The 54994-nt window shown below is 45.3% G+C and carries 72 protein-coding genes (2 of these 72 only partly in view); 61 read left to right on the top strand and 11 right to left on the bottom strand.

All coding sequences use genetic code 11. From position 1 onward, the window contains the following. The 30 genes from rplC to dsbD all read left to right on the top strand — a co-directional run. Positions 1-280 carry the end of a 50S ribosomal protein L3 gene (gene rplC / locus FD975_RS00300; protein WP_215303687.1) on the top strand. It extends 377 nt beyond the left edge of the window, so only the last 280 of its 657 coding nucleotides appear in the window; its start codon lies off the left edge, out of view; the stop codon is at positions 278-280. A gap of 11 nt (positions 281-291) precedes the next feature. Beyond that, a complete protein-coding gene (rplD, locus tag FD975_RS00305; protein ID WP_015420233.1) occupies positions 292-912 on the top strand; it encodes a 50S ribosomal protein L4 in 621 nt (206 codons plus the stop codon). Beyond that, positions 909-1223: a 50S ribosomal protein L23 gene (gene rplW / locus FD975_RS00310; protein ID WP_076024545.1), complete on the top strand. Its 315-nt coding sequence runs from the start codon at positions 909-911 to the stop codon at positions 1221-1223. Before rplD ends, rplW begins: the two co-directional genes overlap by 4 nt. 2 nt (positions 1224-1225) lie before the next feature. Then, positions 1226-2056, top strand: a complete 831-nt coding sequence (gene rplB / locus FD975_RS00315) for a 50S ribosomal protein L2 (RefSeq protein ID WP_215302345.1) — start codon at positions 1226-1228, stop codon at positions 2054-2056. 19 nt (positions 2057-2075) lie between these two features. Continuing rightward, positions 2076-2354, top strand: coding sequence for a 30S ribosomal protein S19 (gene rpsS / locus FD975_RS00320; RefSeq protein WP_011901904.1), 279 nt, complete (start codon positions 2076-2078; stop codon positions 2352-2354). Between the two features lie 7 nt (positions 2355-2361). Then, positions 2362-2694, top strand: a complete 333-nt coding sequence (rplV, locus tag FD975_RS00325) for a 50S ribosomal protein L22 (protein ID WP_215300499.1) — start codon at positions 2362-2364, stop codon at positions 2692-2694. An 8-nt stretch (positions 2695-2702) separates the two neighbouring features. Then, positions 2703-3524: a 30S ribosomal protein S3 gene (rpsC, locus tag FD975_RS00330; protein ID WP_215302346.1), complete on the top strand. Its 822-nt coding sequence runs from the start codon at positions 2703-2705 to the stop codon at positions 3522-3524. A 2-nt stretch (positions 3525-3526) separates the two neighbouring features. Then, entirely contained in the window at positions 3527-3940 is a 414-nt protein-coding gene (rplP, locus tag FD975_RS00335) for a 50S ribosomal protein L16 (protein WP_015420238.1), read from the top strand. 14 nt (positions 3941-3954) lie between these two features. Beyond that, positions 3955-4149, top strand: a complete 195-nt coding sequence (rpmC, locus tag FD975_RS00340; RefSeq protein WP_015420239.1) for a 50S ribosomal protein L29 — start codon at positions 3955-3957, stop codon at positions 4147-4149. Positions 4150-4161: 12 nt separating this feature from the next. Further along, complete coding sequence (rpsQ, locus tag FD975_RS00345; RefSeq protein ID WP_076024550.1) at positions 4162-4431, top strand: 30S ribosomal protein S17; 270 nt, start codon at positions 4162-4164, stop codon at positions 4429-4431. Between the two features lie 186 nt (positions 4432-4617). Continuing rightward, complete coding sequence (gene rplN / locus FD975_RS00350; RefSeq protein WP_015420241.1) at positions 4618-4986, top strand: 50S ribosomal protein L14; 369 nt, start codon at positions 4618-4620, stop codon at positions 4984-4986. Positions 4987-4995: 9 nt separating this feature from the next. Then, positions 4996-5304 (top strand): 50S ribosomal protein L24, encoded by a 309-nt coding sequence (gene rplX / locus FD975_RS00355; RefSeq protein WP_011901911.1) that lies wholly within the window; start codon positions 4996-4998, stop codon positions 5302-5304. Positions 5305-5320: 16 nt separating this feature from the next. Continuing rightward, entirely contained in the window at positions 5321-5863 is a 543-nt protein-coding gene (rplE, locus tag FD975_RS00360) for a 50S ribosomal protein L5 (RefSeq protein ID WP_046329383.1), read from the top strand. A 9-nt stretch (positions 5864-5872) separates the two neighbouring features. Beyond that, entirely contained in the window at positions 5873-6178 is a 306-nt protein-coding gene (gene rpsN, locus FD975_RS00365; protein ID WP_046329384.1) for a 30S ribosomal protein S14, read from the top strand. A gap of 24 nt (positions 6179-6202) precedes the next feature. Next, positions 6203-6598 carry a 30S ribosomal protein S8 gene (rpsH, locus tag FD975_RS00370; RefSeq protein ID WP_015420245.1) on the top strand — a complete coding sequence of 132 codons (396 nt, stop codon included), beginning with the start codon at positions 6203-6205 and terminating at the stop codon, positions 6596-6598. A gap of 10 nt (positions 6599-6608) precedes the next feature. Continuing rightward, positions 6609-7142 carry a 50S ribosomal protein L6 gene (gene rplF / locus FD975_RS00375; protein ID WP_215302347.1) on the top strand — a complete coding sequence of 178 codons (534 nt, stop codon included), beginning with the start codon at positions 6609-6611 and terminating at the stop codon, positions 7140-7142. Positions 7143-7155: 13 nt separating this feature from the next. Beyond that, complete coding sequence (gene rplR, locus FD975_RS00380; RefSeq protein WP_062307056.1) at positions 7156-7509, top strand: 50S ribosomal protein L18; 354 nt, start codon at positions 7156-7158, stop codon at positions 7507-7509. An 18-nt stretch (positions 7510-7527) separates the two neighbouring features. Next, positions 7528-8046 carry a 30S ribosomal protein S5 gene (gene rpsE, locus FD975_RS00385; protein ID WP_015420248.1) on the top strand — a complete coding sequence of 173 codons (519 nt, stop codon included), beginning with the start codon at positions 7528-7530 and terminating at the stop codon, positions 8044-8046. A 24-nt stretch (positions 8047-8070) separates the two neighbouring features. Next, on the top strand, positions 8071-8259 hold the full coding sequence (gene rpmD, locus FD975_RS00390) for a 50S ribosomal protein L30 (protein ID WP_015420249.1): 189 nt from the start codon (positions 8071-8073) through the stop codon (positions 8257-8259). Between the two features lie 27 nt (positions 8260-8286). Next, on the top strand, positions 8287-8727 hold the full coding sequence (rplO, locus tag FD975_RS00395; RefSeq protein ID WP_215302348.1) for a 50S ribosomal protein L15: 441 nt from the start codon (positions 8287-8289) through the stop codon (positions 8725-8727). 17 nt (positions 8728-8744) lie between these two features. Continuing rightward, positions 8745-10082, top strand: coding sequence for a preprotein translocase subunit SecY (secY, locus tag FD975_RS00400; RefSeq protein WP_215302349.1), 1338 nt, complete (start codon positions 8745-8747; stop codon positions 10080-10082). Between the two features lie 4 nt (positions 10083-10086). Next, positions 10087-10305: a translation initiation factor IF-1 gene (gene infA / locus FD975_RS00405; protein WP_015420252.1), complete on the top strand. Its 219-nt coding sequence runs from the start codon at positions 10087-10089 to the stop codon at positions 10303-10305. A 35-nt stretch (positions 10306-10340) separates the two neighbouring features. Further along, entirely contained in the window at positions 10341-10457 is a 117-nt protein-coding gene (gene rpmJ, locus FD975_RS00410) for a 50S ribosomal protein L36 (protein WP_012357167.1), read from the top strand. 24 nt (positions 10458-10481) lie between these two features. Beyond that, the gene (gene rpsM / locus FD975_RS00415; protein WP_015420253.1) at positions 10482-10847 is read left to right on the top strand and encodes a 30S ribosomal protein S13; all 366 of its coding nucleotides are present in this window, start codon (positions 10482-10484) and stop codon (positions 10845-10847) included. 18 nt (positions 10848-10865) lie between these two features. After that, the gene (rpsK, locus tag FD975_RS00420) at positions 10866-11273 is read left to right on the top strand and encodes a 30S ribosomal protein S11 (protein ID WP_015420254.1); all 408 of its coding nucleotides are present in this window, start codon (positions 10866-10868) and stop codon (positions 11271-11273) included. Between the two features lie 118 nt (positions 11274-11391). Beyond that, positions 11392-12015 (top strand): 30S ribosomal protein S4, encoded by a 624-nt coding sequence (rpsD, locus tag FD975_RS00425; protein WP_068320135.1) that lies wholly within the window; start codon positions 11392-11394, stop codon positions 12013-12015. Positions 12016-12037: 22 nt separating this feature from the next. Then, positions 12038-13018, top strand: coding sequence for a DNA-directed RNA polymerase subunit alpha (gene rpoA / locus FD975_RS00430; RefSeq protein ID WP_015420255.1), 981 nt, complete (start codon positions 12038-12040; stop codon positions 13016-13018). A gap of 16 nt (positions 13019-13034) precedes the next feature. Then, entirely contained in the window at positions 13035-13427 is a 393-nt protein-coding gene (gene rplQ / locus FD975_RS00435) for a 50S ribosomal protein L17 (protein WP_015420256.1), read from the top strand. Between the two features lie 68 nt (positions 13428-13495). After that, positions 13496-13828, top strand: coding sequence for a divalent-cation tolerance protein CutA (cutA, locus tag FD975_RS00440; RefSeq protein WP_215302350.1), 333 nt, complete (start codon positions 13496-13498; stop codon positions 13826-13828). Between the two features lie 5 nt (positions 13829-13833). Then, complete coding sequence (gene dsbD / locus FD975_RS00445) at positions 13834-15501, top strand: protein-disulfide reductase DsbD (RefSeq protein ID WP_215302351.1); 1668 nt, start codon at positions 13834-13836, stop codon at positions 15499-15501. A gap of 49 nt (positions 15502-15550) precedes the next feature. Here dsbD and hemB read toward each other — a convergent pair whose 3' ends face one another. Then, positions 15551-16570, bottom strand: a complete 1020-nt coding sequence (gene hemB, locus FD975_RS00450) for a porphobilinogen synthase (protein ID WP_371743381.1) — start codon at positions 16568-16570, stop codon at positions 15551-15553. After that, the gene (gene yihA, locus FD975_RS00455; RefSeq protein WP_215302352.1) at positions 16554-17219 is read right to left on the bottom strand and encodes a ribosome biogenesis GTP-binding protein YihA/YsxC; all 666 of its coding nucleotides are present in this window, start codon (positions 17217-17219) and stop codon (positions 16554-16556) included. The genes hemB and yihA overlap by 17 nt, the downstream gene beginning before the upstream one ends. Before the next feature lie 114 nt (positions 17220-17333). On the opposite strand from yihA, the gene FD975_RS00460 reads away from it, so the two are divergent. Next, positions 17334-18068: a cytochrome c gene (locus FD975_RS00460; protein WP_215302353.1), complete on the top strand. Its 735-nt coding sequence runs from the start codon at positions 17334-17336 to the stop codon at positions 18066-18068. A 92-nt stretch (positions 18069-18160) separates the two neighbouring features. On the opposite strand, the gene lysA is transcribed toward FD975_RS00460, so the two are convergent. Together lysA and FD975_RS10510 are read right to left on the bottom strand one after the other, a co-directional pair. After that, the gene (gene lysA / locus FD975_RS00465) at positions 18161-19459 is read right to left on the bottom strand and encodes a diaminopimelate decarboxylase (RefSeq protein ID WP_215302354.1); all 1299 of its coding nucleotides are present in this window, start codon (positions 19457-19459) and stop codon (positions 18161-18163) included. After that, positions 19456-19647 (bottom strand): lipoprotein, encoded by a 192-nt coding sequence (locus tag FD975_RS10510; RefSeq protein WP_215302355.1) that lies wholly within the window; start codon positions 19645-19647, stop codon positions 19456-19458. The genes lysA and FD975_RS10510 overlap by 4 nt, the downstream gene beginning before the upstream one ends. Positions 19648-19649: 2 nt before the next feature. On the opposite strand from FD975_RS10510, the gene cyaY reads away from it, so the two are divergent. Further along, a complete protein-coding gene (cyaY, locus tag FD975_RS00475; protein ID WP_371743382.1) occupies positions 19650-20078 on the top strand; it encodes an iron donor protein CyaY in 429 nt (142 codons plus the stop codon). Between the two features lie 19 nt (positions 20079-20097). Here cyaY and aroB read toward each other — a convergent pair whose 3' ends face one another. From aroB to FD975_RS00495, 4 genes are read right to left on the bottom strand one after another with little or no spacing between them, the layout of a single operon-like run. Further along, positions 20098-21180 carry a 3-dehydroquinate synthase gene (gene aroB, locus FD975_RS00480; RefSeq protein ID WP_215302356.1) on the bottom strand — a complete coding sequence of 361 codons (1083 nt, stop codon included), beginning with the start codon at positions 21178-21180 and terminating at the stop codon, positions 20098-20100. 8 nt (positions 21181-21188) lie between these two features. Continuing rightward, positions 21189-21713: a shikimate kinase gene (locus tag FD975_RS00485; RefSeq protein WP_215302357.1), complete on the bottom strand. Its 525-nt coding sequence runs from the start codon at positions 21711-21713 to the stop codon at positions 21189-21191. Between the two features lie 12 nt (positions 21714-21725). Continuing rightward, positions 21726-22838 carry a secretin and TonB N-terminal domain-containing protein gene (locus FD975_RS00490; RefSeq protein ID WP_251371202.1) on the bottom strand — a complete coding sequence of 371 codons (1113 nt, stop codon included), beginning with the start codon at positions 22836-22838 and terminating at the stop codon, positions 21726-21728. A gap of 5 nt (positions 22839-22843) precedes the next feature. Next, complete coding sequence (locus FD975_RS00495) at positions 22844-23524, bottom strand: hypothetical protein (protein ID WP_215302358.1); 681 nt, start codon at positions 23522-23524, stop codon at positions 22844-22846. A gap of 140 nt (positions 23525-23664) precedes the next feature. Here FD975_RS00495 and FD975_RS00500 point away from each other — a divergent pair, with 140 nt between their 5' ends. The 16 genes from FD975_RS00500 to hisD all read left to right on the top strand — a co-directional run bounded on the left by FD975_RS00500 (position 23665) and on the right by hisD (position 42232). Then, positions 23665-26001: a penicillin-binding protein 1A gene (locus FD975_RS00500; RefSeq protein ID WP_215302359.1), complete on the top strand. Its 2337-nt coding sequence runs from the start codon at positions 23665-23667 to the stop codon at positions 25999-26001. Between the two features lie 12 nt (positions 26002-26013). Continuing rightward, positions 26014-26718 (top strand): transposase, encoded by a 705-nt coding sequence (locus FD975_RS00505; protein WP_215302360.1) that lies wholly within the window; start codon positions 26014-26016, stop codon positions 26716-26718. A gap of 194 nt (positions 26719-26912) precedes the next feature. Further along, positions 26913-31658: a glutamate synthase-related protein gene (locus FD975_RS00510; RefSeq protein WP_215302361.1), complete on the top strand. Its 4746-nt coding sequence runs from the start codon at positions 26913-26915 to the stop codon at positions 31656-31658. 38 nt (positions 31659-31696) lie between these two features. Next, a complete protein-coding gene (locus tag FD975_RS00515) occupies positions 31697-33160 on the top strand; it encodes a glutamate synthase subunit beta (protein WP_215302362.1) in 1464 nt (487 codons plus the stop codon). Positions 33161-33170: 10 nt separating this feature from the next. After that, complete coding sequence (locus FD975_RS00520) at positions 33171-34037, top strand: ABC transporter ATP-binding protein (protein ID WP_251371203.1); 867 nt, start codon at positions 33171-33173, stop codon at positions 34035-34037. Next, complete coding sequence (mlaE, locus tag FD975_RS00525; protein ID WP_215302363.1) at positions 34034-34831, top strand: lipid asymmetry maintenance ABC transporter permease subunit MlaE; 798 nt, start codon at positions 34034-34036, stop codon at positions 34829-34831. Before FD975_RS00520 ends, mlaE begins: the two co-directional genes overlap by 4 nt. Positions 34832-34852: 21 nt before the next feature. Further along, positions 34853-35335, top strand: a complete 483-nt coding sequence (gene mlaD, locus FD975_RS00530; RefSeq protein WP_215302364.1) for an outer membrane lipid asymmetry maintenance protein MlaD — start codon at positions 34853-34855, stop codon at positions 35333-35335. Then, positions 35335-36078 carry a VacJ family lipoprotein gene (locus tag FD975_RS00535; RefSeq protein WP_215302365.1) on the top strand — a complete coding sequence of 248 codons (744 nt, stop codon included), beginning with the start codon at positions 35335-35337 and terminating at the stop codon, positions 36076-36078. The genes mlaD and FD975_RS00535 overlap by 1 nt, the downstream gene beginning before the upstream one ends. Positions 36079-36149: 71 nt before the next feature. Continuing rightward, on the top strand, positions 36150-36797 hold the full coding sequence (locus FD975_RS00540) for a phospholipid-binding protein MlaC (protein WP_215302366.1): 648 nt from the start codon (positions 36150-36152) through the stop codon (positions 36795-36797). Between the two features lie 34 nt (positions 36798-36831). Further along, positions 36832-37092, top strand: coding sequence for a lipid asymmetry maintenance protein MlaB (locus tag FD975_RS00545; protein ID WP_215302367.1), 261 nt, complete (start codon positions 36832-36834; stop codon positions 37090-37092). 1 nt (position 37093) lies between these two features. Further along, a complete protein-coding gene (locus FD975_RS00550) occupies positions 37094-37846 on the top strand; it encodes an ABC transporter ATP-binding protein (protein WP_215302368.1) in 753 nt (250 codons plus the stop codon). Beyond that, the gene (locus FD975_RS00555) at positions 37843-38631 is read left to right on the top strand and encodes an ABC transporter permease (protein ID WP_215302369.1); all 789 of its coding nucleotides are present in this window, start codon (positions 37843-37845) and stop codon (positions 38629-38631) included. Before FD975_RS00550 ends, FD975_RS00555 begins: the two co-directional genes overlap by 4 nt. 62 nt (positions 38632-38693) lie before the next feature. Then, positions 38694-38942 carry a BolA family protein gene (locus FD975_RS00560; RefSeq protein WP_215302370.1) on the top strand — a complete coding sequence of 83 codons (249 nt, stop codon included), beginning with the start codon at positions 38694-38696 and terminating at the stop codon, positions 38940-38942. 33 nt (positions 38943-38975) lie between these two features. Further along, positions 38976-40250 (top strand): UDP-N-acetylglucosamine 1-carboxyvinyltransferase, encoded by a 1275-nt coding sequence (murA, locus tag FD975_RS00565; RefSeq protein WP_215302371.1) that lies wholly within the window; start codon positions 38976-38978, stop codon positions 40248-40250. Positions 40251-40270: 20 nt separating this feature from the next. Then, the gene (gene hisG, locus FD975_RS00570) at positions 40271-40897 is read left to right on the top strand and encodes an ATP phosphoribosyltransferase (RefSeq protein WP_215302372.1); all 627 of its coding nucleotides are present in this window, start codon (positions 40271-40273) and stop codon (positions 40895-40897) included. Positions 40898-40909: 12 nt separating this feature from the next. Then, complete coding sequence (hisD, locus tag FD975_RS00575; protein ID WP_215302373.1) at positions 40910-42232, top strand: histidinol dehydrogenase; 1323 nt, start codon at positions 40910-40912, stop codon at positions 42230-42232. A 2-nt stretch (positions 42233-42234) separates the two neighbouring features. Here the strand turns inward: hisD and hisC are convergent, their stop codons facing one another. After that, positions 42235-43308, bottom strand: a complete 1074-nt coding sequence (gene hisC / locus FD975_RS00580; RefSeq protein WP_215302374.1) for a histidinol-phosphate transaminase — start codon at positions 43306-43308, stop codon at positions 42235-42237. A gap of 126 nt (positions 43309-43434) precedes the next feature. Between hisC and hisB the strand changes: the two genes are divergently transcribed. The 10 genes from hisB to tatC all read left to right on the top strand — a co-directional run bounded on the left by hisB (position 43435) and on the right by tatC (position 49160). Further along, the gene (hisB, locus tag FD975_RS00585; RefSeq protein ID WP_062307133.1) at positions 43435-44022 is read left to right on the top strand and encodes an imidazoleglycerol-phosphate dehydratase HisB; all 588 of its coding nucleotides are present in this window, start codon (positions 43435-43437) and stop codon (positions 44020-44022) included. Between the two features lie 63 nt (positions 44023-44085). Further along, positions 44086-44748 (top strand): imidazole glycerol phosphate synthase subunit HisH, encoded by a 663-nt coding sequence (gene hisH, locus FD975_RS00590; RefSeq protein ID WP_215302375.1) that lies wholly within the window; start codon positions 44086-44088, stop codon positions 44746-44748. Positions 44749-44768: 20 nt separating this feature from the next. Further along, positions 44769-45530: a 1-(5-phosphoribosyl)-5-[(5-phosphoribosylamino)methylideneamino]imidazole-4-carboxamide isomerase gene (hisA, locus tag FD975_RS00595; RefSeq protein WP_215302376.1), complete on the top strand. Its 762-nt coding sequence runs from the start codon at positions 44769-44771 to the stop codon at positions 45528-45530. An 11-nt stretch (positions 45531-45541) separates the two neighbouring features. Continuing rightward, positions 45542-46300: an imidazole glycerol phosphate synthase subunit HisF gene (gene hisF / locus FD975_RS00600; RefSeq protein ID WP_215302377.1), complete on the top strand. Its 759-nt coding sequence runs from the start codon at positions 45542-45544 to the stop codon at positions 46298-46300. 40 nt (positions 46301-46340) lie between these two features. Further along, the gene (gene hisI, locus FD975_RS00605; protein WP_215303696.1) at positions 46341-46745 is read left to right on the top strand and encodes a phosphoribosyl-AMP cyclohydrolase; all 405 of its coding nucleotides are present in this window, start codon (positions 46341-46343) and stop codon (positions 46743-46745) included. A gap of 44 nt (positions 46746-46789) precedes the next feature. Beyond that, a complete protein-coding gene (locus FD975_RS00610; RefSeq protein ID WP_215302378.1) occupies positions 46790-47191 on the top strand; it encodes a phosphoribosyl-ATP diphosphatase in 402 nt (133 codons plus the stop codon). A gap of 3 nt (positions 47192-47194) precedes the next feature. Next, a complete protein-coding gene (locus tag FD975_RS00615) occupies positions 47195-47551 on the top strand; it encodes a histidine triad nucleotide-binding protein (RefSeq protein WP_215302379.1) in 357 nt (118 codons plus the stop codon). A 16-nt stretch (positions 47552-47567) separates the two neighbouring features. Then, positions 47568-47810 (top strand): Sec-independent protein translocase subunit TatA, encoded by a 243-nt coding sequence (gene tatA / locus FD975_RS00620; RefSeq protein WP_215302380.1) that lies wholly within the window; start codon positions 47568-47570, stop codon positions 47808-47810. Between the two features lie 28 nt (positions 47811-47838). Continuing rightward, positions 47839-48315, top strand: coding sequence for a Sec-independent protein translocase protein TatB (gene tatB / locus FD975_RS00625; RefSeq protein ID WP_215302381.1), 477 nt, complete (start codon positions 47839-47841; stop codon positions 48313-48315). Between the two features lie 32 nt (positions 48316-48347). Next, positions 48348-49160, top strand: a complete 813-nt coding sequence (tatC, locus tag FD975_RS00630) for a twin-arginine translocase subunit TatC (protein ID WP_215302382.1) — start codon at positions 48348-48350, stop codon at positions 49158-49160. On the opposite strand, the gene FD975_RS00635 is transcribed toward tatC, so the two are convergent. Further along, a complete protein-coding gene (locus FD975_RS00635) occupies positions 49145-50623 on the bottom strand; it encodes a tetratricopeptide repeat protein (RefSeq protein WP_215302383.1) in 1479 nt (492 codons plus the stop codon). The two genes, tatC and FD975_RS00635, sit on opposite strands and share 16 nt — an antisense overlap. Before the next feature lie 208 nt (positions 50624-50831). Here FD975_RS00635 and FD975_RS00640 point away from each other — a divergent pair, with 208 nt between their 5' ends. Then, positions 50832-52004, top strand: a complete 1173-nt coding sequence (locus FD975_RS00640) for a porin (protein ID WP_215302384.1) — start codon at positions 50832-50834, stop codon at positions 52002-52004. A gap of 609 nt (positions 52005-52613) precedes the next feature. Further along, positions 52614-54188 carry a tetratricopeptide repeat protein gene (locus FD975_RS00645; protein WP_215302385.1) on the top strand — a complete coding sequence of 525 codons (1575 nt, stop codon included), beginning with the start codon at positions 52614-52616 and terminating at the stop codon, positions 54186-54188. Between the two features lie 212 nt (positions 54189-54400). On the opposite strand, the gene mscL is transcribed toward FD975_RS00645, so the two are convergent. Beyond that, complete coding sequence (gene mscL / locus FD975_RS00650; protein WP_215303698.1) at positions 54401-54823, bottom strand: large conductance mechanosensitive channel protein MscL; 423 nt, start codon at positions 54821-54823, stop codon at positions 54401-54403. A 137-nt stretch (positions 54824-54960) separates the two neighbouring features. Here mscL and petA point away from each other — a divergent pair, with 137 nt between their 5' ends. Continuing rightward, positions 54961-54994 carry the 5' portion of a ubiquinol-cytochrome c reductase iron-sulfur subunit gene (gene petA, locus FD975_RS00655; RefSeq protein WP_215302386.1) on the top strand. The gene runs 569 nt beyond the window's last position, so the window shows 34 of its 603 coding nt (coding positions 1-34); the start codon lies at positions 54961-54963; the stop codon falls past the right edge of the window.

Genomic DNA, 54994 nt, shown 5'->3' on the forward strand with positions numbered 1-54994 from the left:
CAAGCGCCATCACTTTGCTTCAGGTCGCGCATCACACGGTAACTCACGTTCACATAACGTGCCAGGTTCTATCGGTATGGCGCAAGATCCAGGTCGTGTTTTCCCAGGTAAGCGCATGACAGGCCACCTTGGTGACGAAACACGCACTGTACAAAATTTAGTCATCGCACGCATTGATGCAGAACGCAATCTCATCATGGTTAAAGGCGCTATTCCAGGTGCCCCAGGCGGTAAAGTTATTGTTACTCCAGCGGTGAAGACACCGTTGAAGAAGAAATAAGGAGAGCGAATATGGAACTTAAGCTTCTCCAAGATAACGGTACTTTGGGCGCAGGCGTTCAAGCCTCACCAGAAGTATTCGAGCGCGAATATAACGAGGCATTGGTACACCAAGTAGTTGTGGCTTACCAAGCGAATGCACGAAGTGGTAACCGTGCACAAAAAGACCGTGAGCAAGTTAAGCACACAACCAAGAAACCTTGGCGTCAAAAAGGTACTGGTCGTGCACGTGCTGGTATGAGCTCTTCCCCGCTGTGGCGTGGAGGTGGTCGTATATTCCCGAATTCACCTGAAGAAAATTTCAGCCAAAAAGTAAACAAGAAAATGTACCGCGCTGGTATGAGATCAATTTTGTCTCAGTTAGCTCGCGAAGGTCGTTTGAATGTTGTTGACCAATTTAATCTTGATGCTCCAAAGACTAAAGTTTTAGCTGACAAAGTTAAAGCAATGGGCTTGGATTCAGTCTTGATCATCGTTGATCAGGTTAGCGAGAATTTGTACTTGGCATCACGCAACTTGCATAAGGTTGCTGTATGTGAGCCACAGCACGCTGATCCATTAGCTTTAGTTCAATACAAAAAAGTATTGGTAAGCAAAGCAGCGATCGCAAAAATTGAGGAGTTGCTGAAATGAGCCAAGTCCGTAAAAACGATCACAGCTTGATGAAGGTTCTGCTTGGACCGGTTATCTCTGAAAAAGCCACTATGGTTGCAGAGAAAAACGAACAAGTGGTATTCCAAGTTACACGCGACGCTAATAAGAGCGATGTGAAACAAGCGGTTGAGTTGCTCTTTAAAGTGCAAGTTGACTCTGTTCAAATCGTGAATCAAAAAGGTAAGCCAAAGCGCTATGGCCGTTTTGAAGGTCGTCGTGACCATACTAAGAAGGCCTACGTTAGCTTGAAGCCAGGTCAAGAAATTAACTTTGAAGCGGAGGCGAATTAATCATGCCTTTGATGAAGACAAAACCGACCTCACCAGGTCGTCGCTCAATGGTCAAGGTGGTAAATCCTGACCTGCATAAAGGTAAACCTTTTGCAGCGTTGGTAGAGCCACAGTTCCAAAAAGCAGGTCGTAACAATAATGGTCACATCACTACCCGTCATAAAGGTGGTGGTCATAAGCATCACTATCGTGTTGTTGATTTCAAACGCAATGACAAAGATGGTATTCCAGCAAAAGTAGAGCGCTTGGAATACGATCCAAACCGCAGTGCAAATATTGCATTGATCGTGTTTGCTGATGGTGAGCGTCGCTATATTCTTGCTGCAAAAGGCATGACTGTTGGTCAGGCATTGATGACTGGTGCTGAAGCCCCAATCAAGTCTGGTAACAATTTGCCAATTCGTAACATTCCAGTTGGTAGCACGATTCACTGTGTAGAAATGTTGCCGGGCAAAGGTGCTCAAATCGCACGTTCTGCTGGTGGTTCTGCAGTGTTATTGGCTCGTGAAGGTGTATACGCTCAGGTGCGCTTGCGCTCTGGTGAAGTACGTCGTATTTTGATCGATTGCCGTGCCACTATTGGTGAAGTTGGTAATGAAGAGCATAGCTTGCGCGTTATCGGTAAAGCTGGTGCAAATCGCTGGCGTGGTATTCGCCCGACCGTTCGCGGTGTGGCAATGAACCCAGTAGATCACCCACACGGTGGTGGTGAAGGTAGAACTGGCGAAGGCCGTGTACCTGTCTCCCCATGGGGCACACCAACCAAAGGTTATCGTACACGTCGCAATAAGCGTACAACTTCGATGATCGTTCAACGTCGTCAAAAACGTTAAGCGATAAGGATAAATAGATATGACACGTTCAGCTAAAAAAGGCCCATTTTGCGACGCCAGCTTAGTAAAAAAAGTTGAAGTTGCACAAGCCAACAAGGACAAAAAGCCGATCAAAACTTGGTCACGCCGTTCAACAATCCTCCCAGACTTTATTGGTCTGACGATTGCTGTACATAACGGTCGTCAACACGTTCCGGTATATGTATCAGAAAACATGGTGGGTCATAAGTTAGGCGAATTTGCCTTGACCCGTACTTTCAAAGGTCACGCTGCTGACAAGAAAGTAACGAAGAAGTAAGGGGATGATGATGGAAGTTAAAGCTATTCACAAGGGCGCCCGCATTTCTGCGCAAAAGACACGTTTGGTCGCTGACCAAATCCGTGGTTTGCCAATTGCTCGCGCTATGAACATTTTGAATTTCAGCCCCAAGAAAGCTGCCTTCATTGTGAAGAAAGTTGTTGAGTCCGCAATGGCCAACGCTGAACACAATAAGGGTGCTGATATTGATGAGCTCAAGGTTTCAACAATTATTGTTGATAAGGGTACTTCCTTGAAGCGCTTCACAGCACGCGCAAAGGGTCGTGGTAACCAAATCGAAAAACAAACATGTCACATTACCGTGACCTTGAGTAACTAAGGGAAGATATGGGACAAAAGATAAACCCAACCGGATTCCGACTCTCGGTAACGAAGAACTGGACATCAAAGTGGTATGCAAACAATACTGATTTTGCGAAGATGCTTAAAGAGGACGTAGATGTCCGCATCTATCTCAAGAAGAAGTTGAAGAATGCATCAGTAAGTAAAGTCATTATTGAGCGTCCTGCAAAGAACGCGCGCATCACAATTTACAGCTCACGCCCAGGTGTTGTGATCGGTAAAAAAGGTGAAGATATTGAAGTTCTCCGTCGCGAACTCCAGAAGCGTATGGGCGTTCCAGTCCATGTGAATATTGAAGAAATTCGCAAGCCTGAAGTTGATGCTCAGTTGATCGCTGACTCTATTACTCAACAGTTAGAGAAGCGCATCATGTTCCGTCGTGCAATGAAGCGTGCAATGCAAAATGCAATGCGCCTTGGTGCACAAGGAATCAAGATCATGTCTTCTGGTCGTTTGAATGGCGCTGAAATTGCACGTCGCGAATGGTACCGTGAAGGTCGTGTTCCTCTTCATACACTGAAGGCTGATATTGATTACGCAACTTCAGAAGCGGAAACAACATACGGCATCATCGGTGTAAAAGTTTGGGTATACAAAGGCGATACATTAGGTCGCGGTGCTGATGCTGTAGCAGTAACGGTAGAGCCAGCAGCTGAAGAGAAAAAGCCACGTCGCGCACCAGCTAAAACAACCGCACGTAAACCAGCAGCTGACAGCAAGCCTTTAGTTGCTGCTAAGCCAGCAGTGAAGCGTGCACCGAAAGCCGTTGAAGCCGTAAGTGCTGAAGCGCAGAAGTCAGGAGAGTAAGCATGCTACAACCAAAGCGTCGTAAGTATCGCAAGGAACAAAAGGGACGTAACACTGGCGTGGCAACACGCGGTAGTTCAGTAGCCTTTGGTGACTTTGGATTGAAAGCTATTGGCCGTGGTCGTTTGACTGCACGTCAGATTGAGTCTGCACGTCGCGCAATGACACGTCACATTAAGCGTGGTGGTCGTATCTGGATCCGTATTTTCCCAGACAAGCCAATTTCACAAAAGCCAGCTGAAGTACGTATGGGTAACGGTAAAGGTAACCCAGAGTACTACGTAGCAGAAATTCAACCAGGCAAGATTTTGTACGAGATGGATGGTGTGGATGAAGGTTTGGCACGTGAGGCTTTCAAGCTTGCTGCTGCTAAGTTGCCATTGCAAACCACTTTCGTGATTCGCCACTTAGGTTGATCGGGATAGAGATTATGAAAAAGACAGAATTAGCATCCAAAGATCTGGTTGCCTTGAATGCAGAATTAACAGAGCTTTTGAAGACTAGCTTCAAACTCCGTATGCAAAAGGGTACTCAGCAACTCACCAACACCAGCCAATTGGGTAAAACTAAGCGTGAAATTGCTCGCGTAAAGACCTTTATTACTCAAAAAACTGCACAGAAATAAGGAAAAAGGGATATGACAGAATTATCTAAACCCTTGCGCCGCACCCTTGTGGGTCGTGTCGTTAGCGACAAAATGCAAAAAACTGTGACTGTGCTAGTTGAGCGCCAAGTAAAACATGCGCTTTATGGCAAATATGTTGGACAGTCCAAAAAATACCATGCTCATGACGAAGCTGGTCAATACAAGATGGGTGATACCGTTGAAATTGCTGAATCTAAGCCAATTTCACGTACTAAGTCTTGGGTTGTAACCCGTTTAGTTCAAGAATCAAAAGGTATTTAAAGAAATATTAGGGATTTTGGCGAACTTTCTTGCCAAATCCCTGTTTTGCGTAGTATGATAGAAGGCTTCTCTGGTTTTATTGGGAGAAGCAGTGTTTTTTCATTAATTCCGGGTTTTAACTTTCGTTGAAGCCCATAGACGGAACCAAGACTGTTTGCCTTTGGCTAACAAGTTGGGGATTAAAAAATGATTCAGACCGAAAGTAGATTACAGGTCGCCGACAACACAGGCGCCAGTGAAGTTTTGTGCATCAAGGTATTGGGCGGCTCTAAGCGTCGTTACGCCAGTATCGGTGATGTCATTAAAGTGACTGTAAAGTCCGCTGCTCCACGTGGCCGTGTAAAAAAAGGTGACATTTATAACGCCGTAGTAGTGAGAACTGCTAAGGGTGTTCGCCGTCCAGACGGCTCATTGATTAAGTTCGATGGAAACGCTGCGGTATTGCTCAACGCTAAGTTAGAGCCAATCGGCACACGTATCTTTGGACCAGTGACGCGTGAGTTGCGTACTGAGAAGTTCATGAAGATCGTTTCTCTCGCCCCCGAAGTTATTTAAGAGGCTGATATGAAAAAGATTCGTAAAGGTGATTCAGTAGTTCTGTTGACTGGCCGCGATAAGGGCAAGCAAGGAACAGTTACAGCCGTTCTCGAGAACAAATTAGTAATCGAAGGCGTAAATATTTACAAAAAGAGCGTTAAGCCAAATCCAGCAGCCGGTGTTACTGGCGGCATGATTGACAAGACGATGCCTGTTCACATTTCTAATGTGGCTGTGGTTGACGGTAACGGCAAACCATCACGTGTTGGTATCAAACTCGTGGACGGTAAAAAGCAACGTTTCCTCAAAACCACTGGCGCAACTTTAAGCGCATAAGGGGCACGGAGAAATTATGAGCACACGTTTTCAAGAACACTATCAAGCTAAAGTTGTTGCTGATTTGATCGCCAAGTTTGGTTACAAGTCAGTAATGGAAGTTCCACGTATCACCAAGGTAACCCTGAATATGGGCTTGGGCGATGCAGTGAACGACAAGAAAATTATCGAAAATGCAGTTGGTGATTTGACTAAAGTAGCAGGTCAAAAGCCAGTTGTGACAAAAGCAAAAAAAGCGATTGCTGGTTTCAAAATTCGTCAAGGTTACCCAATCGGTGCCATGGTCACATTGCGTGGTGCACGCATGTATGAATTTTTAGACCGTTTCGTGACTGTTGCTTTGCCACGCGTACGTGACTTCCGCGGAATTTCCGGTAAGGCATTTGACGGCCGTGGTAACTACAACATCGGCGTTAAAGAGCAAATCATTTTCCCTGAAATCGAATACGACAAAATTGATGCCCTCCGTGGTCTCAATATCAGTATTACGACGACCGCTAAGACTGACGAAGAAGCAAAAGCTTTGTTAGCAGCGTTCAAATTCCCTTTCCGCAATTAAGAGGCTAACGTGGCAAAACTATCCCTAATTGAGCGCGAGAATAAGCGCACAAAAACTGTAGAGAAGTACGCTGTAAAGCGTGCTGAACTCAAGGCAATCATTGCTGATCAATCACGCAGCGATGAAGAGCGCTATGAAGCTCGCTTGAAGCTACAGGCACTCCCACGTAACGCAAGCCCGATTCGTCAAAGAAATCGTTGTTCATTAACCGGTCGTCCGCGCGGCGTATTTAGCAAGTTTGGTTTAGCGCGTAGCAAAATTCGTGAAATCGCCTTCCGTGGCGAAATCCCCGGTTTAACCAAGGCCAGCTGGTAAGCGGCGAAAGAATTAGGAGAACTCATGAGTATCAGCGATCCAATCGCCGACATGTTGACAAGGATCCGCAATGCGCAAGCAGTGCAGAAACCCGTAGTCTTGATGCCGTCGTCAAAAGTTAAAGTAGCTATTGCAAAAGTCTTGCAGGATGAAGGTTATATCGATAGTTTTGAAATCAAAGGTGAAGCAGCTAAGCCAGTGCTACACATTGAACTCAAATACTACGCAGGCCGCCCTGTTATTGAGCGTATTGACCGTGTATCTACACCAAGTCTGCGTATCTACAAAGGCCGTCACGACATTCCTGAAGTAATGAATGGCTTGGGCATTGCAATTATTTCAACCCCACAAGGCGTAATGACAGACCGCAAAGCACGTGCAAACGGCGTTGGTGGTGAAGTTATTTGCTACGTCGCGTAAGGAGAGAAATATGTCCCGCGTTGGTAAATCACCTATTCCAGTCCCTAAGGGCGCTGAAATCAGCATCAACGGTGCAAACATTACTGTTAAAGGCCCATTAGGTACTTTGACACACAACTTGCATCCTTCTGTTGGTTTGAAACAAGAAGATGGCGTATTGACAGTTGTTTTAAATAACGACACACCAGAAGCTGGTGCACAGTCAGGTACAGCCCGTGCTTTAGTAAACAACATGGTTGTTGGCGTAACTACTGGCTTTGAGCGCAAGCTCAGCTTGGTAGGCGTTGGTTACCGTGCTGCTGCTCAAGGCGAATCATTGAAGTTGCAGTTAGGTTTCTCGCACGACATTATTTACAACCTGCCAAAAGGTGTAAAAGCTGAGACCCCTACTCAAACTGAAATCATTATCAAAGGTTCCAACAAGCAGCAAGTTGGCCAGGTTGCAGCTGAAGTTCGCGCATACCGTTCACCAGAGCCATACAAAGGCAAAGGTGTTCGCTACGTGGATGAGGTTGTACATCTGAAAGAAACTAAGAAGAAGTAAGCGAGATTAGAAAATGAATAAAGACGAATCCAGACAAAGACGTGCTAGGCAGACTCGCATTCGCATTGCCGAAGCATTGGCAAATCGCTTAACAGTTATCCGTAGCAATTCACATATCTCTGCACAGGTATATAGCCCATGTGGAACCAAGGTTGTGGCAGCTGCCTCATCAATGGAAAAGGAATTGCGCCAAGCGATCAAAAACGGCGGCAACGCTGAAGCGGCTAAACAAATCGGCAAACTAGTTGCTGAGCGTGCTGTTAAAGCAGGCGTTGTTGATGTTGCTTTTGATCGTTCTGGTCATCGTTATCACGGCCGTATTAAGGCCTTAGCTGAAGCTGCGCGTGAAGCCGGCCTGAAGTTCTAATAGGGTTTAGGAAAAAACATGGCAAAAATGCAAACCAAGATGCAAAACGAAGAGCGTGATGATGGTCTTCGCGAGAAGATGATCGCTGTTAATCGTGTAACTAAAGTGGTTAAGGGTGGTCGTATTCTCGGCTTCGCTGCACTCACTGTAGTTGGCGATGGCGATGGTCGTATCGGCATGGGTAAAGGTAAATCAAAAGAAGTTCCAGTTGCTGTTCAAAAGGCAATGGACGAAGCACGTCGCAAGATGATCAAAGTTTCCTTGCGTAAAGGTACTTTGCAGCACACTGTGATTGGTAAGCATGGCGCGTCACGCGTGATGATTTCTCCAGCTAAAGACGGTACTGGCGTTATTGCTGGTGGCCCAATGCGCGCAATTTTCGATGTAATGGGTGTAACAAACGTTGTTGCTAAGTCACTTGGCTCAACAAACCCTTACAACATGGTTCGTGCAACGATTGATGGTTTAAGCAAGATGAGCACTCCTTCTGAAATTGCTGCTAAGCGCGGTAAGTCAGTTGAAGAGATTCTCGGCTAAGACCAAAAGATTAGGAATCTATAAATGACAACATCTAACTCCAAAGTCAAACTGCAATTAGTGCGCAGCTTGATCGGTACACGCGAAAGCCACCGTGCAACAGTTCGTGGTTTAGGCCTCGGACGTATCAATTCTGTTTCGGAATTGGAAGACACTCCAGCTGTTCGCGGAATGATTAATAAAGTTTCTTATCTAGTTAAAGTCATTGGCTAATAACTAGCAAGTAAATAGGCGAAGAATATGCAACTCAATACACTCAAACCCGCAGAGGGATCCAAGAAAAACCGTCGTCGCGTAGGTCGCGGCATCGGCTCTGGTCTTGGTAAAACTGCTGGCCGCGGTCACAAAGGTCAAAAATCACGTTCAGGCGGATTCCACAAAGTTGGATTCGAAGGCGGACAGATGCCGATGTATCGTCGTTTGCCAAAGCGCGGTTTCGTATCTTTGACACGTCGTCACGTTGGTCAAATTACTTTGAACGACTTAGCAAAAATTAACTTGCCAGAAGTGGACTTGTTAGTTTTGAGAGCGCATGGTTTTGCTGGTGAGCAAATCAATGCAGTCAAAGTGATTAAGACTGGTGAGCTTTCGATTGCTGTGACTCTTAAAGGTATTACAGTAACAGCGGGTGCAAAAGCAGCTATTGAAGCGGCTGGCGGCAAATTGGTTGACTTGGTTTAATTAGTTCTTAGCAGCCGATGGCATTAGCACCTACCAACACAGCGAGTATTGCTCAATCAGGAGGCAAGTATGGCGAATTACGTCAACGCTTGATATTCCTGGTTTTGGCTTTGCTCGTGTTCCGTTTGGGAGCGCATATTCCTGTTCCAGGTATTGATCCTGACCAATTGGCTCAATTGTTCTCAGGTCAAAAAGACGGCATCTTGGGTATGTTTAACCTGTTCTCAGGCGGTGCTTTATCTCGCTTTACCGTTTTTGCTTTGGGAATCATGCCGTACATTTCTGCATCGATCATCATGCAGTTAATGACGATTGTTGTACCTTCATTAGAGGCATTGAAAAAAGAAGGTCAAGCAGGTCAACGTAAGATTACTCAGTACACACGTTATGGCACTGTTGTTTTGGCAACATTCCAAGCTTTGGGAATCTCTGTTGCATTACAAGCTCAGCCAGGCTTAGTTATCAACCCAGGTTTGATGTTTGAATTGAATACCGTGGTAACTCTGGTTACTGGCACGATGTTCTTGATGTGGCTAGGCGAGCAAATCACGGAGCGCGGCCTGGGTAACGGCATCTCTATTATTATTTTTGGCGGTATTGTTTCTGGCTTGCCATCTGCAATCGGTAGCTTGCTTGAATTAGTGCGCACCGGCTCTATGAATATCTTGTCGGCTTTGCTCATCGTCGTGGTGTGCGTTGCTGTGACTTATTTTGTTGTGTTTGTAGAGCGTGGTCAGCGCCGTATTTTGGTGAACTACGCTAAGCGTCAGGTTGGTAATAAGGTTTACGGTGGCCAGTCCTCATACTTCCCATTGAAGTTAAATATGGCTGGTGTTATCCCTCCAATTTTTGCTTCATCTATTATTTTGTTTCCTGCAACGATTGCTGGCTGGTTTACTTCTGGTGAGCCAACCAATATGTTCAGTAGAGTAATTAAAGATTTAGCGGCAACATTGGCCCCAGGTCAACCTGTCTACACAATTTTGTATGCAGCTGCGATTATTTTCTTCTGCTTCTTCTACACAGCTTTGGTCTTCAACAGCCGTGAAACTGCAGATAACTTGAAGAAGAGTGGTGCCTTTGTTCCAGGTATTCGTCCTGGTGACCAGACTGGTCGTTACATCGATAAGATCTTGGTTCGTTTGACATTGGCTGGTGCAATTTATATGGTTTTGGTTTGCTTGTTACCAGAATTCTTAGTGTTGAAGTACAACGTGCCATTCTATTTTGGCGGTACTTCATTGTTGATTATTGTCGTTGTTGCAATGGATTTCATGGCTCAAGTTCAGTCATTTGTAATGCAACAACAATATGGTTCTTTGATGAAAAAAGCTAACTTTAAGATGGGCGCTTAACTGAATGTCTAAAGACGATGTAATTCAGATGGCGGGAGAAATTATTGAGAATTTGCCGAACGCAATGTTTCGCGTGAAGCTAGAGAACGGACATGTGGTTCTAGGGCACATTTCTGGAAAGATGAGGATGCATTACATCCGCATATTGCCAGGAGATAAGGTGACGGTGGAGATGACTCCTTACGACCTGACTCGCGCCAGAATCATTTTCCGAGCGAAGTAAAGATTAAGTAGTACCTATTTTTTTAGAGGTGAGTTATGAAAGTTTTAGCATCCGTTAAGTGTATTTGCAGAAATTGCAAGATCATTAAGCGCAAACGCGTTGTGCGCGTGATCTGTTCTTCAGACGCACGTCATAAGCAGCGTCAAGGCTGATCTGGTTAATTAAGAGGAAATCTCATGGCACGTATCGCTGGGGTAAACATCCCAAATCATCAACATACTGTTATCGGTTTAACAGCAATTTTTGGCATTGGCACAACTCGTGCTCGCAAAATTTGTGAAACCACAGGTGTTGCAATCGACAAAAAAGTTAAAGATCTTACTGACGGTGACTTGGAAAAGTTACGTGATGAAGTAGGTAAGTTCATCACAGAAGGTGACCTTCGTCGTGAAGTAACGATGAGCATCAAGCGTTTGATGGACTTAGGCTGCTATCGTGGCGTTCGTCATCGTAAGGGCTTGCCTGTTCGTGGTCAACGTACTAAGACTAACGCGCGTACCCGCAAGGGCCCACGTAAGTCTGGCGTGCAACTCAAGAAATAATCAAGAAAGTTTATTGACATGGCAAAACAACAATCCGCTTCTGCAGCTTCACAGCGCGCACGTAAGAAGGTTAAAAAGAACGTTGCTGACGGTATTGCACACGTTCACGCTTCTTTTAATAACACCATCATTACGATCACTGATCGCCAAGGTAATGCGCTTTCATGGGCAACATCTGGTGGCCAGGGCTTCAAGGGCTCACGTAAATCAACACCTTTTGCTGCTCAGGTAGCCGCAGAAGTTGCTGGTAAGACAGCTATTGAATGCGGTATCAAGAATTTGGAAGTTCAGATCAAAGGCCCAGGCCCAGGTCGTGAATCAGCAGTGCGTGCATTGAACTCATTGGGCATCAAGATCACTGAGATTCAAGACGTAACCCCAGTTCCACATAATGGTTGCCGTCCTCCTAAGCGTCGTCGTATCTAAGCTTAGATCTTGGCAGTACAACAGTTTTAGTAGTTTTTTATTAAAGCCCACCGTTCATCTGAATTAAAGGGTGAACTCACCGTCGGTCGTAAGACTGCGGCAAAGAAAGGAAAGCATCGTGGCACGTTACTTAGGGCCTAAGGCCAAATTAGCACGTCGGGAAGGTACCGACTTATTTTTAAAGAGCGCACGTCGCGCCCTGTCAGACAAGTGCAAGTTAGATACTAAGCCTGGTCAACATGGCCGTACATCTGGCTCAAGAACATCTGATTACGGTAATCAATTGCGTGAAAAGCAAAAGGTTAAGCGTATCTATGGCGTATTAGAGCGTCAATTCCGTCGTTACTTCGCAGAAGCTGAGCGTCGTAAGGGCAACACTGGTGAAACATTGCTTCAGTTGCTTGAGTCACGTTTAGATAACGTGGTGTATCGCATGGGCTTTGGTTCAACACGCGCTGAAGCACGTCAGTTAGTTTCTCATTGCGCAATTTTGCTCAATGGCAACCCTGTCAATATTCCATCCATTCAGGTTAAGCCTGGTGATGTTGTTGCGATTCGTGAAAAAGCGAAGAAGCAAGCGCGTATTACGGAATCACTCAATTTAGTTGGGCAAATGGCAGCTGTTACTTGGGTTTCAGTTGACGCAGCCAAGCTCGAGGGAACATTTAAGCAAGTGCCTGACCGTGAAGACATTAGCGGCGAAATTAATGAAAGTTTGATCGTCGAATTGTATTCACGCTAATTAGCACTCTCAAGGAAAAAATATGCAAACAAATTTGCTCAAGCCAAAAATTATTTCTGTTGAAGCGCTTACCGCCAACCAAGCTAAGGTTGTTATGGAGCCGTTCGAGCGTGGCTATGGCCACACACTCGGAAATGCATTACGTCGTGTTTTGTTGTCCTCAATGGTTGGTTATGCACCAACTGAAGTAGCTATTGCAGGTGTGGTTCATGAGTACTCCACATTAGACGGAGTTCAAGAGGATGTAGTTAACCTTTTGTTGAACCTCAAAGGTATCGTATTTAAGTTGCAGTCGCGTGACGAAGTTACTATCAATTTGCGTAAAGAAGGCCCAGGCGTTGTTACAGCAAAAGATATCGACTTGCCACACGATGTAGAAATCATTAACCCTGATCACGTTATCGCTCACTTGTCAGCTGGTGGCAAGTTGGATATGCAGATCAAGGTTGAAAAAGGCCGTGGCTATGTACCAGGCAATATGCGTCAATACCATGACGAAGCTACCAAGATCATTGGTCGCATCGTATTGGATGCCTCATTTAGCCCAGTAAGTCGTGTTAGCTATGCTGTTGAGTCTGCTCGTGTTGAGCAACGTACCGACCTCGATCGTCTCGTAATGACTATCGAAACCAACGGTGTGTTGTCTCCTGAAGAGGCGATTCGTCAAGCCGCTACCATTTTGGTTGATCAGTTAGTTGTGTTCGCAGCTCTTGAGAGCAGCGAAGTATCTGGTGATCTCGCCCCAAGTCGCTCTTCAATGGTTGATCCAATGTTGATGCGTCCGGTTGATGATCTCGAACTCACAGTTCGCTCTGCAAACTGCTTGAAGGCTGAGAACATTTACTACATCGGTGACTTGATTCAACGTACAGAGAATGAATTGTTGAAGACGCCTAATCTAGGTCGTAAATCTTTGAATGAAATTAAAGATGTATTGGCGGCTCGTGGCTTAAGTCTTGGCATGAAACTCGAAAGCTGGCCTCCAGCTAACCTCGAGAAATAATTAGAAAGGAAGCATCATGCGTCACGGAAACGGCTTACGCAAACTAAACAGAACATCATCACATCGCTTGGCGATGCTGCGCAACATGTCCAATTCACTCTTGGAGCACGAAGTCATTAAAACGACTTTGCCAAAAGCTAAAGAATTGCGCATGGTTGTTGAGCCTTTGATTACCTTGGGTAAAAAAGATAACTTAGCAAACCGTCGCTTAGCGTTTAATCGCACACGCGATCGCGATATCGTGACCAAACTCTTCACAGAGCTCGGTCCACGTTACGCAACTCGTCCAGGTGGCTACCTTCGTATTTTGAAGTTTGGCTTCCGCCACGGTGATAATGCACCTATGGCTTTGGTTGAGTTAGTTGATCGCCCAGAAGTTGAAGAAACAGCAGTAGCTGAAGAGGCTTAAGCCCTTTAGTTAGATTAAAAGCCAGGCTCCGGTCTGGCTTTTTTCATTTATACGCTTATAAATACAAGATGGCTCAAGAGAAATCTACTGAATTGCTGATAGTTGTTACCACTTTTGCATTGCTAGAGGATGCAAAGAAAATGGCGCATCTGTTGATTGAACGCCGTCTGGCGGCTTGTGTACAAATTCAAGAGGGGGTTCATTCCATCTATCGATGGGAGGGCAAGATTTGCGAAGCAAATGAAATGATGCTTTCAGCAAAAACAGTTGTAGATAGATGGGGAGATGTTTCTAATTTCATCAAAAGTCATCATCCTTATGATTTGCCAGATGTAATAGCCTATGCCCCTGAGAAATACGAAGCACAATATGGCAAGTGGGTGGAGTCCGAGGTAAAGTGACATTTATGAGATTGATTAGTAAATTCATCCCGACAATAGCTGCATTCCTCTTAGTTGTTGGTAATACTTTTGCGGCCCCAGAATTTCTTCCTCCTGAGAAGGCCTTTCAGGCTGAAGCAGTATGGGCGGTCAACACAAATGACATTGAGTTGGAAATTTTTCCAACCAAGGGTTATTACATCTATCAAGAATCCCTACATTTTAAGATGGGCTCCGAGCCCAATAAATTAGGGCTTGTAAAGGCAATGCTGCCTGCTGGCATTGAAAAGTTTGATGAAACTTTTCAAAAGAAGATGCAGGTTTACAAGCAGGCATTTCTTCTGACATTGGACAAAAAAGCCGAAGTAGGAAAGCCTCTATATCTAGAGTTGGAATTGCAAGGATGTGCTGAAGCGGGTATTTGCTATCCGCCCATGACGCTCAAATTTTTGCTTGCAGGCCCCGGTGTAAAGGCTAGACCGATACCAGAGGTATTGGAGGGGGTAAGTAATTCGCCTAAAAAAGAATTTGGCTTGATGGATGTATGGCGTGAGCGAGATGATGTCAATGCCATTACGCGTTTTTTAGATAGCACCCCAACTGGCTATTTATTTTTAGCTTTCTTCATCCTGGGGTTGGCATTAGCTTTCACTCCCTGTGTGCTTCCAATGCTACCCATTCTGTCTAGTGTGGTGTTTGGAACTCAGGGCAAAAAATCGATTAGCAAAAGCCGGGCTAGTCTCTTGGCCGTGGCTTATGTACTTGGTATGGCCTGTGTCTACGCTTTAGCGGGAGTCTTGATGGCCGCTCTAGGCGGTAGCGTCCAAAGAGCCCTGCAGAGCCCTGTAGCGCTAATTGGGTTTGCATTGCTACTACTCGCACTGTCGGGGAGCTTATTTGGCCTGTATGAGCTCAGAATGCCCCAATCTTGGCAGGAAAAAGTCGACCAATTAGCAGGGCGCCATAAAGGTGGGAGCTTTGTTGGTGCCTTCGCTTTGGGTGGAATTTCGACGTTAGTTGCTAGCCCTTGTATTACTGCACCTTTGGCCGGAGTACTTGCTTTCATTGCCCAAACAGGATCAATGAGTTTGGGGGCCGGTTTACTGTTTGTGATGGCTTTGGGTATGGGCTTGCCACTTCTCTTTATTGCTATTGAGGCGCGCATCCTCATTCCATCAACTGGTATTTGGATGGTTTGGTTGCAAAGAACGCTCGGTGTTTTATTGGTGGCAACTGCAGCCTGGATTGTCTCTCCTTTATTACAAAGCAGTAATGAAGCGGGTGGCAAGATGATGGCTAATGGCCAACGTCAACATCAGATTGGAAATGCGAGTTTTGCTGTAATTCAATCTAGTGCCCAGTTAGATCAATTCTTGGCCCAAGCAAAAGAGCAGAAGAAATTAGTGCTCCTAGATTTTTATGCAGACTGGTGCATCTCCTGCAAAGAGATGGAGGTCAATACCTTTGCTAATTCTGAAGTGAATCAAGAGTTACAGAAATTTGTTTTAGTTCAAGCTGATGTAACAAAGAACAGTCCTGAGAATCAGGAATTACTGAAGCGTTTTGGATTATTCGGGCCACCTGGAATTTTGATCTTTGATCTCAATTCAGAAGAGTTAAAAGATCAGCGTGTAATTGGCTATATGCCGCCACAACGTTTTGTTGAGCGCTTGAAAAAAGTGCTGGCCAATTAAATGAATTGAAACTGAATAAGTAAAACTTATTCAGTCTTCATCATCAAATTTATTTACTTGCTTTGAGAAGACGCGCAGCCTCAAGCGCGAAGTACGTCAAGATGCCATCTGCACCAGCACGTTTAAATGCGAGCAAGGACTCCATCATGACGGCATCATGATCAAGCCAGCCGTTTTGTGCAGCGGCTTTGAGCATGGCGTATTCACCGCTCACTTGATATGCGTAGGTTGGGTAATTAAATTCATCACGAACTCTGCGTACGATATCTAAGTAAGGCATACCAGGCTTGACCATCACCATATCAGCACCTTCGCTGATATCGAGTGCAACCTCCCGCAAAGCCTCATCAGTATTGGCGCAATCCATTTGATAGGTTTTTTTATCGGCTTTACCTAAATTTTTTGCCGAGCCTACTGCGTCCCGAAATGGACCATAAAAAGCCGAAGCGTATTTGGCTGAGTAAGCCATGATGCGAGTGTGAATGAGTTTATTTTGCTCTAGTGCTTCACGAATTTTTCCGATGCGGCCATCCATCATGTCTGATGGTGCCACGATATCAACACCAGCTTGAGCTTGAGCAATCGCTTGTTGGACCAAGATTGCCGTAGTCTCGTCATTCAGAATACGACCTTGCTCATCTAAGACACCATCTTGACCGTGGCTTGTGTAAGGGTCAAGTGCGACATCGGTCATGATGCCCAAATTGGGGAAGCGTTTCTTGAGCTCACGCACTGCGTTTGGAATTAATCCATTGGGATTAAAAGCTTCTTTGCCATCAGGCGTTTTTAGAGATGCATCAATCACTGGAAAGAGTGCCATCACAGGAATGCCTAATGAAACGCATTCTTCGGCAACGCTAAAAAGTAAATCGAGAGATACGCGATTAACTCCCGGCATGGAGCTAACAGCTTCTGATTTACCTTGGCCTTCAAGTAGGAACACTGGGTAGATCAAGTCATTGGCCGAAACGCTGTTCTCTTGCATCAGGCGACGCGACCAATCATCGTGACGCATGCGACGTGGGCGGTGCGCCGGAAAGTTCAACAAAGAGTTAGCTTGTGATTTCATCTTCTTGAGTCTCTGCTTCAAATAACCATTTAATAACTGTATTGTCGGCCTCTTCAAGGCCAATTCGCTTGGTGCTTGAGAATAATTGTGCCGTAAGTCGTTTTGAGTCGCCCGTTCCATCTGGAAGGGCAGGATCATATTGCTGTAATCGTTTACGTACCGCCTCTAAGGCATGCTTGCATTCGCTTTTATTAAGCTTGTCACACTTACTGAGCAAAATATGAATTGGTTTGCCGGTTGGTACAAACCATTGAATCATTTGCTCGTCTAAATCGGTGATTCCGCGTCTGGAGTCGACGATGAGAATCATCCCGACCAGTTGCTCGCGCTCCTGCAAATAATCGCTTAGAAGGCTATTCCAGTGGTATTTGGTCTCATGATTAACGGCGGCATAGCCGTATCCTGGTAAATCCACCAAATAGGCTAATAGGTCATCCTTAGCAAAAAGCCCAAAATAGTTAATGTGTTGCGTACGCCCCGGCGTCTTACTGGCAAAAGCAAGCCGTTTTTGGTTACAAAGTACATTAATTGCACTAGATTTACCCGCATTTGAGCGCCCAGCAAAGGCCACCTCCCGGAGTGGAGTGGCAGGCAGGCAATGGGTGTCATTGACTGTGGTCGCGAATCGGGCTTGAAAGAGTTTAGACATGTCCAGAAGCTATTGTAAAATCACGCAAAATCATGAAATATCTCATGGTGTTGGGTAAAAGGTTGTAAAAGTAGGGCCCAAACACTTTTAGGAATTTTTGCCAAGGTAAACATAATGCGTCAAACCTCTCAAATCTCCAAATTAACTAGCGTCAGCGCTAGCCTAGCCGCTGGCTTAGTTCTGGCAATGACCAGCTTCTCCGGCGTAGTTAATGCTGCAGATGCTGCCACTGCGGCTGCCCCAATGGCGGAAGCTGCTGCTAAGCCGGTAGTTCCTGGTAAGCCAAAAGTCGATCCAGCAGCTGGCGAAGCGCTTTACTCTAACGGTGATGCTAGCCGTGGCGTGACAGCCTGCTTGACTTGCCATGGCCCTAAAGGCCAGAGTGCAACAGCAACTTGGCCTAAGTTGTCTGCTCAGCATGCCGCTTACACTACCAAGCAGTTAAAGAACTTTAAGGATGGCACACGCGCCAATCCAGTCATGATGGGAATGGTTGCCACCTTGACTGAGCAAGATATGAACAATATTTCTGCTTATTTGGCTAAACAGCCAGTATCCCAGGGTGTTGCGCAAAATAAAGACACGATTGAATTGGGTCAAAGTATCTATCGTGGTGGCATCGCCGCTAAGGGCGTTCCAGCATGTGCAGCCTGCCATAGCCCAACTGGCGCCGGTATTCCAGCGCAGTATCCACGTATGGGTGGCCAATGGGCTGAGTACAACGCAGCTCAGTTGCTAGCATTCCGCGAAGGTACTCGTAAGAATAGTACGCAGATGACTACGATTGCTACTAAGCTTTCTGATCAAGAAATGAAGGCTGTTGCTGATTACATGGCAGGCTTGCATTAATTGAGCATTCAGTAAAAACAAAAACCCCGCGATTGCAGCGGGGTTTTTTATTGCCTAGAAATTTACCAGGCCCAATAAATTATTAATTAAATTTAGTTTGGCAAGATAGTTTCGCTAGCAAAAAGATCAGCAACATTTTCGCGCGCACGAATAAGGTATGCATTTTTTCCATCAACCATAATTTCTGCAGGCTTAGGTCTGGTGTTGTAATTTGATGCCATAACAAAGCCATACGCGCCTGCTGAAAGAATAGCCAATAGATCACCTTCTTCAACAGCAAGCTCACGATCTCTTCCAAGCCAGTCACCAGATTCGCATACGGGTCCAACGATGTCATAAGTAGAGCTTGCAACCTGTTTAGTTTGCACTGGAACAATGCCGTGATACGCCTCGTAGAGAGCGGGGCGCATTAACTCTGTCATTGCTGCATCCACAATGCAAAAGTTTTTCTCAGCACCGGGCTTGAGGTACTCCACTTGAGTCAAGAGTACGCCGGCATTGCCTACCAAGGACCTGCCAGGCTCCAAGACTACATCGAGATGAGCAAAGCCACGCTCTGCAACGCGATTGAGTAAGGTGTTGGTGAACTCAGTAATGTCGGGTGGGTTGTCGTCGCCGTAAGAGATGCCAAGACCGCCGCCTAAATCAAGATGATGAATCTCAATACCTTCTTTTTTCAATTGGGTTACTAACTCAAGAACCTTATCAAGCGCATCAAGGTAGGGCGCGGTTGTAGTGATTTGGGAGCCAATATGGCAGTCAATACCGACCACATCAATTTGTGAAAGCAAAGCAGCTTCACGATAAGTTTTTAGAACCTCGTGATAGGCGATACCAAATTTATTTCCTTTTAATCCAGTAGAAATATAAGGATGAGTTTGAGCATCTACATCGGGATTTACGCGTAAAGAAATTGGGGCGCGGCAATTCAACTTAGTGGCAACACGATTAATTTGGTGGAGCTCTGCAATCGATTCCACATTGATGCATTTAACACCAGCCTCTAATGCCTGTGCAATTTCGGAGGCAGATTTGCCAACACCTGCAAATACCAAACTCTTTGGATCTGCGCCTACTGCAAGGGCACGAGCTAACTCACCGCCACTCACTAGGTCAAATCCAGAGCCTAATTTTTTAAAGCAATCAATCACTGCAAGATTGCTATTAGCCTTCATTGCATAGTGGACACGAGCACGTCTTTTGCCAGAGGAATCTAGGCACGCTTTGTCATAAGCTTGATACGCTTGGGTTAAAGCCTTCCTGCTATAGATATACAGGGGTGTGCCGAACTCTTTTGCCAAATCTGACAAAGGAATTTCTTCTGCATACCAAGTGCCATTGCGTTCTGTAAATCCAGCTAAGTCGGGGAGTGGAATCGCTTTACTTGTCATTGCTTGGCCGATGATGGGTTAGTAGCAGCAGGGCTTTGAGGTGGATAGAGCTTGCCTTTGGGCTCTGGTTCAGAGGGTGGGCTAGGTGCTGGTGGTACATTTGGCAAATATAAAGGCCCTCTAACCCCACATCCAACAAGGGATATTAGAAGGCTAATGCCGAGAGTTCTTTTAAGAATCGCTATCATGAATGTCTCTAAAACGAATGATTGAATATAGCATGCAGGACTCTAATATGAAGCCGGGTAATTTGACTGTAGAAACCATTGACGATAAGCAGTTCCATCAATTGGGCAGTAATTTGTTGCAGTCAATTGAAGCGGCATTAGAGGCCGCAGATGATGAATTGGACCTCGATCTCGATGTTGAGCGCCAAGGTGGAAATGTCATCAATATTCGATTTAGGGATCGCAGTGTGATTGTGGTTAATACCCAACCCCCTTTACATGAAATTTGGGTAGCGGCTAAATCTGGCGGTTATCACTATCGCTGGGCTGGTTCTGTAGCTTCACCGCGGTGGTTGGATACCAAAACTGGGCGCGAGCTATTGAGTGACTTATCAGAGTTTGCTAGCGCTCAAGCTGGTCAGGCGATCACTATTGGACTTCTCCGGAAATAAGCGGCGATAGCCCGGAAAATTAAACCGCCCCAGTTGCTGTGAGTGTCTCGATAACTTGAGCATCGGGAACGCTCTTAATTTGAGCTTTGCCAATCTTTTCTAAGACAACGTATCGAATCTGACCGCCCTCAGTCTTTTTATCTACTTGCATTAATTCCATATAACGTTGCGCACCAAACTTAGGGGGCGCTATCGGTAGATTCATAGATTGAATGATGCGAGTAAGGCGATTGACCTCATCTTGAGTGATGAAGTTCAGGCGTCGTGAGAGGTCTGCTCCCATGACCATGCCACAGCCAACGGCTTCACCATGCAACCACTCGCCATAACCCATGCCGGCCTCAATCGCATGACCAAAGGTGTGTCCAAAATTGAGAGTAGCTCGAATACCATCTTCTCTCTCATCTGCTGAAACAACCGCGGATTTAATTTCACAAGAACGTAACACCGCATGCGCCATTGCCGCGGTATCGCATGCCAATAAAGATTTTGCATTTGCTTCAATCCAGCTTAAGAACTCCGCATCCGCAATAGCGCCATGCTTGACTACTTCAGCTAGGCCCGCAGATAGCTCACGGGCAGGTAATGTCTTCAATGTATTGAGGTCGGCAATGACTGCTGCAGGCTGGTGAAACGCCCCAATCATATTTTTCCCAAGTGGATGGTTAATGCCTGTCTTGCCGCCGACAGAGGAGTCCACCTGAGCTAGTAAGGTTGTTGGCACTTGAACGAAGCGGATGCCTCGCATAAAGCTAGCAGCAGCAAATCCAGTCATATCACCAATGACACCGCCACCTAAAGCAACCAACATGGTTTGACGATCAGCGCCAAACTTCAGAAGGTCATCAAAAATTAACTGAAGATTTTTCCAGTCCTTATAAGACTCTCCATCAGGCAAGACAATGGTCCTGACTGGCTTGCCGAGTTTCTCTAAGGTCTTGGTTAGACGTTCTGCATATAAAGGGGCTACCGTAGTATTGGTAACGATATAAATCGATGTCGCCTTTTCGCAGGCGCTAAATAATTCTGGCTGATCTATTAAATTTGTACCAATATGAATGGGGTAGCTACGATTGCCTAGATCAACTTCTAATGTTTTCATGGGTAAATTTATGCGGAGAGTTCGAGTTGCATGATAAGAGTGTTGACTAGTTGATTGACGCTGGGCTTTCCAGTTTCAATGACATAGTCAGCGATTTCGCGATACAGGGGATCACGAATAGCGTATAGGTTTTCTAAAATCTTTTTTGCATCACCATTTTTAAGAAGTGGCCTACCTTCGCCACCTTTAGTCCGATGCCATAGCTCCATCGGATTGGCGTGCAGATAAATTACTGTTCCTCTTTCGCTGAGGAATTGACGATTCTCTGGCAGGAGGACGGCGCCGCCACCGGTTGCCAAAATGACATCATGTTCAGCTGTAATGTCTTTAATGGCCTGAGCCTCGCGTTTGCGAAATCCATCTTCACCTTCCATTTCAAAAATGACCGGAATTTTGACTCCACAACGATCTTCAATCACATGGTCAGCATCTAAAAAGCGGCGACCTAATTTCTTGGCCAGCAATTTACCAACAGTCGACTTCCCGGCGCCCATAAGGCCAATTAGGAAGATATTGTTTGATGAAGAGTTCACCCCTCGATTTTATTAGTGTTTGTCGAGCACAGTGGGGGTTAAGAAGACTAATAGTTCGGTTTTATCTGCTAATTTAGATTTATGGCGAAATAAATGCCCAATCAAAGGAATATCTCCGAGAAGTGGAACCTTGACCTCGTCATCGCGTTCGGTGGTTTGAAAAATGCCCCCAATGATGGCCGTGCCCCCATTTTCAACGGTGACTTCAGAACTGAGGTTTTTAGTGTCAATGGCATAACCCTGCTCGGTTTTCATGCCAATAGTGTCCTTATTAATACCGACCAGCATGGAGATCTTTCCGTCTGGATGAATTTTCGGCAAGACCTCTAGGCGTAAGTTCGCCTTACGAAACTGCAATTTGCCCCCACTTTGAGAGCTCACTTGATAGGGAAGCTCGGTTCCTTGCTCAATTGTGGCTTTAACTTGGTCGCCAGTCATGATCCGGGGGTTAGACAAAATCTTGCCTTGACCATCGGATTCCAGGGCTGAGAGCTCCATTTGCAGCAGGCGGGCTGCATTCTTGGAAACCAAAGTTGCAGCCAAGGTGGCCGGGTTAAAGCCAGCTAAACCAGTCCCTCCTAGATCGAGATTGGCGTTGGCATTTTGGTCTGGGTGACCACCAATACCATTCGCTTGATACCCCAACTTCACTCCAAGTTCGCGGGCAAAGCGCTGATCAGCCTCAACAATGCGAGCTTCTATGAGAATTTGCCGAGGGCTGTTAATGTGATCGCCTCCAAAAGGTAGGGCGGCGTCTTCCCGTCGATACTTTTGGAAACTTTGAATTTCTGCATGAGGGCCAATCCAGTAAATATCTCCATTTCGAACGAGTCTCAAGCCTCGACTTGCAAGAATGGAATGGAGAGCGGTTTGCCAAGGGGTGTCCTTAAGATCAACTGAAATCTTGCCCTGAATGGATTCGCTGAGGAGAAAGTTGGTATCCCCCATTTTGGCTAAAACCTGCAATAGCTCGGTCAATTCAATTTGGCTAAATTGCAGGCTAATGCGACTATCTTTGCGGTACACCGATGAGTTTGCTTCGGGGTGGCTTCCGAGGGCTGGATTCAAATAAAAAGCCATCAATAAGAGTAGAAAGTTGGCGAGGGTTTTTAATGGGATTTTCAATAGGGTCACTCTGATTGGGTCGACTTAAAAGTGATGGATTTCCCTTTCGGGTGAGTCAAAACAGCTAGCTCTTTTTCGGCTTGGGTTAGGCGCCATTCCCCCAGAGTTGCCTCCCCCTTGATCACCATTTTTGTGGAATTGCCGGTATGGAAAAAGGCTTGTTCTGCTGTCCCCATACGGGTGATGCCTAAATATCGCCAGCGACGAAGATCGGCCTCATACGGAATCACTGCAGGTTTACTTTGAGAGCTCTGGGTTGGCTGTTGTATATCAATTGAGTGAATGCTTACTTCTATTTCTTCTATTGCCTGGTATAGATCTTCTTTCTCAGATGCCCATTCGGTTTGTGAGAATTCAAATTCTTCTTTGAGTGCCAATAGTTGGTTTTCTAGGGTTCTTATCTCAAGTTCGTTCCCAGATTGATTGCCATCAAAATAAAAAAAGAGGCATCCCCCGCAGAGCAATAGGAGGCTGCCAACGATCCAAGGTGAACCGAAAGTCAGGCCCTTTAGTTCAAAGGATTTAGCAGAAAAAGCAGGCTTGGGAGTTTTGTTTTGGGGTGTTGTATCGACTCTGGGATGGGAGGATGATTTGCGAATGCCATGGGGGTCTGGAATGGCAGGGTCGTCTCCGAGCTCACTCAGAATATCGTCAAAAGATTGGGGGGAAATATGGCGTGGAGGCATGCCATATTGTTTGCCCTGAGAATAGTAAAAACGATCTGTATAAGCAGAATTAGCTGTCAGAAAAATCTGCTAAAAAATATTTAAAACAAGGGTTTTGGAGCTTTCAGGGAAAATGCGTAAGCACCCTATAATTTGACTCTATGGCTCTACCCCCAAAAGACAAGCCGCCCTTAAATGGGCGGTTCAACCGACAGCCTGATAGACGCCCTGGTCAGCCAAGAGCGGAGGGCTTCTCGAAGAGAAAATCTGGAAGTAATCCCCTGATTAAGGCCTTACTAATTATCACTATGCTCTTTGCGGTGGTGGTCACATTGCTACTGGGATACGCCTTCTTAATTGCGAAGCCGAATTTGCCGAAAATTTCCGCTTTAGTTGATTACAACCCAAAAACACCATTACGTATCTATACAGCTGACAAAGTCTTAATAGGTGAGTTTGGAGAGGAGCGCCGAAAGGTAATTCCTTTGAGCGAAATACCAATGACCATGCGTAATGCGGTCTTGGCTATTGAGGATGATCGTTTCTACTCTCATGGTGGCGTCGATTACGTGGGCATCTTAAGGGCTGCGCTCACCAATTTACGCGGTAATCTTTCGCAGGGTGCGTCAACCATCACGATGCAGGTTGCCCGGAATTTTTTTCTGAGTAACGAAAAAACCTTTAGTCGTAAGATTTATGAAGTTCTCCTCTCTTGGGAAATTGAGTCTCAATTAAGCAAAGATAAGATTCTTGAGATTTATATGAATCAGATTTTTTTGGGGCAAAGGGCGTATGGATTTTCTAGCGCAGCCCAGATTTATTTTGGGAAAGAATTAAGGGACATCACGATTGCTGAATCTGCGATGTTGGCAGGTTTGCCAAAAGCACCATCGGCATACAACCCAGTAAGCAATTTTCGTCGCGCAAAAATTCGACAGGAATATATTTTGCAGCGTATGCGGGATTTGTCATACATCACTCCCGAGCAGTATCAAGTTGCCATGGCAGAAGAGTTGCATATTCGGGGCTTGGGAAATGAGTTTAGTACTCGCGCCGATTTTGCTTCAGAGATGGTGCGTCAATTATTGTTTAGTCAATACGGCGAGGCAATTTATTCCCAAGGGATTGATGTATACACCACGCTCTTGAAGGCAGATCAAGATGCTGCATATAGAGCGGTGCGTCGCGGTATTTTTGAATATGATTTGCGCCATGCTTATCGTGGTCCAGAAGGTTTCATTGATTTACCGGAAGATGCGACGAAGCGTCAGCGTGCAATTGACGAGGCTTTGTTAGCTTATCCCCAGTTAGATGATTTGCAGTCTGGGGTAGTGCTTGATGTCAAGCCAAAAGAAATGCAGGTCATGATTGCTACTGGGGATGTGATCACCTTAAAGGGTGAGAGCATGAAACTAGCTACTGCTTCCTTAACTGATAGTACTCAACCAAAAAAACGTTTACGCCCTGGTGCCATTATTAGATTGATATCCGATGGGGGTATTTGGAAGTTGGCACAACTCCCTCAGGTTGAGGCCGCCTTTATTTCTATGAATGCTGATACGGGCGCGATCCTCTCATTAGTGGGGGGGTTTGATTTCCGCCGTAATCAGTTTAATCATGTGACTCAGGCCCAACGCCAGCCAGGCTCCTCATTTAAGCCGTTTATTTATGCTGCCGCAATCGAGAAAGGTTTTTCTCCAAGCACCATGGTGAACGATGCGCCATTATCGATTGGCAGTATGGAAACAGGTAGCCAAGCCTGGGAGCCAAAAAACTATGATGGTAAGTATGAGGGCATGATGCGTTTGCGTATTGCTTTGGCTAAATCAAAAAACTTGGTTTCTGTTCGCCTAATCCGCGCCATTGGCCCCTCCTATGCGCAAGAATATATTCAGCGCTTTGGGTTTGAGGCAGAAAAGCATCCTCCTTACCTAACGATGGCATTAGGCGCAGGCACCGTGGCCCCTTTGCAAATGGCATCCGCATATAGTGTGTTTGCTAACGGCGGCTATCGTGTAGACCCATACTTAATTAATAAGATGACGGATTCAAAGGGTACAGTTTTATTTGAAGCTAAACCTACTCACGCACACGAGGATGCGACTCGTGTATTGGATGCGCGCACAGCCTTTGTGATAGATAGTATGTTGCAAGAGGTCACGAAGACTGGAACCGCCGCAAGTGCAAGAGCGAAATTGGGTCGCTCTGACATTGCCGGTAAAACGGGTACTACTAATGAGTCCCACGATGCTTGGTTTGCGGGATATAACCCGCAGGTAGTTGCAATTGCTTGGATTGGTTTTGATAAGCCGGCAAGCTTAGGTGATCGTGAAACTGGTGGCGGTCTTGCTCTGCCTATGTGGATCTCTTATATGAGCACCGCGTTAAAAGATCAGCCACAACAAGCGCGTGAAGTGCCGGCAGGTGTGACTCAAGTTGATGGTGATTGGTTTATCCCCGAGTTCTCTAATAATGGCGGTGTGCGCGAACTGCAGTAGTTCGTTTTAGCAATGGCAAGGCAAGCGCGTACCATTATTCCTGGCCAAGCAATGCATGTCATGGTTCGTGGCAATAATCGGGAAACACTTTTCTTTAATGATTCTGATCGCCGCACCTATTTAGATTGGCTGCGAGAGGCAGCAAAACAATTTGGTAGTGCAGTGCATGCATTCGCTTTGATGCCAAACCATGTGCATCTCTTAATGACTCCCCAAAATGAAGATTCGCTTGCGAAGACGATGCAATCTCTAGGTAGGCGTTATGCCCAGTATTTCAATCAACAGCACCACCGTTCTGGAACAATTTGGGAGGGGCGTTATCGTTCTTCGCTAATAGACCCTGATTATTTTCTGCGTTGCCAGCGTTATATTGAGCTCAATCCCGTAAGGGCTGGCTTTGAATCGAACCCTCAAGATTCAACTTGGACTAGTTTTGCCTCCCACATTGGTGGTAATGCTGAGCCTTGGTTGGTTGATCACCAGCACTTTTGGAAGCTGGGTAATACCCCGTTTGAGCGACAAATGACATGGGCAGGGTTTGTTAAGGAAGGCGCACCTCACTGGGAAGATCGCGAAATTACTGAGGCATTAGTGAGATCCAAGCCTTGGGTCAGCGATATCTATGCAAAGAGCGTATTCAAAGATAATCCCGATCAAGTACTAATCCGACATCGTGGACGTCCAAAAAAATTAATACCAATAAATTCAATGACTTAAGTAATACTTAAGGTCTTTAGTATTTTACTGCTTGGCCATAAAGTTCTGACTCTGTCCCCTTTATATAAATGAATTTTACTTATTGCCTAATTTAAATGGGACAGACTCATTTTATTTCTATTGCATCAACATGGGTATTCCCCTATATTTGATTCTCCAAAAGTAATCAGGCCCCCAGGGCAAACGGAAATACCATGACTACACAAATGAACACAGACCTTCGTCCAATCGCGCAGGGTCTTTACGATCCACAAAATGAGCATGATGCTTGCGGCGTAGGATTCGTTGCCCACATTAAAGGCAAGAAGTCACATGAGATTGTTACTCAGGGATTGAAAATTCTTGAGAACTTGGATCACCGGGGAGCCGTAGGTGCGGACCCTCTAATGGGTGATGGCGCAGGAATATTGATTCAGGTTCCCGATACTTTGTATCGCGAAGAAATGGCAAAGCATGGCGTTGAGTTGCCACCGTTCGGTGAGTACGGTGTCGGCATGATTTTCTTACCTAAGGAACATGCTTCTCGTTTAGCTTGTGAGCAAGAATTAGAGCGCACTGTACGTTTAGAAGGTCAAGTCGTATTGGGTTGGAGAGATGTACCCATCGATGTGAAATTGCCCATGTCTCCAACCGTTCAAATGACAGAGCCATTTATCCGTCAAATTTTTATTGGGCGCGGACGTGACATCATGACAACGGATGCCCTGGAGCGTAAGTTGTATGTCATCCGCAAAACTGCAAGCCATGCTATTCAAGATTTACATTTAAAGCATGGCAAAGAATATTTTGTTGCATCGATGTCCGCTCGTACCATTGTTTATAAAGGTTTGTTGTTAGCAAACCAAGTGGGTGCGTACTATAAAGACTTACAAGATCCACGTACCGTATCTGCATTAGCTTTAGTGCATCAGCGCTTCTCAACCAATACTTTCCCAGCTTGGGAGTTAGCTCACCCATACCGCATGATTGCGCACAACGGTGAGATCAATACCGTTAAAGGTAACGTCAACTGGGTGAACGCGCGAGAAGGTGCGATCAGCTCCCCAGTGTTGGGTGATGACCTCAAAAAATTATGGCCACTCATTTATCCAGGTCAATCTGACACAGCGTGTTTTGATAACTGCTTAGAGTTATTAGTGATGTCCGGTTATCCATTAGCACAAGCCATGATGATGATGATTCCAGAGGCATGGGAACAACATTCATTGATGGATGAAAACCGCCGCGCCTTCTATGAATATCATGCAGCAATGATGGAGCCATGGGATGGTCCAGCCGCTATGGCATTTACAGATGGCCGTCAGATTGGTGCGACCTTAGATCGCAATGGTTTGCGTCCAGCGCGTTATTACGTTACAGATGATGATTTAGTCATCATGGGTTCTGAGGCTGGCGTATTGCCAATTCCAGAGAGCAAGGTTGTTCAAAAATGGCGCTTGCAACCAGGCAAGATGTTCATGATTGATATGGAGCAGGGCCGCATTATTGACGACGTTGAATTGAAAGATGCCGTCTCTAAAGCCAAGCCATATAAGAGTTGGATTGACGCGGTGCGCGTGAAGCTCGATGAAGTTGATGCAAGCAAAGCTGACTTGGTGGATGAAAAGAACACTATTCGCCCAGCTGCAAAATTATTAGATCGCCAGCAAGCTTTTGGTTACACCCAAGAAGACATCAAGTATCTCATGGCGCCTATGGCCATGAATGGCGAAGAGGCAATTGGGTCGATGGGTAACGATAGCCCATTAGCTGTGCTCTCTAACAAGAACAAGCCACTCTATAACTACTTTAAGCAATTGTTTGCGCAGGTGACCAATCCTCCGATTGACTCTATTCGTGAAAACATGGTGATGTCTTTAGTGTCTTTCATTGGACCTAAGCCGAATTTGTTGGACACCAACAATATCAATCCACCAATGCGCTTGGAAGTAAGTCAACCGATTTTAGATTTTGACGACATGACCAAAATTCGTCACATCGGTCACTACACCAACGGTAAGTTCCGCTCATATGAGTTAGATATTTGCTACCCAGCTTCTTGGGGCAAAGCTGGTATTGAAGCTCGCTTAGCATCTTTGTGTGCCGAAGCAGCTGATGCGGTTCGCTCTGGTTACAACATTTTGATCGTGAGCGACCGTCAGGTTGATGAACAGCATGTGGCTATTCCTGCATTGCTGGCAACTTCAGCGATTCATCAGCATTTAGTGGAAAAAGGTTTACGTACTAGCGTTGGCCTCGTTGTTGAGACGGGTAGCGCGAGAGAGACGCATCATTTTGCCCTCCTAGCTGGTTATGGCGCTGAAGCAGTTCACCCTTACTTAGCGATGGAAACTTTGGCTGAAATGGCTAAAGGTTTGTCTGGCGATCTTTCAGCAGAAAAAGCTGTGAAGAATTTTGTCAAAGCGGTTGGTAAGGGCTTGCAAAAAGTGATGTCCAAAATGGGTATCTCTACTTACATGTCTTACACCGGCTCACAGATTTTTGAAGCCATCGGTCTTAACAAGGAAGTGATTGACCATTACTTCAAAGGTACCCCATCTAACGTAGGTGGTATTGGCGTATTTGAAGTAGCTGAAGAAGCATTGCGTATGCACCAGTCCGCATTTGGCAATGATCCAGTCTTAACTAATATGCTTGATGCTGGTGGGGAGTATGCATTCCGTATTCGTGGTGAGAACCATATGTGGACTCCAGATACGATTGCGAAGTTACAGCACTCGACTCGTATTGGTATCGACAAGGGTTATCAGACTTATAAAGAGTATGCCAACATCATCAATGACCAAACCAAGCGTCAGATGACGTTGCGTGGCTTGTTTGAGTTCAAGATTGATCCAGCCAAAGCAATTCCATTGGATGAAGTTGAGTCTGCAAAAGAAATCGTCAAGCGTTTTGCAACGGGCGCGATGTCCTTAGGCTCTATTTCTACTGAAGCGCATGCTACTTTGGCAATTGCTATGAATCGTATTGGCGGTAAGTCCAATACTGGTGAGGGTGGTGAAGATCCAAATCGTTATGTCAATGAGCTTAAAGGTATTCCTATTAAGAAGGGTGAAACCTTAGCCAGTATTTTGGGTGATGATGTAGTTGAAGCAAACATTCCTTTGCTCGATGGTGATTCATTGCGCTCCAGAATTAAGCAGGTTGCCTCAGGCCGTTTTGGTGTTACTACTGAATATTTGCGTTCTGCTGATCAGATTCAGATCAAGATGGCCCAAGGTGCCAAGCCTGGAGAAGGTGGTCAATTGCCGGGCGGTAAAGTTTCTGATTACATCGGCAAATTGCGTTTCTCTGTGCCAGGCGTTGGTTTAATTTCTCCTCCTCCACACCACGATATTTACTCGATTGAAGATATTGCGCAGTTGATTCACGATCTGAAGAACGTTAACCCAGCTGCTGATGTATCTGTGAAGTTGGTTTCTGAAGTTGGTGTCGGTACGATTGCTGCCGGTGTTGCTAAAGCGAAAGCAGATCACGTCGTGATCGCTGGACATGACGGCGGTACAGGCGCATCTCCACTATCCTCTATTAAGCATGCTGGTTCCCCATGGGAATTAGGTTTAGCTGAGACGCAACAAACATTGGTACTTAATGGCTTACGTAGCCGCATTCGCGTGCAGGCTGACGGTCAAATGAAAACTGGCCGTGACGTCGTGATTGGTGCTCTATTGGGCGCAGATGAGTTTGGTTTTGCAACGGCACCATTGGTTGTTGAGGGTTGCATCATGATGCGCAAGTGTCATTTGAATACCTGCCCAGTGGGCGTTGCAACACAAGACCCTGAGTTGCGTAAGAAGTTCTCTGGTAAGCCAGAGCACGTTGTGAATTTCTTCTTCTTTATTGCAGAGGAAGTGCGCGAGATCATGGCGCAACTCGGTATTCGTAAGTTTGATGATTTGATTGGTCGCGTTGATTTCTTGGATACGCGCAAAGGTATTGAAAACTGGAAAGTGCATGGCTTGGATTTCAGCAAGATTTTTGCTGAGCCTAATGTTGCTAAAGATTCTCCTCGTTATCAAATCTTGACTCAGGATCATGGTTTAGACAGCGCCTTAGATAACGTGCTTATCGAGAAGAGTGAGCCAGCCCTGCAACGTGGTGAGAAAGTTTCTTTCATTGTTCCAGTGAAGAACGTGAACCGTACTGTTGGCGCAATGCTCTCCGGAGAAATCGCTCAGCGTTATGGCCATGCTGGTTTGCCGGATGACACGATTCATATTCAATTGAATGGCACTGCTGGTCAAAGTTTCGCTGCCTTCTTGGCGCGCGGCATCACCTTGGACTTGGTTGGTGATGGTAATGACTATGTTGGTAAGGGCTTATCTGGTGGACGTGTGATTGTGCGTGCCCCACATGAGTTCCGTGGTGATACAGCAAAAAATATCATTGTTGGAAATACTGTTCTCTACGGTGCCATTAGCGGTGAAGCATTCTTCAATGGTGTGGCTGGTGAGCGTTTTGCAGTTCGTAACTCTGGTGCCACAACGGTAGTTGAAGGAACCGGCGACCACGGTTGCGAATACATGACTGGCGGTACTGTTGTGGTCTTGGGTGCAACTGGGCGTAATTTTGCAGCGGGTATGAGCGGCGGTATTGCTTATGTTTATGATGAAGATGGCCTCTTTGACAAGCGTTGCAATACCAGTATGGCGACTTTGGAAAAAGTATTGCCTTCAGCTGAACAGATTGCCAAGATGCCTCAGTCAGAGTGGCATGCCCCTGTTGACGTGAAGGACGGTGGCGAGCGTATGACTGATGAGCAAATTCTGAAGGGCTTGATCGAGCGTCACTTCCGCCACACCGGTTCAGAGCGTGCAAAAGCACTCTTAGCTGATTGGGAAAATGCTCGCGGTCGTTTTGTGAAAGTGCTGCCTACTGAGTACAAGCGTGCTTTAGGTGAGTTGTGGGAAAAAGCGCAAAACAAAACTGTTGCAGCTTAATCAATATAGACATTAAGAAAAGATACTAAGGATTCGATATGGGTAAGGTCACTGGATTTATGGAGTTTGAGCGCGTAGAGGAAACCTACGAAGCTCCCGTTAAACGCCTCCATCACTACAAAGAGTTCGTTGCCGCATTAACGGATGATGAGGCTAAAGTACAAGGCGCACGCTGTATGGATTGCGGCATTCCGTTTTGCAATAACGGATGCCCAGTAAACAACATCATCCCTGACTTCAATGATTTGGTATTTCATGATGACTGGAAGAATGCATTAGATGTATTGCAATCCACTAATAACTTCCCCGAGTTCACTGGTCGTATTTGCCCAGCACCTTGCGAAGCTGCCTGCACCTTAGGTATTAATAGTGATGCGGTTGGTATTAAGTCTATTGAGCATGCCATTATTGATAAGGGCTGGGAAAATGGTTGGGTTAAGCCACAACCATCCAAAACCAAGACAGGTAAGAAGGTAGCTGTTGTTGGCGGCGGCCCTGCTGGCATGGCAACTGCACAACAATTGGCACGCGTGGGCCATGACGTTACTGTATTTGAAAAGAACGATCGTGTTGGCGGCTTGTTGCGCTACGGTATTCCTGATTTCAAAATGGAAAAGTGGTTGATCGATCGTCGTGTTGAGCAAATGCAAGCCGAGGGTGTGAAGTTTGAGACAGGCGTATTTGTTGGCAAAGAGGCGATTGGTGCCGAAGTTAAAAATTACTCAACTAAAACCGTTTCACCCGATCAGCTGATGAAAGATTTTGACGCTGTTGTGATTAGCGGTGGATCTGAGCAGCCACGCGACCTGCCAGTTCCTGGTCGTGAGTTAAAGGGTGTTCACTACGCTTTGGAATTCTTGATTCCACAGAATAAAGAAAATGCAGGTGATTTCAAAAACGAGATTTCTGCAACTGGCAAGCATGTAGTAGTAATTGGTGGTGGTGATACCGGGTCTGATTGTGTTGGAACCTCTAATCGCCATGGCGCCGCCAAGATTACTCAGTTTGAATTGTTGCCACAGCCACCCGAAACTGAAAACAAGCCTTTGGTATGGCCTTACTGGCCAACTAAGTTGCGAACTTCTTCATCACATGAAGAGGGTTGTGAGCGCGATTGGTCTGTTGCCACCAAGCGTTTTGAAGGCAAAGACGGCAAATTGGAGAAGCTAATCTGTGTGCGTTTGGAGTGGAAAGACGGAAAGATGGCAGAAATGCCAAATTCTGAATTTGAGATTAAGGCAGATTTAGTATTTTTAGCTATGGGCTTTGTATCACCTGCAGCCCAGGTTCTCAATGCATTTGGTGTTGAAAAAGATGCCCGCGGCAATGCAAAGGCTACGGTTGATGGCCAAAACGCTTATCAAACCAATGTTCCAAAGGTCTTTGCTGCTGGCGATATGCGCCGTGGACAGTCTTTGGTTGTTTGGGCAATTCGTGAAGGTCGCCAAGCCGCCCAAGCAGTAGACGAGTATTTAATGGGGTCTTCTGTTCTGCCGCGATAATATCGAGGATATGAACAGTGGCCATGCCAACTCGGTGGAAGTGAAGCAAAAAACCTCTAGCGGTGGCCATGGCGAAGTTGTAGTTCAAATTAAGGACGTCAACTTTTCCTATGCCCCTGGTGAGCGGCAAATTTTATCGGGGCTCAATATGGAGTTCCGCCGTGGCCAAGTTGTTGCGGTGATGGGTGGCTCTGGTTGTGGCAAGACTACTATTCTGAGACTGATTGGTGGTCAATTTACAGCGCAGTCTGGTCAAGTCCTTTTTGAGGGCCATGACATTGGAAGAATGAACGGCACCGAGCTAATGGCTGCCCGTCGTCGTATGGGGATGCTCTTTCAGTTTGGCGCACTTTTTACAGATCTGAGTGTTTTTGAAAACGTCGCCTTTCCTTTGCGTGAGCATACCAACTTAAGCGAAGAGTTATTGCGATCACTAGTACTCATGAAACTGAATGCGGTTGGCTTGCGTGGTGCTCGCGATTTGATGCCTTCACAGATTTCTGGTGGCATGGCACGCCGTGTTGCTCTAGCAAGAGCGATTGCGCTTGATCCACCGTTGATCATGTACGACGAGCCCTTTGCGGGCTTGGACCCGATTTCCTTGGGTATTACTGCACGCTTGATTCGAGATTTGAATCAAGCGCTGGGCGCGACCAGCCTCTTGGTGACGCATGATGTTGAAGAAACATTTGAAATTGCCGATTACGTATATTTCATTGCAAATGGTCGTATTGGTGCAGAAGGTACACCAGAAGAATTGAGTCGTTCAAACGATCCGTTTGTACGTCAATTTCTAGATGCTTCACCGGATGGTCCTGTGCCATTTCATTACCCAGGCCAAAGCCTTACAGAAGATTTTGGAGTGAGTCTGAAATGAGCATCCTTCATAAGGCTTTAGATCTTTTCGGTGACCTCGGTTTCTTTGTTCGTCGTAACTTAACGAGTCTTGGCCTTGCTGCTCGCATGTTTGCTGCAGTGATTTGGCGTTCCGGATTTTTATTAAAAAGACCTCGCTTAGTTTCCGATCAAATTCTGTTTGTGGGTAATCACTCATTTGTGATCATTGCGGTATCTGGTTTATTTGTTGGCTTCGTCTTAGGACTGCAGGGTTATTACACTCTTAATCGATATGGCTCAGAGCAGGCTTTGGGTTTATTGGTCGCACTGTCACTTACCCGTGAATTGGGTCCCGTGATTACAGCCTTGTTATTTGCCGGCCGTGCTGGCACATCTCTCACTGCAGAGATTGGCTTGATGAAAGCCGGCGAACAGCTCAGCGCAATGGAAATGATGGCAGTAGATCCATTAAGTCGTGTGATTGCTCCGCGTTTATGGGCTGGCATTATTGCAATGCCGATTTTGGCAACGATCTTTACGGCTGTTGGTGTGATGGGCGGCTACTTTGTTGGGGTGCCATTGATTGGCGTGGACTCTGGTGCCTTCTGGTCTCAGATGCAGGGCGGAGTAGATCTCTTCTCTGATATTGGTAATGGCCTGATTAAGAGTCTGGTGTTTGGTGTAGCAGTGACTTTTATTGCTCTGTATCAGGGTTACGAGGCAAAACCAACGCCTGAGGGCGTATCGCAAGCTACCACTAGAACGGTGGTGATTTCTTCTTTATCGGTTTTAGCGTTGGACTTCTTGCTAACTGCAATGATGTTCTCGAATTAGAAAGAATAAACTGGGACTCTTATGAGAAAAAGTGCAATTGATATTTGGGTTGGAATCTTTGTAGCCATTGGTTTGTTGGCTGCTTTATTTCTTGCATTAAAGGTCGGCAATATGAACGCCGTCTCTTTTGCGCCTACTTATAAAATCTCCGCTCGATTTGACAATATTGGCGGACTCAAACCACGTGCTCCCGTGAAAAGTGCTGGGGTAGTTGTTGGTCGTATTGCCAACATCTCCTTTGATGACAAGACCTATCAAGCAACCGTCACCATGACGATTGAAGATACTTATAAGTTCCCTAAAGATTCTTCCGCAAAGATTTTGACATCCGGTTTATTGGGTGAACAATACATTGGTCTTGAGGCTGGCGGCTCCGATGATATGTTGGCTGCAGGGGATAAGATCACTCAGACACAGTCTGCTGTAGTGCTAGAAAATCTGATTAGCCAGTTCTTGTACAACAAGGCAGCTGATAGTGGGCAAGATAAAGGTGCAGCAAAATAATGGCGCTGGCAAAGTTTAAACGTGTTGTGCTACTTGGTATAGCGACTGCTATGGTTGGTTGTGCATCTTTACCTGCAGGTGTTCAGCCATCTCCACAGGACCCTTGGGAGCCATTTAATCGCTCAGTATTTGAATTCAATGAAGGCTTAGATGCTTATGTTCTTAAGCCAGTGGTTGCCGGATATCGTTTTGTTTTGCCGGAGTTTGTGCGTGACGGTATTTACAACTTCTTTAGTAACTACAGCGATATCTATACAGCCCTCCAAAACCTATTGCAGGGCAAGCCAGACTATGCATTTAACGATCTTATGCGGGTAGTGGTCAATACCACTATGGGCCTGGGTGGTTTAATTGATTTGGCAACCCCAGGTGGCCTTGAAAAACATAAAGAAGACTGGGGTCAAACTTTTGGGGTGTGGGGCATACCATCGGGACCATATGTTGTTTTGCCATTTTTTGGCCCAAGCAATGTGCGCGACACCTTTGGTACCGCAGCGGATTTAGAGTCAGATTACTTATTTAGATTATTGCCAGATGTTGCTTTAAGAAATAGCTTGACTGGTCTTAGGGTAGTCAATTCTCGAAATACGTATTACGAAGCTGGTGATTTATTGGATGGGGCAGCTATTGATAAGTACAGCTTTATGCGTGACGCGTACATCCAAAGACGTCAATATCAGATTAATGAGGGTCGGAATGATGAAGAGCCATTAATGCCCCCATATCAAAATCCTTATGAGTAATATTGGCTGATTACATCAGATTGATGAAAAGGCTAAAATGGCCCTCAATCATCAGCCCAGAGCGAGGAAATATGAAAAGCCAAAAACCCATTCAAAAATACTTTACAGCCTTGCTCACAGGCTTGTTTTTGTTTGCAGGTAGCGTTTCTGCGCAAGTAGTTGACCAGTCAACGCCAGATGGTTTGATCAAGACGGTAGTTTCAGACGTAATGGCTTCTGTAAAGTCTGACCCAGAAATTCAAAAAGGCAATATCACGCGCATCGTAGATTTGGTAGATAAGAAAATTGTTCCCTATACCGATATGCGCCGCACTACTGAAATGGCAATGGGCCCCAATTGGAAAAAAGCCACCCCAGAGCAGCAGGCTCAATTAATTTCTGAGTTTAAGAATTTACTGATTCGCACTTACTCTGGCGCTCTAAGCCAGCTACGCGATCAAACGATTCAATTTAAGCCTTTGCGTGCAGCTCCTGACGATAAAGAGGTCATTGTGAAGACTGTAGTGATTGGTCGTGGTGACCCCATACCACTCGACTATCGCCTAGAAAAAACAGCTAATGGATGGAAGGTCTATGACATGAATATCATGGGTGTTTGGCTGGTAGAGGCTTATCGCAATCAATTCGCTAATCAGATTAGCCAGAATGGTGTGGAAGGTTTGGTGAAGTTCTTGCAGGATCGCAATAAGCAGCTTGCTGCTGCAAAGCCAGCAAACTAAAAAGCTCACAAGATCAATCAAAGATAAATAGCAGATGCCATTTTTATTGCCCACCTCAGTGACACAGAATAATGTTTTGCAGTTAGAAAAGGATGGCCTGTTAAATCTTGCGACATTAAGAAATATAGATTGCATCAATCTCAAGGATTTTGACTCTACTGTGCTAACAGTGTTGTTGGCATGGCAGAAAAAATTGCAAGCCGGGGGTCAGCAGATTTCTATACAAAATGCACCGAAAAAGTTAACCGTGTTGGCTGGCGTATATGGCGTTGCTGAGTTGCTAGGTTTGTCATAGCATGCATGCAGCAATATCGATAAAGAACGTATCAAAAAATTATGGCGCCCTACAAGCGCTCGATGATGTTTCCTTATCAATAGATCAAGGTGAGTTCTTTGGCTTGCTTGGTCCCAATGGTGCTGGTAAGACAACGCTCATTTCCATTCTCGCTGGGTTAGTCACTGCTGATCGTGGCCATGCTGAAATCATGGGTGCGGATGTTCAGAGTCAGTTTCGTGACGCACGTCGCATGCTGGGAGTCGTGCCGCAGGAGCTAGTATTCGACCCCTTCTTTACTGTTAGAGAGACGCTGCAATTTCAGTCTGGCTATTTTGGCATTCGTCATAACGATGACTGGATTGACGAGATCATGGCGAACCTGGATCTCACCAATAAGGCTGACAGCAATATGCGCTCTCTATCTGGTGGTATGAAGCGTCGAGTATTGGTTGCGCAGGCTTTGGTACACCGGCCGCCTGTGATTATTTTGGATGAACCAACAGCTGGTGTTGACGTAGAGCTACGCCAATCTCTTTGGCAATTTATTAGTCGCTTAAATCAAGATGGCCACACGATTGTCTTAACAACCCATTACCTTGAAGAGGCTGAGGCACTTTGCCAGCGCATTGCTATGCTCAAGCAAGGAAAGATTGTTGCTTTGGACACCACTGCAAATTTATTGAGTCAGTATGGCTCTGTGAAGAAAGATGGCGAGGGTAAGACAGATCTCGAAGATGTGTTTGTCAACATCATGTCGGGAGGCGCTCGATGAAACCTATCTTAAATAAGCTGCCAATCTCCTATGGCAGTGGTTTCCCAACATTGCTCCGTAAAGAAATTAAGCGTTTTTATAAAGTAGCGTTTCAGACGGTTGCGGCACCAGTGCTTACCGCTGTTCTGTATTTGATGATTTTCGGACATGTGCTGGAAGGCAAAGAGGTGTATGGTCGCTTGAACTACACCGCCTTCTTAATTCCGGGCTTGGTCATGATGAGCGTGTTGCAGAATGCATTTGCGAATACTTCTTCATCACTCATTCAATCAAAGGTAACTGGCAATCTAGTTTTTGTATTGCTAGCTCCATTTAGTCACTTAGAGTTTTATGCCGCTTATGTCTTGGCTGCAGTGTTTCGTGGAATTGTTGTTGGCTCAGGCGTACTGATAATTACGGCATGGTTTGCAATACCATCCTTTGAATACCCGCTATGGATCCTCGCATTTGCTCTCTTAGGCGCAGCAATTTTGGGAAGCATGGGTTTAATTGCTGGTATCTGGGCTGATAAATACGATCAACTTGCTGCTTTCCAGAATTTCATCATCATGCCGGCAACCATGTTGTCAGGTGTGTTTTATTCCATTCATTCTTTGCCGGCAGAATGGCAAGTGGTATCGCACTTCAATCCATTCTTCTACATGATTGATGGTTTCCGTTACGGCTTCTTTGGAGTGTCAGATATATCCCCGTGGAATAGTTTGGTGATTGTGACCTGCTTCTTTGTCGTAGTGTCAGCGATTGCTTTGCGTTTACTGCAAAAAGGCTACAAGCTCAGGAACTAATTGTTACCCCCCTTAAATTCGAATTAAAAAATTATTCAGAAATTAGAAATCAGGAGATTGTGATGTTGCCGACCCCAGAACAAATTGAAGGCTATATTCAGCAGGGCCTCGCATGTACTCATGTGAAAGTTGAGGGTGATGGACAGCATTTTTTTGCGACGATTGTGAGTCCAGAGTTTGAAGGCAAGCGTCTAATTCAGCGCCATCAGTTGGTATATGGTGCTATGGGTGACCGTATGAAAGCTGAAGTTCACGCTTTATCAATCAAAGCATTTACTCCTCAAGAGTTCGCACAAAACACTCCAACTTAAAATACGACATTAGCCTTTTACTGGAATAGATTCATGGATAAATTACGAATGGTTGGAGGCACCCCCCTAAAGGGTGAGGTGGTGATTGCGGGCGCCAAGAACGCAGCACTACCCATTTTGTGCGCTTGTTTGTTGACTGATCAACCTATCACTTTGCGTAATGTTCCTGATTTGCAAGATGTGCGTACTATGCTCAAGCTTCTCCAAGAGATTGGAGTAGTTGTTAGTTTTCCAGATGCGAATGACCGCAACCATGTAGTGCTCAACGCAGCAACCATCAAGAGTTCTGAGGCAACCTACGAGATGGTGAAAACCATGCGTGCCTCGATTTTGGTTCTCGGTCCATTGCTTGCCAGAATGCATAATGCCAAGGTTTCTTTACCGGGTGGTTGCGCTATTGGTGCACGCCCAGTGGATCAGCACATCAAGGGCTTAAAAGCCATGGGTGCCACCATCAAGATTAAGAGTGGATACATTCAGGCAGAAACCAAATCCGCCACGGGGCGCTTGCAAGGTGCCTCGATTTTGACGGACATGATCACCGTAACTGGTACAGAGAATTTATTGATGGCTGCTACTTTGGCGTCAGGCACAACTATTTTGGAGAATGCCGCACGAGAGCCTGAAGTAGGCGACTTGGCTGAGTTGCTCGTCAAAATGGGTGCCAAGATTACCGGTATTGGTAGCGACCGCTTAGTCATCGAGGGCGTGGAGAAGCTCCATGGTGCAGAACATGCTGTGATTGCAGATCGTATTGAGGCGGGTACATTCTTATGCGCAGTTGCGGCTGCTGGCGGTGAGGTGTTGGTCAAGCACTGTCGTCCGGATACATTGGATGCGGTGATTGTGAAACTCAAAGAGGCTGGCTTAGAAATGGAAGTGGGCCCTGATTGGATCAAAGCCTCCATGAAAAGTCGCCCCAAGGCCGTTAGCTTCCGCACTTCTGAGTACCCGGCTTTCCCGACAGATATGCAGGCTCAACTCATGGCGGTCAATGCGATTGCTGAGGGCAACGCCACGATTACTGAAACTATCTTTGAAAACCGCTTTATGCACGTTCAAGAGATGAACCGACTAGGGGCTGATATTGCAATTGAGGGTAATACTGCAATTGCGCAGGGTGTTGAGAAGTTATCTGGCGCTATCGTAATGGCTACGGATTTACGTGCTTCAGCCAGCTTGGTAATTGCAGGCTTGGCCGCCCAAGGCGAAACACAGGTAGACCGGATTTATCACCTAGATCGTGGATATGACCGTATGGAGCAAAAGTTGACCCTCTTGGGGGCCAACATTCAGCGAATCAAGTAAGCCTGATAGATAATTAGTCCATGAAGTTAACTTTAGCCCTCTCGAAGGGGCGCATCTTCGAAGAAACTGCTGAGATCTTATCCAAGATCGGTATTCGTCCGCTTGAGGATCCAGAAAAGTCGCGCAAACTCATTATTGAGACCTCCAATCCTGATGTGCGCCTGATTATTGTGCGTGCTTCAGATGTGCCGACCTATGTTCAGTTTGGTGGAGCTGATTTTGGAGTTGCTGGCCTTGACGTCTTAATGGAAAACGGCACCGATGGTTTGTATGTTCCTTTTGATTTGAATATCGCTAAATGCCGTATGTCCGTTGCCGTTAAAGAGGGCTTTGATTATGAGGCTGCGGTAAAGCAAGGTTCTCGTCTAAAAATTGCCACTAAGTATGTCAATTGTGCACGTGAACATTTTGCTAATAAAGGCGTACACATCGATACGATTCATTTGTATGGCTCGATGGAGTTAGCCCCCTTGGTTGGATTAGCGGATGCGATTGTAGATTTGGTGTCCACTGGAAATACCTTGCGTGCAAATGGTTTGGTTGAGGTTGAGCCAATCGCCGATATCAGTGCACGCTTAGTGGTTAATCAAGCTTCTTATAAACGGAAGCGTTCACAGCTACAGCCATTTTTTGAATTGTTGAAGTAAGTAAATATTCAAATGTCAGCGCAAGTTAAAGTCAAACGCCTTAATAGCAAAGATTCTGGGTTCAAAGAAACTCTGCTTTCAAGTCTATCTTTGCCGATGGCAGATGATGAGGCGATTGATGCTGCAGTAGTTAAAATTTTGGCACAAGTAAAAGCCAATGGCGACGCGGCGGTGATTGATTTTACAAAGCAGTTTGATCGCTTAAATGTTACTAGCGTTACTGAGTTAGAGATTTCTCAAGCAGAATTAAAAACAGCCTACGAAGGTTTATCAGCTGAGCAAAAAAATGCTTTGGATATTGCTGCGCAAAGAGTGCGTGCGTATCACGAGAAACAAAAGATTGAAGCAGGTTGTCACTCTTGGGAATATGAAGAGGCTGATGGCACGCGCTTGGGCCAGAAAGTCACGGCCTTGGATCGCGTGGGTATTTATGTTCCTGGCGGTAAAGCGGCTTATCCCTCTTCGGTATTAATGAATGCTATTCCTGCCAAGGTTGCCGGTGTAAAAGAAGTCATCATGGTGGTGCCCACTCCTGATGGCGCTCGCAACCCCTTGGTATTGGCTGCTGCATACTTATCTGGAGTTGATCGCGTCTTTACGATTGGCGGTGCACAAGCTGTTGGTGCTTTGGCTTATGGTACACAGACTATTCCACCGGTCGATAAGATTGTTGGTCCTGGTAATGCCTATGTAGCAGCTGCTAAGCGCAGAGTGTTTGGTACTGTTGGTATCGATATGATTGCTGGCCCTTCAGAAATTTTGATTCTCTGCGATGGTTCTAGTAATTCCGATTGGATCGCGATGGATCTATTTTCTCAAGCAGAGCATGATGAGTTAGCGCAATCTATTTTGCTTTGCCCAGATGAGAAATTTATTGAGCAAGTGCAAGTAAGTATTAATAAGCTATTACCAGAGATGCCAAGAAAGAAAGTCATTGAAGCTTCGCTTACTAATCGCGCTTTATTGATTCAGGTAAGCGATATGGGCGAGGCTTGTGAGATCGCCAATGCGATCGCTGCTGAGCATTTAGAAATTTGTGCAACTGAGCCGCGTAAGTGGGCTGAGTTAATCCGTCATGCTGGCGCCATCTTTATGGGTAACTATACTAGCGAATCTCTAGGGGATTACTGTGCAGGCCCGAATCATGTTTTACCAACAGCACGCACTGCACGCTTCTCTTCGCCATTGGGCGTGTATGACTTTATCAAACGCTCCAGCATGATCGAAGTGAGTGAGGCAGGAGCTCAAACATTAGGCGCTGTTGCTAGTACGCTAGCGCATGGTGAGGGTTTAACGGCTCATGCCCGTGCTGCTGAGATGCGACTGAAAAAATAAACTTAAGCGCTAGCCAAAATTTCTTTCAGAGCGGTAATCAATTCATTCGTTTGATCATCAGTGCCGATGGTGATACGCAAAAACTCTTCAATTCGGGCTGACTTGAAGTGACGCACAATAATTCCACGATCGCGTAAAGCTTGATATAGCTTTGCCCCGGCATGCCTAGGATGCCGAGTAAAAATAAAGTTAGCTGTAGATGGCAAGGTATCAAAACCTAGTGAGGCTAGTTCGCCCACTAAGCGCTCACGAGTGTGGATTACTTTTTTACTAGTTGATTCCAAATGGGTTTGATCTTGGATTGCAGCAATTGCTCCTGCTTGAGCCAAACGACCAAGTGGATAGGAGTTAAAACTATTCTTCACTCGCTCTAAACCTTCAATGAGGTCTGGATGTCCCACCGCAAATCCAACGCGAAGTCCTGCTAGGGCGCGTGACTTAGAGAGGGTGTGTACGACTAGGAGGTTTTCTGGACAAGTGTTTCCGCGAAGTAGGGGAATGCAAGACTCAGTTCCGTAATCTACATAAGCTTCGTCAATCACCACTACGGAATCGGTATTTCTGCTGAGCAGAGCTTCAATATCTGATCGCGGAATGGCTCGACCAGTTGGAGCATTGGGATTGGGGAAAATAATTCCACCATTGGGGGTTTTGAAATCCCCCGCCTGAATCTCAAAATCAGGGCCGAGGGGGACTGCTTGATACTCAATCCCAAATAACTTGCAATAAACCGGGTAGAAGCTATAAGTAATATCCGGAAACTGAACGGGCTTGGCTTGTTTGAGTAGGCCCAAAAATACGTGTGCCAGGACTTCATCAGAGCCATTTCCTAAAAAGACCTGTTTTGGGTCTAAGCCGTGTAAATCGGCAATAGCTTTTTTAAGGGCCGCTCCTTCGGGGTCTGGATAGAGCCTTAAATCATCCGTGTTTTCTTGATTTATGGCGGCTAGGGCCTTGGGCGAAGGGCCATAAGGACTCTCATTCGTGTTGAGCTTTACCAGCCGCTCCATTTGCGGTTGTTCCCCAGGGACGTAAGGGGTGAGGGTCTGAACTACGGGGCTCCAAAAGCGGCTCATGAGGGACTCTAGTCAAAAATCAGCAAAAATGAATAAACACCAGCAAATAAAATCGGCATTTATATCTGTATCAGGAATGATATTATGAGGCTTCAATCAACACTTCGCCTCGCGGCGCACTGAAGCATGCGGCAAGCCGACGTTACCCGAAACACTTCGGAAACCAAAATTCAAATTGCTATCAATTTAGATGGCACAGGTAAAGCTGAGCTAGCCTCAGGCGTACCCTTCCTAGACCATATGTTGGATCAAATTGCCCGTCACGGCATGATCGACCTTAAAGTGGTTGCTAAGGGCGATACCCATATTGATGATCACCATACTGTTGAGGATGTGGGCATTACCTTGGGTCAGGCGTTTGCTAAAGCGGTAGGCGATAAAGCGGGCATCACTCGCTATGGTCATTCTTATGTGCCTTTGGATGAAACCCTTTCTCGCGTAGTGATCGATTTTTCTGGTCGCCCAGGCCTGGAGTTTAATGTCCCATTTACCCGTGCACGCGTGGGTGACTTTGACGTAGATCTGAGCATCGAGTTCTTCCGTGGTTTTGTAAACCACGCCGGAGTAACTTTGCACATCGATAACCTACGTGGCATTAACGCTCATCACCAGATTGAAACCGTGTTCAAGGCTTTTGGGCGTGCATTGCGCATGGCTTTAGAGCTCGATCCACGCGCTTCCGGTGTTGTTCCTTCTACTAAGGGCAGTCTCTAATCTAGAAAAATTTCTAGCGTTGAGTAGAAGACTGTCAAAAAACTACAGAACATAGGCTAACAGTTGGCGCAAACTATTGCGATCGTTGACTACGGAATGGGTAATCTCCGTTCCGTGTATCAGGCCTTTCATCATGTGGCTCCAGATGCGAATGTCCTGATTGCACACACCCCAGAAGAAATCCTCTCCGCAGAGCGAGTTGTGCTACCAGGTCAGGGTGCTATGCCAGATTGCATGAAGCACCTAGAGGAGTCTGGATTGCTGGAGTCACTTCTGAATGCAGCTAAAAACAAGCCATTGCTAGGTGTTTGTGTGGGCGAGCAAATGCTCTTTAACCAAAGCGCTGAAGTGCGAGCTGATTCCAATACCGCTTGGACACCTTGCTTGGGCTTGATTCCGGGTGAGGTCAGACGTTTTGAATTGGCTGGCAAACTACAGCCAGACGGTTCTGCCTACAAAGTGCCCCATATGGGTTGGAACCAAGTGCGTCAAGATCGTCAGCACCCACTTTGGGATGGCATCCCAGATTTGACTAGTTTTTACTTTGTACATAGTTACTATGTTGTGCCGCAACGCAAAGAAGATATTGCTGGCTCAACTGAATATGGCGATTGGTTTACTTCTGCCGTTGCAAGGGATAATATTTTTGCAACACAATTTCATCCGGAAAAAAGTGCAGAATACGGATTAAAGCTCTACAAAAATTTTGTTTCTTGGCAACCTTAATACTTCTCTAAGCTACCGCTATGCTGCTGATTCCCGCGATTGACCTAAAAGATGGCCACTGTGTTCGACTCGAACAAGGTGACATGGATAAAGCCACTGTGTTTTCTGAAGATCCAGGTGCGATGGCTGCGCATTGGATTAGTAAGGGAGCGCGTCGTTTACATCTCGTCGATTTAAATGGCGCATTTGCTGGCAAGTTGAAGAATGAGTCTGCGATTAAATCCATTCTCAAAGCAGTAGGTGATGAGATACCAGTTCAGCTGGGTGGTGGTATTCGCGATCTTGAAACGATTGAACGATTATTAGATGACGGTATTAGTACGGTCATTATTGGTACTGCAGCAGTGAAGAGTCCTGGTTTTGTACAAGATGCTTGCACTGCTTTTCCTGGCCACATCATGGTGGGACTGGATGCTCGCGATGGCAAGGTTGCAACAGATGGTTGGAGCAAGATCACAGGCCATGAAGTCATTGACCTCGCCAAAAAGTTTGAAGACTACGGTGTTGAAGCAATCATCTATACCGACATTGGTCGTGATGGCATGATGAAGGGTATCAATATGGATGCCACGATTAAATTAGCCCAAGCTATTCGGATCCCGGTGATTGCTAGTGGTGGTTTATCTAGCAATCAAGATATTGAAGCCTTGTGTGAAGCCGAATCTGAAGGCGTCATGGGTGTCATTGCGGGTCGATCGATTTATGCTGGCGACTTAGATTTAACTGCGGCACAAAAATATGCTGATGAGTTAACTCTGAAGTTTGCTAAGAAAATTATTTAGATTGCTCAATAGTGCTCACTAAACGAATTATTCCCTGTCTTGATGTCACGGCAGGACGCGTTGTGAAAGGCGTGAACTTTGTTGGGCTGCGTGATGCGGGTGATCCTGTGGAGATTGCAAAACGCTACGACACTCAAGGCGCTGATGAACTCACCTTCCTAGACATTACTGCTACCTCTGATGATCGCGATCTGATATTGCACATCATTGAAGATGTTGCTTCTCAAGTATTTATTCCTTTGACCGTTGGTGGTGGTGTGCGTGCTGTAGCTGATGTTCGCCGCTTACTGAATGCTGGCGCTGATAAGGTGAGCATGAACTCATCCGCAGTGGCGAATCCAGATTTGGTATCGGATGCGGCTGCATATTATGGTTCTCAGTGCATCGTCGTTGCCATTGATGCTAAAAAAACGGAAGCAGGCAATTGGGAAGTTTTTACCCATGGGGGTAGAACTGCGACTGGCATGGATGTCGTTACATGGGCTTCTGAAGTCGCTAAACGTGGTGCTGGAGAAATTCTTCTCACTAGTATGAATCGTGATGGCAGTAAAGACGGTTTTGATTTGGAGTTAACTGCCGCAGTAAGTGATGCGGTGAGCGTTCCAGTGATTGCCTCTGGCGGCGTGGGTAATTTGCAGCACTTGGTCGATGGCATTACCAAGGGTCATGCCGATGCAGTTCTTGCGGCAAGTATTTTTCATTATGGTGAATACACTGTTGGTCAAGCAAAAGAATATATGGCGAGCCAAGGCATTCCTGTTCGCATTTAAGTGCAGATAGATCTACCAAGAAAATAATTCGAAGATGAGCATGAAAAATTCCTTCTCTCTAGTTGACTCCTTAGAGCCCGGCGCATGGCTTGATGCCGTCACTTGGAATGAGCAGGGCTTAGTTCCGGTAATTGCCCAGGAAGTTGGCAGTAAAGATATCTTGATGATGGCTTGGATGAATCGCGATGCTTTATTGGCTACCTTGCGCTTAGGCGAAGCGGTGTATTGGACGCGTTCAAGGCAAAAGTTGTGGCACAAGGGTGAAGAATCTGGCCATACTCAAAAGGTAAAAGAAATCCGCCTTGATTGCGATGGCGATACGATTTTGCTGATGGTTGAGCAAAAAGACGGTATTGCTTGTCACACTGGCGAGCATAGTTGCTTCTTCCAGAGGTGGGATTCAGCCCAATCCACCTGGGTTGATGAGTCTAAGGGCCTTAAATAAGCCACCCCTCTTCTACCTGGTAATAAAAGACATAAAATCACCTGATGACTAGTTCAGCGAATACCCCCTCTAATTTAGATGCTGCTTTGGCCCACTTGGCTGACGTAGTTGATCAGCGGCGCGATGCGTTTAAGGCTGGCGATGCCGATCCCAAGACCTCTTACACAGCCTTACTCTTCTCTAAGGGTGATGATGTGATTTTGAAGAAGATTGGAGAAGAGGCTACCGAAGCAGTGATGGCTGCCAAGGATGCTCGAAATGCCAATTTGGCCCCTGAGCAACAAAAACTCTTGGTTGGGGAGATGGCTGACCTCTGGTTTCATTGCCTAATTGCCCTTTCTCAGTTTGGCTTGCGCCCAGAAGACGTAATTACTGAGCTTGAGCGCCGTCTCGGTACTTCAGGCATCGAGGAAAAAGCCGCCAGAAAAGCGGCAAACAAGGATTAATTGATGTCCCACGACCCAAATTGCCTGTTTTGTAAGATTTCCAAGGGTGAAATCCCATCCCAAAAAGTGTACGAGGATGAGGAGATTTATGCCTTTAAAGATATTAATCCTGCGGCCCCCGTCCATTTTTTGATGATTCCTAAAAAACATATCCCTATGCTGGAATCTGCAGAAGTGGCTGATGCGCCATTGCTAGGTAGAATGATGGAATTAGCACCACGTCTCGCCAAGGAGCAGGGTTGCCGTCCTGGAAAAGATGGTGGCTTTAGATTGGTAGTGAATAATGGTGCAGATGGTGGTCAAGAGGTTTATCACTTGCATTTGCATGTGATGGGCGGTCCGCGCCCCTGGAAAAAATAGTCCTAGGAGATTAAAAATGGGTTCATTTAGCATTTGGCATTGGTTAATTGTTTTGGTAATCGTGATGTTGGTATTCGGTACCAAAAAATTGCGCAATATCGGTAGTGATTTAGGTGGCGCTGTTAAAGGTTTCAAAGATGGCATGAAAACGCCTGAGGGAACTGAAGAGTCGCAAGACAAGGCTAAAGAGCAAATTCAGAGCGCTGCTACATCAACAGAGAAAACTGTGGATGTTCAGGCAAAAGATATCAATAAATAATTGTTGATAGAAATAATGCGCAGCTGCAATGATTGATCTCGGAGTTTCAAAGCTTGCACTCATTGCAGTAGTTGCATTGGTAGTGGTCGGCCCAGAGCGACTTCCAAAAATTGCCCGTATGGCGGGTAACTTATTTGGAAGAGCGCAGCGCTATATGGCTGATGTCAAATCCGAAGTTAGCAGGCAGATGGATGTTGAGGAGTTTAAGAAGCTTCGCGAAGAAAGTGTCTCTGCCTTTAAGGATGTTGAGAATTCTATTCAATCTGCTACTCAAGAGGCTAGCGCCAATCTTAGCGATCAAGCAGACATCTTTGAAAATCATTTTACGAGAGCTCCTCTTGATGAAAAAGAAGTTCTACAAAAATCGGTACGCCAGGGTCGGAAGAGTTGGGGCGTGAGGCGCGCTGCGAGACCAGTTTGGTTCAAGCGATCCACTGGTATGCGCACAAGAGTTCAGTCCGGAGCTGCGCGCATGAAGCGCTTTCACCACAGCGCGGGCAAATAAATTAGCCCCAAGAAAAGTAAATACGAATATCAATGACGCAAAATAATTCAACAGAAGATTCCGGACTGCAAGAATCATTCTTGTCGCATTTATTTGAGTTGCGTGATCGCATCATCAAGTCAGCGATCGCAATCATAGTGGTTTTTGTTTCCCTAGTTTATTGGGCGCCAGATATTTTTCATTTGTTTGCCCAGCCACTACTTCAGGCACTACCTGCTGGCGGCAAGATGATCGTGACTGATGTCACGGGTTCATTCTTTGTACCTATGAAAGTCACCATGCTAGTGGCTTTCTTAATCGCTCTGCCAGTAGTGATGTATCAGTTATGGGCATTCATTGCACCCGGCCTTTATCAGCACGAGCGTAAGTTGATAGTACCTTTGGTAATCAGTAGTTATAGCCTGTTTATTTTTGGAATGGCCTTTGCTTACTTCTTAGTTTTCCCAACAGTATTCCAATTCATGGCTAGTTATAACGCCCCCTTGGGTGCTGAAATGTCGACTGATATTGATAAATACCTTGGCTTTGCTATGACAACCTTTTTGGCCTTTGGCATTACCTTTGAGGTTCCAGTTGTTGTGGTGGTGCTGGTTCGCATGGGTATGGTGCCTTTGGCTAAGCTTAAAGAGATTCGTCCTTATGTAATTGTTGGCGCTTTTGTGATTTCAGCAATCGTGACACCACCAGATGTGCTGTCTCAGCTACTGCTAGCTGTGCCAATGTGCTTACTCTATGAGCTCGGGCTTCTCATTGCCCGTTTCTATGTCCCAAAATCCGTAGATGATGAGTCTGATGAAATTAAAGATAGCGAATCTAAAGGCTCGGATACTCAAGCTACCGTTTGATCTTGTGAGAAGGTAGCAGTCAGCCACTCACTTACTCGGTCAAATCGATAACGTCTTTGTCTTAAATTACCTTCTAAGTCTGATTCGCTTCCAGCAAATACTTTTCCTGCAGCAAGCAAAGAGCGCCGCTGCTGCGTGGTATCAATCTGAATTAATCTAGGCAGTATCTTCGGCAATTCATGGCGAATATCAACAACGACACAATGTTCGTGCTGCAACTGCCCAACCTCGCACAGTAATAACTCAGCCTTACTCAAATTAAATTGATTGGCAATGATCAGTCGGTGGCATAGCAATACCCACTCCTCAACTAATTTATGTTCGGCATGATGGTTTAGTGCCTTTTCGGCATAAGTAGCCAATGCAAACCAATCATTATTCTTTGGGCTGGAGACATTCTCTAGAATCTTTCCAAGCAATTCCTTTGCTTCGGGAAGGCCTTGTTGGTGCGCTTGCCAGATCCAATATGAAGCTTGCAGGCCGCGAACCTTCTCTTCAACTTTTTCGCGTTTGCGCCAGAGGTTCGCACCTCTTTTAAATTGAGCTACTGGATGACCTAAATCTGCCGCACGATCAAGACAGCGATCACTCTCAGCCGCGTTGTATCCAGAGAACTGTGGACGGCGATAGATCTCGCCCAAGGCAAACCAAGCATCACGATCACCATCCTTTGCTGCAAGCTCTAACCAGTAGGCTGCCTTCTTGAGGGAGGCATTCGATTTGCTACCGCCCAACCCAATCGTATCTTTCTCAGCAGAATCAACTTCATTAAATTGCGCTAGACGTAATCCCAGTGTAAGTTTGGCAATCGTTAGGCCAAGTTCTGCTGCTTGCATAAGCGCTGCCTCATTTTTATCAGAGAGCCAGGCATTCCAAAGGGAAGAAAGCGCCTCATCTTTTGGTTGCAGCTTAATGAGCAGTTCTTTTGCGCCACCAGCAAATGGAGTATCTGATTCTGCCAAGCCTAATAAAAATTCTTTTGCTTTCTTTTGCAGTGACAGAAAGTCATCGCCATCTTTCCCTTGCTTCAAGAGCCAGGTAGAGAGCTCAGTTTGTAAATCTCTTTTAGCGGGATTAAGTAAAAGTTCTGCAAGCTGCCATTGCGCTGCGTAACTTGCTTCAATATTGGCCTTGGCTAACTTCCAGAATGATTCCCAGCCAAAAGCAAATGCCGGCGAATTAAATGCCCCCTCCAGTGGAACAGTCGAGATTAGTTCTAGCATCCCCAAAATCTCTGGGGAAAAGCTATTTAAGTCAGAAATTTCAGCATCACTTGAGCTCAATTGTCTAACTAATTGATTGTGAATAGAAAAATAGGATTTTTCTAACCAAATCAGCGCATTAGCTGGCTGTATGGGGGTCTTAAATGCCCCTGTCAGATAGGCCGACGCCAAATTTTGTTGTGCAGATACATCACCCAGTCGAGCAGATTGTAGGATTTTTAAGAATTCACGGCTTGCCATATGACAATTTTGGCATTCCAGGCCTCAAAAAGACAGAAATCAAAGCCCTTGTTGCCCTGATACAACGAAGAAAACCAAAAAACTACCTTTCCACAAGCAAAAACAGGATCTAAATACCCTTACCCTCAGTCTAGTAGGGCAAAACAAGCAAAATTAATAAGTCCCAGTTTTATTTGGGCATTACTTTCAATTTATGGAGATTTAAAGAATGAAAAAATCGCTATTAGCAGTTGCAGCAATCGGCGCATTTGCGTCAGCAGCTCAAGCTCAGTCATCAGTGACTGTATATGGTATTTTGGATGTTGGTTTTTCTGGTGCTACAACTCGTGCAAGCCAAACTAAATCCAACACAACAGCTCTTGCCTCAAGTTCAGAGACAAGCTCACGCTTAGGTTTTAAGGGTACGGAAGATCTAGGTGGCGGTATGAACGCCTTCTTCACTGCTGAATTCCAACTCTACCCAACGGATGCTTCATTATCTGGGGATACAAACAACGGCTTGTTTAATCGCCAGTCATTTGTTGGTTTGAGCAAAAAAGGTATTGGACAAGCTGCCATCGGTACTCAATACACTCCAGTTCACACTGCTGTAAGTCGTACTGACGCAGGTCAACAAAACAATATACATGGCGATGTTATTTACTCAGTAAGCTCTGGTACTGGCGCAACTCAAACAACTACTGCTTACACAACACGATTCAACAATGCATTGACATTGCAAACAGATCGCTTTGCTGGCTTCCAAGTCAACGGTATTTATTCCAATAAAAACTCCAACCAGAATAACCCAGCAACTACCCAAACTGTTAGCAACAACACAGCATTGGGTTTAGGCATTAACTATGTTTGGCAAAAGCTGAATGTGGACTTGGCAATGACTTCATCCAAGCAAGAGTCTATTACCGGAACAACAAACACAGCAGCTGCACTTCCAGCAGCAGCAGCAGCAGCTACTTCTGTAAACGTATTGGGAACAAGCATCGGCATCCTAACTAATTACGCTGGTGCATCTTATGACTTCGGTATTTTGAAGGCATATGCTCAGTACATCAATACTAAGTACACTTCTAATTTGGATTCAAATTCTTATATGACTCGCTCAGCACAACAGTTGGGTGTTCGTTCATTTGTAACTCCAAAAGTTGAGGCATGGGCTTCTATTGGTAATGGTTCATTCACTGCCGGTAGCACTGCACTTCCTGCTACTTCTGGTAGCCGTGCAACCCAAGACTTTACTGGCTATCAGTTGGGTTCTAACTACTGGTTGAGCAAGCGTACAAACCTGTATGCAATTTTCGGTTCACAACAGGTATCTAGCTCTTCAGTTGCTGCTTCTGAAGGTGCATCAAGCTACGGTGTTGGTATGCGTCATACTTTCTAATTTGTCTCTAGCGTAAGCTAGTTAAGAATTAGTTTGGTATTAAATTGACCCACTGTGGAAACACAGTGGGTTTTTTATTGCCTAATAAAGTCAGGTTTTATGAATTCATTAATTCCAACTATTTCTTGTGCAGTTTTTAATATCAATATCAGCGGCACGATTTGATAAATACAGCTATTCTAAATTTCGCACTTGTCCTGGGTTTAACTCTCTTTATGTAGAGTTAATTCCTAATAAGTAGCGACTTCAAATATGGTGGTTGCATATTTATATTATTTCTATTTGTTGTTTACTAGTTTAGAAATAAGTACGTCACTAATTATCTTCGCTTTGTGATAAATCATGAGTAGAGCTACCTAGGTTTCAGCAACAAGCACAGTATGGCCATTGAAATCAGAATTTAAGTCTGAACTCAAGCTAATCAGGGTTAAAGGTTGGAACAATTAGGGCGGCGTTAGGCTGTAAAAATTGAGAAAGAGTCGAATGAGGCGGAATTAATACATATATTTGATAAGCAAAATAGATTTATATATTGACCAATCGGATTAAAGAGTCGCGTAAAGTATTCATCCTTCTGAGCTGGTCGCATTATTACAATAAAATGAAATTATGAATCCTCAACTTCAATCAATGCTTCAACAGGCGATTCAATACACTCAGCAGGGAAATTTTAGTCAGGCTAAGCAACTTTTTAGCTATATTTTAAAGATGCAGCCGAAAAATTTTGATGCCTTATATGCAATGGGTTTTATTCATGGTGTTGAAGGCAACCATCTTGAAGCATCTAACTACTCATTAAGGGCTGTAAAAATTAGACCTGATGATCTAGAAATAAATATTAATTGTGCAAAATCATTTCAGGAAGCTGGAAAACATTTAATTTCAATAAAATATCATCAGAAAGCAATTTTCCTATCTCCAGATAATCATGAGATTTGGCTCGGTTATGGGAAGTCACTTCAGGGCCTTGGGAGGTATAGCGAGGCTATTGCTCAATACGATATGGCCTTAAGTCTTAAGCCTGAGTATGCAGAGGCATGGTCGAATAAGGGGTGGGCTTTTCATGAACTCAAGCGCTATGACGAAGCTCTTGATTGCTACGATAAAGCTTTGAATTTCAAACCCGATTTTGCTGAGGGCTACTATAACAAGGGTGTTTCGCTGAATGAGCTTAAATGCTATGACGAAGCTCTTGATTGCTACGATAAAGCTTTGAATTTCAAACCCGATTTTGCTGAGGGCTGGATTAATAAATCGCAAATTAACCTACTCATCAAGAACTATCAGGCTGGATGGGAGAATTACAGCTGGCGGCTAAGAGCAAAAGATTTTCAATTAAAGATGGCAATTGAGGGCTTGGCAATATGGAATGGAGCAAGTTGCAAGCATTTGCTCATATTCTCTGAGCAAGGTGTCGGTGACATCATTTTCTATGCGTCAATGCTTAGAGTTATCAAAAATAGAGTGGAGAGTATTACTATTGCAGTAGATGCAAGATTATTACCAATCCTGTCTAGGTCATTTCCTGAGATTGTATTTATTGATAATAATGCACCATTAGATACTAGCTTGTACGATGCTCAGATACCATTTGGCAGTCTTCCTGCCATCATGAATATGAATCCAAATATGGATGGCCGTAGTGTGCCTTACCTTGTGGATAATGATCCAATAACAAAGACCATAAAAAATAATTCCTGCACTAAAAAGCAGTTAAAGTGCGGCGTAGCATGGAAGAGTAATAATCATAAGCTGGGAAAAGACAAGAGCATTCTGCTTTCGGAATTAAATGATATCTTTCAAGTTGATGATTATGAATTTATCAATCTGCAGTATGGTGACACTCAGCAAGAAATAAATGATTTAGAAGAAAATTGTGGCACTAAATTAATAACCGTTGACGGAATTGATTTATTTAATAATATTGATGGATTACTTTCAATTATTCAATCTTGTGACTTTATAGTTACCACTAGCAATGTAACTGCCCATTTGGCTGGGGCCTTGGGTAAAACCACTTTTTTATTAGTACCATATTCTGCGGGAAGAATTTGGTATTGGCATGACGAAGTAACTAGTAGTTGGTATCCAAGCATTTCTCTATATTCTCAAGATCAAAAGTTCTCATGGAATGGCGCCATTAAAGATATAGCAGCGAGATTAAGAAAAGAAGCCTTTAAATAAAGCCAAATTTATAGTTGAGCTTGGTAAGGGAAAGAGCATTACACGCCATGCTTTGAGGGCTATGCTAATAACTCGCTATATGATCAGCGGGGGTGAGATTATTCACGTGTTAATGACTGTGGTTTAAATAGATTCATGGAATCTATACAACTATCAAAGTTAAAAATCTCACATCAGAAGCCAAGCAATGAAGTGAGATTTTTTTACGCGCATTATTTTTTTAGGCTGTCCCGAATTTCTCTCAATAGGATAACATCTTCAGGTGTAGGGGGTGCTGGTGGCACATCAATGGTGCGCACTCTGTTTACCACTTTCACCATCTGGAAAATCACGAAGGCCAGAAGGATGAAGTTAATCGAGATGGTGATGAAGTTGCCATAGGCAAAGATGGGTATTCCAGCTTTTTTGAGTGCATCAAAAGTTCTTGGAATACCCTCGGGTATCTTGCCCAGCACTAGAAAAAGGTTGGTAAAGTCAATATGTCCCCCCAATAGCGTTGAAATAACCGGCATGACAATGTCGTTTACCAGGGAGTCAACGATTTTGCCAAAGGCTCCGCCAATAATGACACCAACAGCCAAATCTATGACATTGCCCTTGACTGCGAAGTCCCGAAATTCTTTTAAAACAGCCATAAATCCCTCTATTTTTTGATTCATTGAGATTATCTCAAGATTAACCCCATAACTTCCTTGCATACCCAATTTTTTACTTTAAAATCTTATCTTTTAGCAATTACTACCTATAAATGCTCTTCAGAGGAATTTTGTAAATGAGTGACAAGCCCTGTATGGACAAGGATCGCC

This window comes from Polynucleobacter sp. AP-Jannik-300A-C4 (genome assembly GCF_018688335.1).
Classification (GTDB): Bacteria; Pseudomonadota; Gammaproteobacteria; order Burkholderiales; family Burkholderiaceae; genus Polynucleobacter.

Coding starts and splice junctions, on each gene's coding strand:
- FD975_RS00460 (WP_215302353.1), top strand. CDS start 17,334: ATGCGTCAAACCTCTCAAATCTCCAAATTAACTAGCGTCAGCGCTAGC.
- lysA (WP_215302354.1), bottom strand. CDS start 19,459: ATGACAAGTAAAGCGATTCCACTCCCCGACTTAGCTGGATTTACAGAA.
- rplX (WP_011901911.1), top strand. CDS start 4,996: ATGAAAAAGATTCGTAAAGGTGATTCAGTAGTTCTGTTGACTGGCCGC.
- rplO (WP_215302348.1), top strand. CDS start 8,287: ATGCAACTCAATACACTCAAACCCGCAGAGGGATCCAAGAAAAACCGT.
- mlaE (WP_215302363.1), top strand. CDS start 34,034: ATGAGCATCCTTCATAAGGCTTTAGATCTTTTCGGTGACCTCGGTTTC.
- tatA (WP_215302380.1), top strand. CDS start 47,568: ATGGGTTCATTTAGCATTTGGCATTGGTTAATTGTTTTGGTAATCGTG.
- rpmJ (WP_012357167.1), top strand. CDS start 10,341: ATGAAAGTTTTAGCATCCGTTAAGTGTATTTGCAGAAATTGCAAGATC.
- FD975_RS00560 (WP_215302370.1), top strand. CDS start 38,694: ATGTTGCCGACCCCAGAACAAATTGAAGGCTATATTCAGCAGGGCCTC.
- dsbD (WP_215302351.1), top strand. CDS start 13,834: ATGAGATTGATTAGTAAATTCATCCCGACAATAGCTGCATTCCTCTTA.
- hisI (WP_215303696.1), top strand. CDS start 46,341: ATGAAAAATTCCTTCTCTCTAGTTGACTCCTTAGAGCCCGGCGCATGG.
- mscL (WP_215303698.1), bottom strand. CDS start 54,823: ATGGCTGTTTTAAAAGAATTTCGGGACTTCGCAGTCAAGGGCAATGTC.
- FD975_RS00535 (WP_215302365.1), top strand. CDS start 35,335: ATGGCGCTGGCAAAGTTTAAACGTGTTGTGCTACTTGGTATAGCGACT.
- rplR (WP_062307056.1), top strand. CDS start 7,156: ATGAATAAAGACGAATCCAGACAAAGACGTGCTAGGCAGACTCGCATT.
- FD975_RS00550 (WP_215302368.1), top strand. CDS start 37,094: ATGCATGCAGCAATATCGATAAAGAACGTATCAAAAAATTATGGCGCC.
- tatC (WP_215302382.1), top strand. CDS start 48,348: ATGACGCAAAATAATTCAACAGAAGATTCCGGACTGCAAGAATCATTC.
- FD975_RS00645 (WP_215302385.1), top strand. CDS start 52,614: ATGAATCCTCAACTTCAATCAATGCTTCAACAGGCGATTCAATACACT.
- rplN (WP_015420241.1), top strand. CDS start 4,618: ATGATTCAGACCGAAAGTAGATTACAGGTCGCCGACAACACAGGCGCC.
- hisG (WP_215302372.1), top strand. CDS start 40,271: ATGAAGTTAACTTTAGCCCTCTCGAAGGGGCGCATCTTCGAAGAAACT.
- rplW (WP_076024545.1), top strand. CDS start 909: ATGAGCCAAGTCCGTAAAAACGATCACAGCTTGATGAAGGTTCTGCTT.
- secY (WP_215302349.1), top strand. CDS start 8,745: ATGGCATTAGCACCTACCAACACAGCGAGTATTGCTCAATCAGGAGGC.
- rplD (WP_015420233.1), top strand. CDS start 292: ATGGAACTTAAGCTTCTCCAAGATAACGGTACTTTGGGCGCAGGCGTT.
- rpmC (WP_015420239.1), top strand. CDS start 3,955: ATGAAAAAGACAGAATTAGCATCCAAAGATCTGGTTGCCTTGAATGCA.
- FD975_RS00555 (WP_215302369.1), top strand. CDS start 37,843: ATGAAACCTATCTTAAATAAGCTGCCAATCTCCTATGGCAGTGGTTTC.
- rplQ (WP_015420256.1), top strand. CDS start 13,035: ATGCGTCACGGAAACGGCTTACGCAAACTAAACAGAACATCATCACAT.
- FD975_RS00515 (WP_215302362.1), top strand. CDS start 31,697: ATGGGTAAGGTCACTGGATTTATGGAGTTTGAGCGCGTAGAGGAAACC.
- rpsS (WP_011901904.1), top strand. CDS start 2,076: ATGACACGTTCAGCTAAAAAAGGCCCATTTTGCGACGCCAGCTTAGTA.
- FD975_RS00640 (WP_215302384.1), top strand. CDS start 50,832: ATGAAAAAATCGCTATTAGCAGTTGCAGCAATCGGCGCATTTGCGTCA.
- rplP (WP_015420238.1), top strand. CDS start 3,527: ATGCTACAACCAAAGCGTCGTAAGTATCGCAAGGAACAAAAGGGACGT.
- FD975_RS00505 (WP_215302360.1), top strand. CDS start 26,014: ATGGCAAGGCAAGCGCGTACCATTATTCCTGGCCAAGCAATGCATGTC.
- rpsQ (WP_076024550.1), top strand. CDS start 4,162: ATGACAGAATTATCTAAACCCTTGCGCCGCACCCTTGTGGGTCGTGTC.
- FD975_RS00545 (WP_215302367.1), top strand. CDS start 36,832: ATGCCATTTTTATTGCCCACCTCAGTGACACAGAATAATGTTTTGCAG.
- rpsC (WP_215302346.1), top strand. CDS start 2,703: ATGGGACAAAAGATAAACCCAACCGGATTCCGACTCTCGGTAACGAAG.
- rplF (WP_215302347.1), top strand. CDS start 6,609: ATGTCCCGCGTTGGTAAATCACCTATTCCAGTCCCTAAGGGCGCTGAA.
- FD975_RS00635 (WP_215302383.1), bottom strand. CDS start 50,623: ATGGCAAGCCGTGAATTCTTAAAAATCCTACAATCTGCTCGACTGGGT.
- rplE (WP_046329383.1), top strand. CDS start 5,321: ATGAGCACACGTTTTCAAGAACACTATCAAGCTAAAGTTGTTGCTGAT.
- FD975_RS10510 (WP_215302355.1), bottom strand. CDS start 19,647: ATGATAGCGATTCTTAAAAGAACTCTCGGCATTAGCCTTCTAATATCC.
- hisC (WP_215302374.1), bottom strand. CDS start 43,308: ATGAGCCGCTTTTGGAGCCCCGTAGTTCAGACCCTCACCCCTTACGTC.
- FD975_RS00510 (WP_215302361.1), top strand. CDS start 26,913: ATGACTACACAAATGAACACAGACCTTCGTCCAATCGCGCAGGGTCTT.
- FD975_RS00500 (WP_215302359.1), top strand. CDS start 23,665: ATGGCTCTACCCCCAAAAGACAAGCCGCCCTTAAATGGGCGGTTCAAC.
- FD975_RS00540 (WP_215302366.1), top strand. CDS start 36,150: ATGAAAAGCCAAAAACCCATTCAAAAATACTTTACAGCCTTGCTCACA.
- rpsM (WP_015420253.1), top strand. CDS start 10,482: ATGGCACGTATCGCTGGGGTAAACATCCCAAATCATCAACATACTGTT.
- rplV (WP_215300499.1), top strand. CDS start 2,362: ATGATGGAAGTTAAAGCTATTCACAAGGGCGCCCGCATTTCTGCGCAA.
- infA (WP_015420252.1), top strand. CDS start 10,087: ATGTCTAAAGACGATGTAATTCAGATGGCGGGAGAAATTATTGAGAAT.
- rpoA (WP_015420255.1), top strand. CDS start 12,038: ATGCAAACAAATTTGCTCAAGCCAAAAATTATTTCTGTTGAAGCGCTT.
- hisB (WP_062307133.1), top strand. CDS start 43,435: ATGCGGCAAGCCGACGTTACCCGAAACACTTCGGAAACCAAAATTCAA.
- hisA (WP_215302376.1), top strand. CDS start 44,769: ATGCTGCTGATTCCCGCGATTGACCTAAAAGATGGCCACTGTGTTCGA.
- murA (WP_215302371.1), top strand. CDS start 38,976: ATGGATAAATTACGAATGGTTGGAGGCACCCCCCTAAAGGGTGAGGTG.
- cyaY (WP_371743382.1), top strand. CDS start 19,650: ATGTCTCTAAAACGAATGATTGAATATAGCATGCAGGACTCTAATATG.
- rpsE (WP_015420248.1), top strand. CDS start 7,528: ATGGCAAAAATGCAAACCAAGATGCAAAACGAAGAGCGTGATGATGGT.
- cutA (WP_215302350.1), top strand. CDS start 13,496: ATGGCTCAAGAGAAATCTACTGAATTGCTGATAGTTGTTACCACTTTT.
- aroB (WP_215302356.1), bottom strand. CDS start 21,180: ATGAAAACATTAGAAGTTGATCTAGGCAATCGTAGCTACCCCATTCAT.
- tatB (WP_215302381.1), top strand. CDS start 47,839: ATGATTGATCTCGGAGTTTCAAAGCTTGCACTCATTGCAGTAGTTGCA.
- yihA (WP_215302352.1), bottom strand. CDS start 17,219: ATGTCTAAACTCTTTCAAGCCCGATTCGCGACCACAGTCAATGACACC.
- hisD (WP_215302373.1), top strand. CDS start 40,910: ATGTCAGCGCAAGTTAAAGTCAAACGCCTTAATAGCAAAGATTCTGGG.
- rplB (WP_215302345.1), top strand. CDS start 1,226: ATGCCTTTGATGAAGACAAAACCGACCTCACCAGGTCGTCGCTCAATG.
- rpsH (WP_015420245.1), top strand. CDS start 6,203: ATGAGTATCAGCGATCCAATCGCCGACATGTTGACAAGGATCCGCAAT.
- FD975_RS00610 (WP_215302378.1), top strand. CDS start 46,790: ATGACTAGTTCAGCGAATACCCCCTCTAATTTAGATGCTGCTTTGGCC.
- FD975_RS00520 (WP_251371203.1), top strand. CDS start 33,171: ATGAACAGTGGCCATGCCAACTCGGTGGAAGTGAAGCAAAAAACCTCT.
- FD975_RS00495 (WP_215302358.1), bottom strand. CDS start 23,524: ATGCCTCCACGCCATATTTCCCCCCAATCTTTTGACGATATTCTGAGT.
- rpmD (WP_015420249.1), top strand. CDS start 8,071: ATGACAACATCTAACTCCAAAGTCAAACTGCAATTAGTGCGCAGCTTG.
- hemB (WP_371743381.1), bottom strand. CDS start 16,570: ATGAAATCACAAGCTAACTCTTTGTTGAACTTTCCGGCGCACCGCCCA.
- rpsK (WP_015420254.1), top strand. CDS start 10,866: ATGGCAAAACAACAATCCGCTTCTGCAGCTTCACAGCGCGCACGTAAG.
- mlaD (WP_215302364.1), top strand. CDS start 34,853: ATGAGAAAAAGTGCAATTGATATTTGGGTTGGAATCTTTGTAGCCATT.
- FD975_RS00615 (WP_215302379.1), top strand. CDS start 47,195: ATGTCCCACGACCCAAATTGCCTGTTTTGTAAGATTTCCAAGGGTGAA.